This window comes from Halarchaeum grantii, from assembly GCF_014647455.2.
GTDB lineage: Archaea > Halobacteriota > Halobacteria > Halobacteriales > Halobacteriaceae > Halarchaeum > Halarchaeum grantii.
Map to the genome: position 1 here is coordinate 1 of NZ_BMPF01000003.1, position 55,313 is coordinate 55,313.

At 60.0% G+C, this 55,313-nt stretch carries 59 protein-coding genes and 7 pseudogenes (1 of these 66 running past the window's edge); 42 read left to right on the forward strand and 24 right to left on the reverse strand.

Features of this window, described 5'->3' with window-relative positions:
* Positions 1-416 precede the first annotated feature (416 nt).
* The 12 genes from IEY12_RS09910 (at position 417) to IEY12_RS09965 (ending at position 8,889) form a co-directional block, all read left to right on the forward strand.
* Positions 417-1,634, forward strand: coding sequence for a phage NrS-1 polymerase family protein (locus IEY12_RS09910; protein WP_188883525.1), 1,218 nt, complete (start codon positions 417-419; stop codon positions 1,632-1,634).
* A complete protein-coding gene (locus IEY12_RS09915; RefSeq protein ID WP_229871120.1) occupies positions 1,621-2,355 on the forward strand; it encodes a hypothetical protein in 735 nt (244 codons plus the stop codon). The genes IEY12_RS09910 and IEY12_RS09915 overlap by 14 nt, the downstream gene beginning before the upstream one ends.
* Positions 2,356-2,763: 408 nt before the next feature.
* On the forward strand, positions 2,764-3,186 hold the full coding sequence (locus IEY12_RS09920; RefSeq protein ID WP_188883527.1) for a DUF8030 family protein: 423 nt from the start codon (positions 2,764-2,766) through the stop codon (positions 3,184-3,186).
* A 138-nt stretch (positions 3,187-3,324) separates the two neighbouring features.
* A complete protein-coding gene (locus tag IEY12_RS09925; protein WP_188883529.1) occupies positions 3,325-3,585 on the forward strand; it encodes a hypothetical protein in 261 nt (86 codons plus the stop codon).
* A 76-nt stretch (positions 3,586-3,661) separates the two neighbouring features.
* A complete protein-coding gene (locus IEY12_RS09930) occupies positions 3,662-4,207 on the forward strand; it encodes a hypothetical protein (RefSeq protein ID WP_188883531.1) in 546 nt (181 codons plus the stop codon).
* 129 nt (positions 4,208-4,336) lie between these two features.
* Positions 4,337-4,627 carry a DUF8069 family protein gene (locus IEY12_RS09935; protein WP_188883533.1) on the forward strand — a complete coding sequence of 97 codons (291 nt, stop codon included), beginning with the start codon at positions 4,337-4,339 and terminating at the stop codon, positions 4,625-4,627.
* Entirely contained in the window at positions 4,627-4,962 is a 336-nt protein-coding gene (locus tag IEY12_RS09940; protein WP_188884006.1) for a DUF7558 family protein, read from the forward strand. Before IEY12_RS09935 ends, IEY12_RS09940 begins: the two co-directional genes overlap by 1 nt.
* Before the next feature lie 50 nt (positions 4,963-5,012).
* Complete coding sequence (locus IEY12_RS09945; protein ID WP_188883537.1) at positions 5,013-5,615, forward strand: DUF7437 domain-containing protein; 603 nt, start codon at positions 5,013-5,015, stop codon at positions 5,613-5,615.
* Positions 5,612-6,121: a PIN domain-containing protein gene (locus IEY12_RS09950; protein WP_188883552.1), complete on the forward strand. Its 510-nt coding sequence runs from the start codon at positions 5,612-5,614 to the stop codon at positions 6,119-6,121. Before IEY12_RS09945 ends, IEY12_RS09950 begins: the two co-directional genes overlap by 4 nt.
* Positions 6,122-6,804: 683 nt before the next feature.
* Positions 6,805-7,698 (forward strand): DNA-binding protein, encoded by an 894-nt coding sequence (locus tag IEY12_RS09955; protein WP_188883558.1) that lies wholly within the window; start codon positions 6,805-6,807, stop codon positions 7,696-7,698.
* A 172-nt stretch (positions 7,699-7,870) separates the two neighbouring features.
* Entirely contained in the window at positions 7,871-8,446 is a 576-nt protein-coding gene (locus IEY12_RS09960; RefSeq protein ID WP_188883560.1) for a DUF7342 family protein, read from the forward strand.
* Complete coding sequence (locus IEY12_RS09965; RefSeq protein WP_188883562.1) at positions 8,443-8,889, forward strand: toxin-antitoxin system TumE family protein; 447 nt, start codon at positions 8,443-8,445, stop codon at positions 8,887-8,889. Before IEY12_RS09960 ends, IEY12_RS09965 begins: the two co-directional genes overlap by 4 nt.
* A 19-nt stretch (positions 8,890-8,908) precedes the next feature.
* Here IEY12_RS09965 and IEY12_RS09970 read toward each other — a convergent pair whose 3' ends face one another.
* Entirely contained in the window at positions 8,909-9,280 is a 372-nt protein-coding gene (locus IEY12_RS09970) for a Rossmann-fold NAD(P)-binding domain-containing protein (RefSeq protein WP_188883564.1), read from the reverse strand.
* 735 nt (positions 9,281-10,015) lie between these two features.
* Here IEY12_RS09970 and IEY12_RS09975 point away from each other — a divergent pair.
* Positions 10,016-11,200 (forward strand): orc1/cdc6 family replication initiation protein, encoded by a 1,185-nt coding sequence (locus IEY12_RS09975; protein ID WP_188884007.1) that lies wholly within the window; start codon positions 10,016-10,018, stop codon positions 11,198-11,200.
* Positions 11,201-11,392: 192 nt separating this feature from the next.
* Here IEY12_RS09975 and IEY12_RS09980 read toward each other — a convergent pair.
* From IEY12_RS09980 to IEY12_RS15990, 4 genes and pseudogenes are all read right to left on the reverse strand, one after another.
* Positions 11,393-12,154 (reverse strand): annotated as a pseudogene (locus IEY12_RS09980) (glycosyltransferase); the annotation flags it as partial.
* A gap of 48 nt (positions 12,155-12,202) precedes the next feature.
* On the reverse strand, positions 12,203-13,090 hold the full coding sequence (locus tag IEY12_RS09985; RefSeq protein WP_188884008.1) for a hypothetical protein: 888 nt from the start codon (positions 13,088-13,090) through the stop codon (positions 12,203-12,205).
* Positions 13,087-13,809 carry a DUF8168 family protein gene (locus IEY12_RS09990; RefSeq protein WP_188883566.1) on the reverse strand — a complete coding sequence of 241 codons (723 nt, stop codon included), beginning with the start codon at positions 13,807-13,809 and terminating at the stop codon, positions 13,087-13,089. Before IEY12_RS09990 ends, IEY12_RS09985 begins: the two co-directional genes overlap by 4 nt.
* Positions 13,806-14,653 (reverse strand): annotated as a pseudogene (locus tag IEY12_RS15990) (RAMP superfamily CRISPR-associated protein). The gene IEY12_RS09990 and the pseudogene IEY12_RS15990 overlap by 4 nt, the downstream one beginning before the upstream one ends.
* A gap of 331 nt (positions 14,654-14,984) precedes the next feature.
* On the opposite strand from IEY12_RS15990, the gene IEY12_RS10000 reads away from it, so the two are divergent.
* Positions 14,985-15,221 carry a helix-turn-helix domain-containing protein gene (locus tag IEY12_RS10000; RefSeq protein ID WP_188883568.1) on the forward strand — a complete coding sequence of 79 codons (237 nt, stop codon included), beginning with the start codon at positions 14,985-14,987 and terminating at the stop codon, positions 15,219-15,221.
* A gap of 21 nt (positions 15,222-15,242) precedes the next feature.
* Here the strand turns inward: IEY12_RS10000 and IEY12_RS10005 are convergent, their stop codons facing one another.
* Positions 15,243-16,175 (reverse strand): NAD-dependent epimerase/dehydratase family protein, encoded by a 933-nt coding sequence (locus IEY12_RS10005; protein WP_188883570.1) that lies wholly within the window; start codon positions 16,173-16,175, stop codon positions 15,243-15,245.
* Positions 16,176-16,188: 13 nt separating this feature from the next.
* Positions 16,189-17,352 carry a glycosyltransferase family 4 protein gene (locus IEY12_RS10010; protein ID WP_188883572.1) on the reverse strand — a complete coding sequence of 388 codons (1,164 nt, stop codon included), beginning with the start codon at positions 17,350-17,352 and terminating at the stop codon, positions 16,189-16,191.
* A 178-nt stretch (positions 17,353-17,530) separates the two neighbouring features.
* On the opposite strand from IEY12_RS10010, the gene IEY12_RS10015 reads away from it, so the two are divergent.
* The gene (locus IEY12_RS10015; protein ID WP_188883574.1) at positions 17,531-18,676 is read left to right on the forward strand and encodes a glycosyltransferase family 4 protein; all 1,146 of its coding nucleotides are present in this window, start codon (positions 17,531-17,533) and stop codon (positions 18,674-18,676) included.
* A 50-nt stretch (positions 18,677-18,726) separates the two neighbouring features.
* Here IEY12_RS10015 and IEY12_RS10020 read toward each other — a convergent pair whose 3' ends face one another.
* Both IEY12_RS10020 and IEY12_RS10025 read right to left on the reverse strand, forming a co-directional pair.
* Positions 18,727-19,797, reverse strand: coding sequence for a glycosyltransferase family 4 protein (locus IEY12_RS10020; RefSeq protein ID WP_188883576.1), 1,071 nt, complete (start codon positions 19,795-19,797; stop codon positions 18,727-18,729).
* 133 nt (positions 19,798-19,930) lie between these two features.
* Positions 19,931-20,311: pseudogene (locus tag IEY12_RS10025) on the reverse strand (integrase core domain-containing protein); the annotation flags it as partial.
* A 54-nt stretch (positions 20,312-20,365) separates the two neighbouring features.
* Between IEY12_RS10025 and IEY12_RS10030 the strand changes: the two are divergent.
* Positions 20,366-21,001, forward strand: a pseudogene (locus IEY12_RS10030) (IS6 family transposase).
* 183 nt (positions 21,002-21,184) lie between these two features.
* Positions 21,185-22,852 (forward strand): hypothetical protein, encoded by a 1,668-nt coding sequence (locus IEY12_RS10035; RefSeq protein ID WP_188883585.1) that lies wholly within the window; start codon positions 21,185-21,187, stop codon positions 22,850-22,852.
* A gap of 163 nt (positions 22,853-23,015) precedes the next feature.
* Here IEY12_RS10035 and IEY12_RS10040 read toward each other — a convergent pair.
* Positions 23,016-23,589 (reverse strand): annotated as a pseudogene (locus IEY12_RS10040) (transposase domain-containing protein).
* Between the two features lie 233 nt (positions 23,590-23,822).
* On the opposite strand from IEY12_RS10040, the gene IEY12_RS10045 reads away from it, so the two are divergent.
* A complete protein-coding gene (locus tag IEY12_RS10045; protein WP_188883586.1) occupies positions 23,823-25,280 on the forward strand; it encodes an oligosaccharide flippase family protein in 1,458 nt (485 codons plus the stop codon).
* A gap of 169 nt (positions 25,281-25,449) precedes the next feature.
* Here IEY12_RS10045 and IEY12_RS10050 read toward each other — a convergent pair whose 3' ends face one another.
* The 4 genes from IEY12_RS10050 to IEY12_RS10065 form a co-directional block, all read right to left on the reverse strand.
* Positions 25,450-26,367 (reverse strand): NAD-dependent epimerase/dehydratase family protein, encoded by a 918-nt coding sequence (locus IEY12_RS10050; protein ID WP_188883587.1) that lies wholly within the window; start codon positions 26,365-26,367, stop codon positions 25,450-25,452.
* Positions 26,368-26,403: 36 nt separating this feature from the next.
* Complete coding sequence (locus IEY12_RS10055; RefSeq protein WP_188883588.1) at positions 26,404-26,586, reverse strand: hypothetical protein; 183 nt, start codon at positions 26,584-26,586, stop codon at positions 26,404-26,406.
* Between the two features lie 57 nt (positions 26,587-26,643).
* A complete protein-coding gene (locus IEY12_RS10060; protein WP_188883589.1) occupies positions 26,644-27,738 on the reverse strand; it encodes a metallophosphoesterase family protein in 1,095 nt (364 codons plus the stop codon).
* A gap of 792 nt (positions 27,739-28,530) precedes the next feature.
* Positions 28,531-28,698 (reverse strand): hypothetical protein, encoded by a 168-nt coding sequence (locus IEY12_RS10065; protein WP_229871163.1) that lies wholly within the window; start codon positions 28,696-28,698, stop codon positions 28,531-28,533.
* Positions 28,699-28,827: 129 nt separating this feature from the next.
* On the opposite strand from IEY12_RS10065, the gene IEY12_RS10070 reads away from it, so the two are divergent.
* Complete coding sequence (locus IEY12_RS10070; RefSeq protein ID WP_268246003.1) at positions 28,828-30,147, forward strand: DUF4365 domain-containing protein; 1,320 nt, start codon at positions 28,828-28,830, stop codon at positions 30,145-30,147.
* A gap of 17 nt (positions 30,148-30,164) precedes the next feature.
* Here the strand turns inward: IEY12_RS10070 and IEY12_RS10075 are convergent, their stop codons facing one another.
* Positions 30,165-30,623 carry a DUF7718 family protein gene (locus IEY12_RS10075; protein WP_188883591.1) on the reverse strand — a complete coding sequence of 153 codons (459 nt, stop codon included), beginning with the start codon at positions 30,621-30,623 and terminating at the stop codon, positions 30,165-30,167.
* Positions 30,624-30,756: 133 nt separating this feature from the next.
* Between IEY12_RS10075 and IEY12_RS10080 the strand changes: the two genes are divergently transcribed.
* The 3 genes from IEY12_RS10080 to IEY12_RS10090 all read left to right on the forward strand — a co-directional run bounded on the left by IEY12_RS10080 (position 30,757) and on the right by IEY12_RS10090 (position 32,159).
* Positions 30,757-31,122, forward strand: a complete 366-nt coding sequence (locus tag IEY12_RS10080) for an HVO_A0114 family putative DNA-binding protein (protein ID WP_229871165.1) — start codon at positions 30,757-30,759, stop codon at positions 31,120-31,122.
* Positions 31,123-31,347: 225 nt separating this feature from the next.
* Complete coding sequence (locus IEY12_RS10085) at positions 31,348-31,686, forward strand: toxin-antitoxin system TumE family protein (RefSeq protein WP_188883593.1); 339 nt, start codon at positions 31,348-31,350, stop codon at positions 31,684-31,686.
* A gap of 23 nt (positions 31,687-31,709) precedes the next feature.
* Entirely contained in the window at positions 31,710-32,159 is a 450-nt protein-coding gene (locus IEY12_RS10090) for an HVO_A0114 family putative DNA-binding protein (protein ID WP_188883594.1), read from the forward strand.
* A gap of 59 nt (positions 32,160-32,218) precedes the next feature.
* On the opposite strand, the gene IEY12_RS10095 is transcribed toward IEY12_RS10090, so the two are convergent.
* Entirely contained in the window at positions 32,219-32,494 is a 276-nt protein-coding gene (locus IEY12_RS10095) for a helix-turn-helix domain-containing protein (protein ID WP_229871167.1), read from the reverse strand.
* A 257-nt stretch (positions 32,495-32,751) separates the two neighbouring features.
* Between IEY12_RS10095 and IEY12_RS10100 the strand changes: the two genes are divergently transcribed.
* The 3 genes from IEY12_RS10100 to IEY12_RS10110 all read left to right on the forward strand — a co-directional run bounded on the left by IEY12_RS10100 (position 32,752) and on the right by IEY12_RS10110 (position 35,389).
* Positions 32,752-33,480, forward strand: a complete 729-nt coding sequence (locus IEY12_RS10100; RefSeq protein ID WP_188883595.1) for a hypothetical protein — start codon at positions 32,752-32,754, stop codon at positions 33,478-33,480.
* Positions 33,481-34,208: 728 nt separating this feature from the next.
* Positions 34,209-34,895 (forward strand): nucleotidyltransferase domain-containing protein, encoded by a 687-nt coding sequence (locus IEY12_RS10105; RefSeq protein ID WP_188883596.1) that lies wholly within the window; start codon positions 34,209-34,211, stop codon positions 34,893-34,895.
* The gene (locus tag IEY12_RS10110) at positions 34,895-35,389 is read left to right on the forward strand and encodes a DUF8154 family protein (protein ID WP_188883597.1); all 495 of its coding nucleotides are present in this window, start codon (positions 34,895-34,897) and stop codon (positions 35,387-35,389) included. The genes IEY12_RS10105 and IEY12_RS10110 overlap by 1 nt, the downstream gene beginning before the upstream one ends.
* Before the next feature lie 730 nt (positions 35,390-36,119).
* Here the strand turns inward: IEY12_RS10110 and IEY12_RS10115 are convergent.
* Positions 36,120-36,464: a hypothetical protein gene (locus tag IEY12_RS10115; protein WP_188883598.1), complete on the reverse strand. Its 345-nt coding sequence runs from the start codon at positions 36,462-36,464 to the stop codon at positions 36,120-36,122.
* Positions 36,465-36,688: 224 nt separating this feature from the next.
* On the opposite strand from IEY12_RS10115, the gene IEY12_RS10120 reads away from it, so the two are divergent.
* Together IEY12_RS10120 and IEY12_RS16080 are read left to right on the forward strand one after the other, a co-directional pair.
* Positions 36,689-37,243, forward strand: coding sequence for a DUF7342 family protein (locus IEY12_RS10120; RefSeq protein WP_188883599.1), 555 nt, complete (start codon positions 36,689-36,691; stop codon positions 37,241-37,243).
* A 12-nt stretch (positions 37,244-37,255) separates the two neighbouring features.
* Complete coding sequence (locus IEY12_RS16080; RefSeq protein WP_188883600.1) at positions 37,256-37,696, forward strand: toxin-antitoxin system TumE family protein; 441 nt, start codon at positions 37,256-37,258, stop codon at positions 37,694-37,696.
* A 79-nt stretch (positions 37,697-37,775) separates the two neighbouring features.
* On the opposite strand, the pseudogene IEY12_RS10130 reads toward IEY12_RS16080, so the two are convergent.
* Positions 37,776-38,057, reverse strand: a pseudogene (locus IEY12_RS10130) (phage NrS-1 polymerase family protein); the annotation flags it as partial.
* A 100-nt stretch (positions 38,058-38,157) separates the two neighbouring features.
* Between IEY12_RS10130 and IEY12_RS10135 the strand changes: the two are divergent.
* The 7 genes and pseudogenes from IEY12_RS10135 (at position 38,158) to IEY12_RS10165 (ending at position 42,984) form a co-directional block, all read left to right on the forward strand.
* Positions 38,158-38,356: pseudogene (locus IEY12_RS10135) on the forward strand (DUF7557 family protein).
* Positions 38,353-38,751: a PIN domain-containing protein gene (locus tag IEY12_RS10140; RefSeq protein WP_188883603.1), complete on the forward strand. Its 399-nt coding sequence runs from the start codon at positions 38,353-38,355 to the stop codon at positions 38,749-38,751. The pseudogene IEY12_RS10135 and the gene IEY12_RS10140 overlap by 4 nt, the downstream one beginning before the upstream one ends.
* Positions 38,752-39,664: 913 nt before the next feature.
* Positions 39,665-40,018, forward strand: coding sequence for an antitoxin VapB family protein (locus IEY12_RS10145; RefSeq protein ID WP_188883604.1), 354 nt, complete (start codon positions 39,665-39,667; stop codon positions 40,016-40,018).
* 79 nt (positions 40,019-40,097) lie between these two features.
* Positions 40,098-41,276, forward strand: a complete 1,179-nt coding sequence (locus IEY12_RS10150) for a Fic family protein (protein ID WP_188883605.1) — start codon at positions 40,098-40,100, stop codon at positions 41,274-41,276.
* A 150-nt stretch (positions 41,277-41,426) separates the two neighbouring features.
* Positions 41,427-41,951, forward strand: a complete 525-nt coding sequence (locus tag IEY12_RS10155) for a DUF7342 family protein (protein ID WP_188883606.1) — start codon at positions 41,427-41,429, stop codon at positions 41,949-41,951.
* Positions 41,951-42,376, forward strand: coding sequence for a toxin-antitoxin system TumE family protein (locus IEY12_RS10160; protein ID WP_188883607.1), 426 nt, complete (start codon positions 41,951-41,953; stop codon positions 42,374-42,376). Before IEY12_RS10155 ends, IEY12_RS10160 begins: the two co-directional genes overlap by 1 nt.
* Complete coding sequence (locus IEY12_RS10165; RefSeq protein ID WP_188883608.1) at positions 42,361-42,984, forward strand: DUF5615 family PIN-like protein; 624 nt, start codon at positions 42,361-42,363, stop codon at positions 42,982-42,984. Before IEY12_RS10160 ends, IEY12_RS10165 begins: the two co-directional genes overlap by 16 nt.
* A 509-nt stretch (positions 42,985-43,493) precedes the next feature.
* Here the strand turns inward: IEY12_RS10165 and IEY12_RS10170 are convergent.
* Complete coding sequence (locus tag IEY12_RS10170) at positions 43,494-43,640, reverse strand: hypothetical protein (protein ID WP_188883609.1); 147 nt, start codon at positions 43,638-43,640, stop codon at positions 43,494-43,496.
* A gap of 221 nt (positions 43,641-43,861) precedes the next feature.
* Here IEY12_RS10170 and IEY12_RS10175 point away from each other — a divergent pair, with 221 nt between their 5' ends.
* Positions 43,862-45,247 carry an ATP-binding protein gene (locus IEY12_RS10175; protein ID WP_188883610.1) on the forward strand — a complete coding sequence of 462 codons (1,386 nt, stop codon included), beginning with the start codon at positions 43,862-43,864 and terminating at the stop codon, positions 45,245-45,247.
* A gap of 63 nt (positions 45,248-45,310) precedes the next feature.
* Here IEY12_RS10175 and IEY12_RS10180 read toward each other — a convergent pair whose 3' ends face one another.
* Positions 45,311-45,664 (reverse strand): DUF8105 family protein, encoded by a 354-nt coding sequence (locus IEY12_RS10180; protein WP_188883611.1) that lies wholly within the window; start codon positions 45,662-45,664, stop codon positions 45,311-45,313.
* A gap of 220 nt (positions 45,665-45,884) precedes the next feature.
* Here IEY12_RS10180 and IEY12_RS10185 point away from each other — a divergent pair, with 220 nt between their 5' ends.
* Genes IEY12_RS10185 through IEY12_RS15730 form a run of 4 tightly spaced genes read left to right on the forward strand, consistent with a single transcriptional unit; the run spans position 45,885 to position 49,027 of the window.
* Positions 45,885-46,124 (forward strand): hypothetical protein, encoded by a 240-nt coding sequence (locus tag IEY12_RS10185; RefSeq protein ID WP_188883612.1) that lies wholly within the window; start codon positions 45,885-45,887, stop codon positions 46,122-46,124.
* Between the two features lie 12 nt (positions 46,125-46,136).
* The gene (locus tag IEY12_RS10190) at positions 46,137-46,985 is read left to right on the forward strand and encodes an RNA ligase family protein (RefSeq protein WP_188883613.1); all 849 of its coding nucleotides are present in this window, start codon (positions 46,137-46,139) and stop codon (positions 46,983-46,985) included.
* Between the two features lie 18 nt (positions 46,986-47,003).
* The gene (locus tag IEY12_RS10195; protein WP_188883614.1) at positions 47,004-48,083 is read left to right on the forward strand and encodes an RNA ligase family protein; all 1,080 of its coding nucleotides are present in this window, start codon (positions 47,004-47,006) and stop codon (positions 48,081-48,083) included.
* Positions 48,080-49,027 carry a hypothetical protein gene (locus IEY12_RS15730; RefSeq protein WP_229871173.1) on the forward strand — a complete coding sequence of 316 codons (948 nt, stop codon included), beginning with the start codon at positions 48,080-48,082 and terminating at the stop codon, positions 49,025-49,027. The genes IEY12_RS10195 and IEY12_RS15730 overlap by 4 nt, the downstream gene beginning before the upstream one ends.
* Positions 49,028-49,662: 635 nt before the next feature.
* Here the strand turns inward: IEY12_RS15730 and IEY12_RS10210 are convergent.
* The 3 genes from IEY12_RS10210 to IEY12_RS10220 all read right to left on the reverse strand — a co-directional run bounded on the left by IEY12_RS10210 (position 49,663) and on the right by IEY12_RS10220 (position 52,021).
* Positions 49,663-50,718, reverse strand: a complete 1,056-nt coding sequence (locus IEY12_RS10210) for a hypothetical protein (RefSeq protein ID WP_188883615.1) — start codon at positions 50,716-50,718, stop codon at positions 49,663-49,665.
* 198 nt (positions 50,719-50,916) lie between these two features.
* Positions 50,917-51,309 (reverse strand): putative zinc-binding protein, encoded by a 393-nt coding sequence (locus tag IEY12_RS10215; RefSeq protein WP_188883616.1) that lies wholly within the window; start codon positions 51,307-51,309, stop codon positions 50,917-50,919.
* Positions 51,310-51,760: 451 nt separating this feature from the next.
* Positions 51,761-52,021 (reverse strand): hypothetical protein, encoded by a 261-nt coding sequence (locus tag IEY12_RS10220; RefSeq protein WP_188883617.1) that lies wholly within the window; start codon positions 52,019-52,021, stop codon positions 51,761-51,763.
* Positions 52,022-52,176: 155 nt separating this feature from the next.
* Between IEY12_RS10220 and IEY12_RS10225 the strand changes: the two genes are divergently transcribed.
* The 3 genes from IEY12_RS10225 to IEY12_RS10235 are packed head-to-tail and all read left to right on the forward strand — an operon-like array spanning position 52,177 to position 54,671.
* The gene (locus IEY12_RS10225; protein ID WP_188883618.1) at positions 52,177-53,754 is read left to right on the forward strand and encodes a TrkH family potassium uptake protein; all 1,578 of its coding nucleotides are present in this window, start codon (positions 52,177-52,179) and stop codon (positions 53,752-53,754) included.
* Positions 53,751-53,972 (forward strand): hypothetical protein, encoded by a 222-nt coding sequence (locus IEY12_RS10230; protein ID WP_188883619.1) that lies wholly within the window; start codon positions 53,751-53,753, stop codon positions 53,970-53,972. The genes IEY12_RS10225 and IEY12_RS10230 overlap by 4 nt, the downstream gene beginning before the upstream one ends.
* 21 nt (positions 53,973-53,993) lie before the next feature.
* Positions 53,994-54,671: a potassium channel family protein gene (locus IEY12_RS10235; protein ID WP_188883620.1), complete on the forward strand. Its 678-nt coding sequence runs from the start codon at positions 53,994-53,996 to the stop codon at positions 54,669-54,671.
* Positions 54,672-54,941: 270 nt separating this feature from the next.
* Here IEY12_RS10235 and IEY12_RS10240 read toward each other — a convergent pair whose 3' ends face one another.
* Positions 54,942-55,313 carry the end of an Lrp/AsnC family transcriptional regulator gene (locus tag IEY12_RS10240; protein ID WP_188883621.1) on the reverse strand. Its footprint extends 372 nt past the window's final position, so 372 of the gene's 744 nt are visible here — the last part of the coding sequence; the start codon falls outside the window, past its right edge; its stop codon occupies positions 54,942-54,944.

The following is a 55,313-nucleotide window of genomic DNA, read 5'->3' on the forward strand; positions in this document are numbered from 1 at the left end:
CCGATACTACGAGGGTATCGAGCTCACCGAGGGAGGTGTCGCAGACCGATGATCGAGTTAGCGAGTCCGCGAATATATCAGCACGATAGATTGAAAGCAGCACAGTCAACGGCTCCTCTCCCGGTCGAGCTAAACTGGGGTGTGAGGCCATGTAAACCGGAGAGATCGAGTATTTGAGGGTCCGTTACAGCAAATCCGAGAAATGGCGTAACACGACAGTGTCGCTCGCAGAATGCTGTACGGCATTTTCACGCCCATAGAGTCGAACGATCCGGAGGTAGAGGAACGATGTTACGGCAAAAGCCAACTAGAATAGGATGGAGGGTACCCGTTGGGAATGGATGGAGGAGCACGAAACCGCTGGGGTGGAGTTGTTCGAACTCTGAGAGTGGTGTGAGTGTGGGAGATGGTCGGCGATGAGTGACGAGTTCGGGATCGATCTGGACGACCTGCCGGCGGAGCTCTGTGAGCGCGAGCAGTGGGTGGGGTGGTGGGTGGAGGAGCGTGGTGGGAAAGAAACGAAGGTACCGGTGAATGCGGAGACGGGTGGGTTCGGGTCGGCGACGGATGCGGTCACGTGGACCGACGCGACGACCGCGGTCGACGCGGTCGAATCGGGCGAAGCGGATGGGGTCGGGTTCGTCTTCACGGATGACGATCCGCTTGTCGGCGTCGACCTAGACGACTGTCGTGACCCGGAGACGGGCGCGGTTGAGGAGGACGCTCGGGATATCGTTGAGCGGCTGGACTCGTACACGGAGGTGTCGCCGTCGGGAACCGGCTTCCACGTCCTCGTGGAGGGCGAACTACCGGAGGGGCGGAATCGGCGTGGGAGCGTGGAGTGCTACGAGACGGCGCGCTTCTTCACGGTGACCGGCGACCACGTCGACGCGACGCCGACGCGGATCGCGCGCCGACAGGATGCCCTGCGTGGGATTCATCGCGAGTACGTCCAGCCGGGCGACGAAGACGGGGCGACGGACGACGTCGCGGCGGCGCCCGTGGAGTCTTCGGGGGACGCGACGCCGATGAGTGACGTCGACCTCGAGGACGAGGAGTTGCTGGAGAAGGCGATGGCGGCGTCGAACGGCGGGAAGTTCAAGCGGCTGTGGAACGGCCGCTTTGGGGGGTACGATAGCCAGTCGGAGGCGGATATGGCGTTCTGCTGTCTGCTCGCGTTCTGGACGGGGGGCGACCAGGCGCAGATGGATCGGCTCTTCCGCGAGTCGGGGTTGCTGCGTGAGAAGTGGGACGAAGTCCACTATGCGGACGGCTCGGCGTATGGGGAGAAGACGATCGAGCGTGCTGTCCAACAGACGTCCGAGTTCTACGACCCCGGGACGTCGCAGACTGCGGACGACGTGGAAGCGGACGGGCAGGGCGCGGCGTCACGTGCTGATCGTGGGGAGGCGTATCTCAGAGAGAAGAATCGCGTGTTGGCAGATCGTGTCGAGACGCTCGAAGCGACACTCGAGGAGAAAAACGACCGGATTGAGGAGTTGGAGGCAACGGTTGAACGCCTCAAGAGCGAACTTGATGCGGTAGAGCCGGAGACAGATACAGGGACCGAGCGCGGTGACGAGTCGGAGTCGTCCGTGTGGGGTCGAACAAAGGGCTGGTTTGAGTCGGATTGACGACGGTCTACTCGGAGTCCTTATTGAGGGCTGCCTCGGTGCTACTCTGACCCCGGTTCCACCAGTACGCCTCGGCATCGTAGTCCTCGGAGTCACCGTCGATGTCGGCCGCGGGATCCCGGCAGATCTTTGCGCGCTGTTTCTGGATCTCCTCGTGGACCGCCTCAAGTTCGTCGCCAACCGTGGGTGCTCAAGAGGGCGGGGGGAGAACTGCCACGTGATGGGGTTTGCCGACCCGGCATCGCAACCACGGATCACCGATCTTTCGGGCATCGACCCGATCGACTTCAAAATTCAGAATACACAATTCCTTCAGAGCGATGCGGAGTACGAACAGACCGGTGCAGAACAGTTCGATGTGCTCAGGCATCGGATCTGGGTGACGCGAAATGGGGATGTTCAACGCGTACTCGACGAGTTCCCACGAGACGCACCGTTGTACGAGCAGTGCGCTGGCTGGATACATGCAATCGCTGGAAAGCACTTCTTTCCAGACGCGAACCATCGGACAGCACTCGTCTTGCTCCGTGAGCTTCTGCGTCAGAACGATTTCTCGCCGGGACGGTGGCCAGCGTCCGTCTCCCGAGAGACCGTCCTGCGCTCCCATCGAGTACGTCGACAGCTCCCCCCGGTCCGGCTAGATACGCTCTATCGGCATGATCGTCTCTTCCTCGTCTGGCTCCTCTACTTCAGAATCGTCCTGCGAAACCCAGCTCGATGATGTGGTATCCGTCAGATGGAGTTACTCCTCATCATCCTCGGGTGTCGCTGCAAACGCCTCGTATAGGTCTTCATTTTCCGCCACATCACGATTCATGCGGCGTTGGGCGTCTTCGTGCATCGTATAGTTCCCTACTCCGTTCGTGAATTTAGTCTTTCGGGGATCAATGGTACGCGTGCACTTGTGGTCAGTCAGTCACTTCGACGGCTACGATGACGACGAGGAGGGAAGGGGCACGGCTGAGCACGGCGTGTCGCCGCGACAGCGCCTACGACGCTGCACTACCAATCCGTTAGGGAGTTGCTGCCGGCGATTCGGATCAGATATTCACGGTGGGTTGTCTCCGCTGGTCGTGTTTGTCGCCCCCATGAGGGGTAGAGGGGCCGAGGCGTGGTCCCTCGAGCAACCATGCACGAACACGACGAGCGACGCGATCGGCAGCGTCTCGAAGCGGAACTGGAGACTGAGCAGCGCCCGCGAGCACCACTACAACTCCGCGTGCCGAACGATGTCGGGGAGTTCGCAATTCGGCGGTTCGTCGAAGGCGTCATTTCGACGCTGAAACGCTCGCCAGTCGGCGTCGAGTACACGTCGACGACGCTTCTTGGCGTGAAGCGTACGCAGTACAGTGCGCACGGAGATGGGACGATGTTCCAGAAGCGGATGCACGACCCACGACTCGGGTGGCGGGAGACGTCCGTCCGCCAGATCCCCGTCCAAGACGACCTCGTTGAACGACTCACGCTCGATCGGCCTATCGAGGACGGCCAGTGGGCGCGACGGCGTGACCACTGTCAGGTTCGCCCTGTCGATGTCCTCCGGAATCGCTAGACGGATTTTTTAACCAACAAGCTACGGACTATCGCCGAAGTGTTGGTTAAAGGCGAAAGCTGCGCGGAAGATGTCGTCGTTGGTGGGAAGGTTCACAAGCGATACAGTCATACACTTGTTTACGACCTTCAAGACCCAATGACGCGATTCTCTGATCCATCCGACCCACGACCACCATTCCCGGAGTGGGTGCAGGAGGCCTACCAGATTCTCCGCGACGCTGCCGATGGCGCACAGAGCGACTTCACCTACGAGGAGGCTTACGCGCTCCTCGATGAGGCCGACACGTTCTCAGCCGAACACAGCGATAGTGAGTACGCCGTCGAGCGCCTGCTGAATCGTGGCGATCTCTACGAAGCCAACGGTACGCTCCGCGTCACCGAAACCACACTCGAGTGAGTGAAGCCTGGCGGCCGGTCGACTCAAATGGCCGTCGCGACGGGTTTTATCGGGCCGCTGTTCATTGATTGCGAGTATGGTCGTCGTCGAAGAGGTCACCAAACTGAGCGAGCGCCGTACTCAAACCTCGTCCGAGGCGTTTCCGGATGAGTCGCTGGCGTCGATTCAGGCGGCCGTCGAAGCCGTCCCGATTAGCGTCTTCGACGGCTCGACGAAGCACACGGAGGTCGGCAGGTTCGATGCTGTAATCGCTGACGCGCTCTCGCAGTACGAGTACGAAGGGGACGCCGCCGGCGGCTACAACCCGAACTGTAAGCTCTGGTCGCATCAGGGGTTTAACTACAGCGTGGACCTCTACGACGCCAACGCTCGCATCGCCATCGAGGTTGAGAAGAGCGAGCGAAAGAACGTCAGCGACGACCTCCTCAAGTTCCAGAAGGGGTACCGCACCCAGAAGGACGGCCGGCCGAAGATCGAGTTCGGCTGTCTGGTGGTGCCGGTGAACTACCTTGGCCGGCATAACCTCTACCGGCACAGCCTGACCAAACTCGACTTCATGAAGGGCGTCCTGTTCATCGACGACGTCGCCGTCATCGGCTATCGCGACCCCCGACCGGACTGACGCTGTTCCTCCTGACTGTTTGTCGGCGTCCCCAGAACGCTCCGCGTTCTGGTGTGCGCACGAGAACGCTGTTTCTCGTGCACGCCGGGAGGCGTGCAGCGCGCGACAGCGTGCGCGGCGTGACTCACTATGCCTGGTCCCGATCCTCACGACGACACGAGTAGCGACCACGAACAGTTCGAGAAGGAACAGCTCGCACAGGACCGCGACGCCGCCAGCGTCGACACGGCGGACGTCGACGACGCGACGGCCCAACGTCTGGTTAATGACCTCGCCGACGCGGACGTCGTCACTCCGGTTTCCGAGGACCACGTTCTGGTTCACGAGCCGAGCGGTGCCGCATTCGACTCTTCGACGCAGCTGGCCGTCTTCCACAGTGGTTGGGCGGCCGGCCGCGACGCCGAGGTGGAGGGCGAATGATGCAGCAAACGCTCGTCGGCTGTGCGTTCTGCGACGCCCCGCCCGGCACCGAGACTGGTGAGGCCCACACCTGGGGACAGGACGAGCGGGTCACCCACCCGATCTGTGTCGACTGTGCGATTCAGACGGAGCCGGATCCCGACGAGCACGATCACGTCGCCTGTGACGGCTGTGGGCTGGTGGTCGACACGCTCGCTGCCCTCACGCGGTTCCGGGTGGAACTCGGGCATCTGGAAGGCCCGTTGCAGTTGTGCGCCCGCTGTAGTCCGGGCGGGCTCGCGACGTACTGGACGCGTGACCTCAAGGAGCACCTCGTCGCGAGGCCGGCGGAGTGACCCAAACACTCTTTACTGTTTTCGCTGTAATCTGTAATCAAGAACGAACCATGTCACGCACTTCAAACCGGGCCGACGGCGACATTGTTCGCGACTTCCTCTCGGTCGCGGCCCTCCTCGAGGAGCCACAACTGGCTCAGCTGTACGCGTACCTCGCTCGGGAGAGCGAGGCGACGGTCCAGGACGCGATGGACGACCTCGAACTTGCCCAGGGGACCGCCTACAGCTACGTCAACCGGCTCGTCGACGCCGGTGTCGTCGACGTCACCGACGACGGGCAGCCCCGTCGGTACGCCGCCCGCCCGATCGACCTGACCGTGACGACGGCTGCTGGTGACCGCGAGTACACGATCACGCCGGCGCTCATCGACGCCGTCGGCCGTCGCGAGACGAATGCGGACATCGATACCTACATCGACCGCCACGGCGTCGCCGGGCTCGCAACGGCGCTCACCTACGCCGTCGCTCGGGAGCGCGGCGAAGTGACCCACCGGCTGATGGCCGAGGACCTGGACATCTCGCCGCTGGCCGCGGAGATGATTCTGCAGGCGCTCCACCCCGTCGTCCACGAGCACTACGACATCGAGGAGGGAGGGGCATCTCTAGATGAGGTGAACGTCGGCGACGGCGACGACGACACTAGCGACGCGTGAGCCGGCTCCACATCGCCGACACCGGCCTGTTCGTCGCGATGGGACAGCCGTCGAACAGTCGGTACCAGGCCGTTCGGCGGTTCGCCCGCCGGAACGGCATCACCTTCGTCCTCCCTGAACGAGTGTACGAGGAGCTGACCGTCGACAATCCGGACGTCGAGGACGTGCCAGTTGACACCGCGATCGACGAGGGCTGGGCGACGGTTGCGGCGCCGCTCGAGTTCTCCGAGCCTATCGTCTCTCGGGTGATGGACGGGCTCCAGCGGTACATCGCGAACGCCGACGACCGGCCCGCCGACGAAGTAGAGCGTGCCGACGCCGCCCTCGCTGCGCTGGCTGCCCAGCATCTCAGTGCGGGGACCGCGACCGAGGTCTACATCTACACGACGGATATCGCGGCCGGCGAGGGGGCCGAGACCGTGCTCGCGAGCGAGGGCTATGGGGATTCAGTGACATTCGTCAACGGCTTCCGGGTCATCGAGGACCTGGTCGCCGGCGACAGCTGACTGATTGCTAGTCTGATTCGGTGGGAGAGGACATTTGAAAGCCCTCGGCCGCTCGACGTCCCGCGACCGCCGCTGCGCGCCTCGTGCCTGCGGTGCTTGCGGGGTCGGGGGACGACCGAGCCGCCCTCGCCCTTTCTGAGTCCGCCAACTGTTGATTGCCCATCGAGCGACGTGACCGGCTGGACAGGTGTGTCCGTGACGGCCCGCCCCGCTCGCCGCTGCCGCCCTCCGCGTCGCTCGCGACCGACCATTCCGGGCGTGCGGGCGCTCTCCGCACCGCCTGCGCCCGTTCCGGGCTAAAGTGGATGTGCCCTCGGCGCCAGCGCTTCTCCCGTTCGGGTCCTGCGGACCTCGGCTTCGCCGACCGCGACGGACGTGGTTGCGTCGCGGCGAACGGGGAATGCGCTGGGCGCTCGCTCCGGGCGGGTCGGCGCGCGGTGCTGGATGAGTACTCCGTCGAGGGCGCGCTCTCGCTCGCGCCCCAAGGGGCGCTCGCTCCGGGCGGGTCGGCGCGCGGTGCTGGATGAGTACTCCGTCGAGGGCGCGCTCTCGCTCGCGCCCCAAGGGGCGCTCGCGAAGGCGCGAGCGAGAGCGCGCAGAGTCCTGTCGGTCGTCGGTAGTGAGGAAACCGCGATGTAGGAGCATCGCGGCGTCGGCGCGTGAGCGCCTTCAGGAAAACGACAATGCCCAGTAATAGTTCGAGTCAGAAGATCGTTCCGGTGGATGCACAGGCATTCGAAGATGGCGAGCGTGAGACGGTCGACGACGACGGCTTCACGGTCGTGGCGGAGACGCCGACGTTCCAGGCCACGGTCAAAGAGGAGACGCAGGCGAAGGTGGATGCGAACCACCCGGAGGGAATCGCGGACGCGAATCAAGAGCGGATTCCCGGTGTGACGCTCGCGCAGGAGGAACGCATCAAGGCGCGTGAAGCGGAGTTGGGGCGGATCAGCGCACAGGCGGAACTCGGCGAGCAGGAGGGCCGTGCCAGGCGGACGCGCGACATCGCAGCGGCGCGGAGCGCCGAGTGGAGCAGGGAGTTCGAGCGGCGGGCGGCGAGCGTGGATCGGGCGTTGAGTCCCGACCACGACCCACGCGAGATGCTCTCGCAGGACGAACTCGGGATGGTGAACGAGCAGGCGGCCAGAGTGGCGGGCGACCTCGATGGCTGGTCGCGGGCGGCGATCAGTCGGCGAATCGCGCAGGCGGTGCTCGACGGCGCGGACGTCCCCACGGCCGTCCTCGACGTGAAACAGGCGCTTGACGCCGCGCCTGGACAGGTCATTCCCATCAGTCGGGTCGAAGACGTCGACCGTGGCGAGGTGAGCATCGACGGTTCGGTCACCCAGCTGTGGGAGCCGAGTTCCGCAAAGATCGCTCAAGTCGGGTTGCTCGAGGACGAGACGGGACGGATCAAGTTCACCAGTTGGGAGAAGAGCGGGATGCGCGAGGTTGCTGAAGGCGAGCGCGTGCGTGTTCGAGGTGCCTCGAAGAACTGGTACCAAGGCCGGGTGTCCATCGCGTTCACCGGCTGGACCCACCTCCACTTCCCTGAGCGCGGGCGCTACTGGGAGTAGGACGACCATCGCAGGCTCTTTTCTTTTTGTTTGCCGGACCAGACCCAGGCCCCACCGCCCCACCCTCCGCTCCGTGCTCGCTCCCACAGGTCGCTGCGCGCGCAGCCACAACCTTGACGGGTTTATTCCGTCTGTAAGAAGGTTTATTCCGTCTGGGTGCGTGAGATCGTGTATGAAAGAGCCGCGCGACGAGTTGAAAGCCGACTCGGTGGAGCGACAGGACGCTCCTGATTTCGACGCGCTCACCCCGCCCGAAGACGTGGTCCGCGGCGGACGAACGCGAGACGACTTCTTCGACGCGATCCTGACGCTCGGGAGTCCGACGTCCGTCGAGGGGGTTGCGGAGCGCGCCGGGCATGGCGTGGATGCCGCGCGTGAATACTTAGAGTGGTTCGAGCGAATGGGTGTCGTCACGCGGGTGACGGAGTCGCCGGCGACGTACGAGCGCAACGAGGCGTATCTCCAGTGGCGGCGCGTGCAGCGCCTCCAAACGGAGTACTCGCAGGACGAACTGCTCGAATTCCTCCAGGCTGCGACGGAGCGTGACGAGGCATACGCAAGCGAGTTCGACGTCGACGCACCCGAGGACGTCTCGATCGCGGCGTACGCACGCGAGCACGACGAACCCGTGGAAGACGTCTGGGAGGATGTCTCACGCTGGATGACGACGCGACGACGGATCACGCTCCTCGAACGAGCGCTCACCGGCGCGGACGACGGTCTCGCTGGCCAGCAGTCCCCGGCATGAGCAGCGGTGACGAGACGCCCGACCTCGACATGAGTGATGGCGCGCCAGTCGATTTCGAACGGCTCTCGCTCATCGCTACGCGTCTCGGCAACGATGCCCGCTTCGTTCGGATCGACGAGTCGCCGCCGACTGCACCAGACCGACTCGTCTGTGTGTTCGACCCTGCGCTCTATCCGGTGAGTGTCGAGGAAGCACGCCTCGACATCGCCTGGTTCCAGAACGAGACGTTCTCTATTCACTACCACGAGAGCCATGCCGAGAGCGAGTTCGACCATCGCTGGGATCGGCATCCCTCGACACACAACGTGCTCGATCACATTCATCCAGGACCGGACGCGCCGACGCCGGGAGAGGATGCTCACCATCCCGATGACTGGCGGGATGTGCTCACAACCGTGCTGAACGAAATCGAGGACCGCCAGCGCGGCTTCTGGACCGACTAGCCACCGTCGCACTCTCAGTTCACAGCGTCCACCATCGGGCCGTCTTCCTCACCCATTTGGTGAATCGCCTCGAGGTGACCAGTCGCGGCCGTTCGCTGGGGAGTACGACATCGCACTCCTCTCCGGTGGCACGGACACGGGGCAGGAGCGAGTGGCCGTCGTCGAGCGCCACCTGTGGTTCGAAGCCGAGTTGCTCCCGCGCCTTCGAGATGTCCGCGATGCTCTCCTCGATGTCGCCGTCGCGGGCGTCCGTGTGGACGATCTCTGACTCGGTGTCTGCGGCGTCGCGCATCGTCTCCGCGAGCGCGCGAATGCTCACCGAGCTCCCCGTCCCGGTATTGAACGCCTCGCCCGTGTAGTCGGTCGTCGCCGCGCGGAGGGTCGCCTGCACGACGTTGTCGTCGATCGACAGTGCTGGATGGGGCCCGGTGTCGCCAGTATTCCTCTGTCGACGACTCCGCGTAGTCGGTGCCGACCACGACATAGCCCGCTGTCGCCTTCCCCCGAGAGATGCCGTGGCGACACCGCGTTTCATCTATCTAGTGAGGATTGAGCGAGGATCGAACTGGAGGGACACACACCGCGTTTCATCTGCCCTCATGCCGGTCGTGAGCCGCCCGTTCGAGATGGCTACGGTTTCCGCCTCTAGAGCCATCCGGTGTCGCTAGTACGGACCTGAAGTATCAAGCAGTTACGCCATCCAATTCGAACGCTGTCGCCGTCGACGGGTCGCCGTCGACGGGTCGACTTCGAAGACTCGGCGCCGCGCCGGTTCGAGGTCAGTGTAAATGGGTTATCTCACTCGTACGTTTGAAGCCCCTGAGGACCACACCCACCCCACTGCTTCCGCTGTTAACATACAAGAAGAGAGAGGCAGGTCGCAGACTGGGCATATCATGGAGGCTGTGTACAGCGGAAGCAGTGGGGGGATCCACCCCAATTTATTTAATTTGACACTCTCGACACCCCCACCCTATTGATTCCGCTGTTCGTATTGAGGTGCGCTGTATCAGTATTCCCTCCCGATAACAGCGGAACTGATGGGGTAAGGAATATATAAATAAAAACGATCAGAAGAAACACCGGAACTAATGGTTTTATATACCACCGACTTGGTGGTTGTGTTCTGAGCGATTTCTCGTTTACCCCAAACAACTCTATCTTCAAGAATCGGGAGGCACTGCTTGAAGAGTGGACACCAGACAATCTCGTCGGGCGTGACGAAGAGCTCAGCCGATATCACGCAGCTCTCCAGCCGGTCATCAACAACGAGACTCCCTCGAACATCTTCCTCTACGGGAAGAGCGGAGTGGGAAAGACAGCGGCCACACGCTACCTTCTCCACACGCTCGAAGGAGACGCGACCAACGTGGAAGGACTTGAGCTCACGACGATCGAGGTCAACTGTGATGGGCTGAACACGTCCTATCAGGTAGGGGTGAAACTGGTCAACGAACTCCGGGAGCCGGGACGCCAAATCTCGAACACGGGGTATCCACAGGCGAGTGTCTATGAGTTCCTCTTCGACGAACTCGACGCTTGCGGGGGAACAGTACTTATCGTCCTCGACGAAGTCGATCACATCGACGACGACTCACTGCTTTACAAATTGTCGCGTGCTCGCTCGAACGGCGATATTCGTGATGCGAAACTGGGTGTCATCGGGATCTCGAACGATTTGGACTTCCGGAATCAACTCTCCTCGAAGGTCCGATCATCGCTCTGTGAAAAGGAGGTCTCCTTCAGTGCGTACGATGCCGATGAACTCCGGCTCGTGCTCGAACAACGCGAACGGGTCGCCTTTCACGACGGTGTTCTCGAGGACGGCGTTGTCGCGATGTGTGCGGCCTACGGTGCAAAGGACTCTGGTGACGCACGAAAGGCACTGGATCTCCTTCTAGAAGCTGGTGACGTCGCTCGCGAGAGTGGATCGGCCGTCGTGACCGAAGCACACGTGCAGAAGGCTCGTGAACGCGTTCAGACGAACCAGGTTGTTGAGGGCATCCAAAACTACTCCCAACACGGAAAGCTCGTTCTGTACGCACTGACGGTGCTCCACGAGCGCGGTGAGACACCGGTACGAACACGGGAAGTCGTCGACATGTATCGGGAGGTCGCTCACTCTGAGGGCATAAGCCCAGTCTCGGAGCGCTCAGTACGTGACTATCTCGAGGAGTTGGCGCAGTTGGGAATCGCGAGCTCAGTAGAGTACAATCAGGGGAAAAGCGGTGGAAAGTACAAGGAACATCGGTTGGAGCAGTCCGTTTCCGCCGTCCGGACCGGCCTGTCGACGTTGTTAGAATCCGCTTGAACCGAGGCTCGGTCGTTCTGGTGGTATCCGCTCCGTACTAACAGCGGAAGCGGTGGGGTGGGTGTGTCGCGTTTCTCGACGACAGTCTCGCACCGGGGCCTTCTCCCCCTGACGATTCGCCCTTCGCGACGGCGCGAACGATGCCCGTCGGTGTCACCCGAACACCACCCACCCACCCAGCAGTGCGGCCACCTACCACTCGCCATCGACGGCCGCCCGATACGCGTCCAGTGCATCCGTGGCAATCCGGTCCCAATAAACATCCCCGCGCGCATCACCGGGTCGCTCGGTGGCCGCTCACCAGCCAGCGCCCGCTCCAGGACGCCCGCCACACCGTCGACCGTCGGCGTCGCGAGGAACCCACCCTCCCCGATCACTTCATCCGCCGCCGACTCCGGATGCTCGGCGCCGATCACCGTACACCCCGCCGCCATCGCCTCCGCATACGTCAACCCGAACCCCTCTCTCGTGGATGGCGACGCGAACACCTCGGCCGCACGCATCTGCGCCACGACGTCCGCGTACTCCTCGAGGAACCCCGTGAACGTGATTCGGCCCGCGCTATCGAGCCCTCGCGCATGCGCTTCGAGCGCCTCGCGCATCGGCCCATCCCCGACGATACCGAGCGTTTCGTCCGTCGACGCCCGGTCGAAGGCATCGAGGAGGACGTCCACGCGCTTGTCCTCGATCAACCGCCCTGCAAAGAGCACGTCGAAGCCGTCGCTCGCGGGCGTCGTCTCCCGGATCTGCTCGTAGTCGATGCCGTTCGGCACGACGCGAATCCGGTCCCGATCGGGCCCGATTTCTGCGAGCCGCCCCGCCGTCAGCTCCGACACCGCAATCGGATGCTGGGGCACGCGCCGTCGCGTGCTCCACCACCTTTCCGAACGGCGCCAGATACCCCAGATAGTCCTCCCAGTAGTCCCGCCACACCTCGTGCCAAGTCGTGACCAGCTTTCTTGTGATAGTTCGATCGTCTTTATTTGAACTCTGTCTCTCTGTTCACTCGCTCTCGATCGGGCACACCCGGATCTCACCGAACCCATACTTCGAATGCGCGCCGACACGTCTGATCGCGTTCTTCGCTGTCACGACCGGCCGGTCACCCCCATACCGGACGACTTGTCCATGGTCAACTGTCCCGCAGTGATACGTCTCCGGGCCTTCGACTATCTCCTCCTCACGCTGTCGAAGGTGAGTCGTCTCAACCGTCCACCACCACGGAATGTCGACATCGTTCGTGCCCGGGTAGTCCGAACGCAGGACGAACGGCGTCACGAGCTCCAGCCGGTATGCGTCCGCACCGCGAAGCCGACCATAGCCGAGGGCATCGAGGTCAACCATCTGTGTCGCTTTCAGTCGCGTCGTTCCATACCCGTAGTTTCGCTGCCCACCGAACTGCAATCCATCGAGTGCCTCCTCTTCGATCGGCAGGACGTCCGGGTCGTCCGCGTGGAGGTACGCGTGAACGAACCACGACGTCGTCCACGTCGTTTTTCTGGATTCTGCCGATCGGCCGAAGACCATCTCGTGCGCGAACGCTGGCTGTCCCGACTGCGTTCGAATATCGTGCGTGTTCACCGCATCCCGCGGCCGGGAATCGAGCACCCACGGTTGCTCCGGATGACGATGCAACCAGAGATCGTCGTACGTGGTCACTTCCGGAAGCGTTGCGCCGAGAGCGGGCCGCGACCCGCTTAGTGAATGCCACTCGGGGAAGGCGCCGAACTGCCCGGGCGCAAACATCCCGTGGCTCGCGTGGATCCGAGTGCGTTGGTCGGCAGGGAGTACTTGCTTGAGCGCGTGATAGATCGCGTTCCCCGAGACGTAGTACGGGTGCCCGAGATAGTCCATCTCCAGACGCCAACACACCTGCTGAATCCACGTCACGCCGACCACCTCTCGAAGTCCTCGACGTACTGGAGCGCCGTCGACCAGCTCTGGATCCGTCTGAGGTTCGCGTCGAGCACCATCGCCCACGCGTCGTCGTCCGTACCGAGTGGGTGCTCGGGCAGTCGACTCCACGCCCCCGCCCACGACCGAGACGGAGTGTCACCGAGGCGAATGCGTGGCCGCTTAGGCGACTCGGGTGTGATCCGGAGCGCGAACTCGTCGCCCGCGAACACTGTCCGATGGGGGACCACACTCTCCGGTGGATCGACGACGAGCCGGAGGTCTGCGAACGTCGAGCCCTCCTCATAGGCCCTCACCAGCGCTGCGACGAGCAGGGTGTGATACTTCAGACTCGTGTATGGGTAGTACACCGACTCGTTGAACCATCCCGCGACGTCGCTCGCGAGCCACTGCTCGTGCGCGCGCTCGGCGTCGCGCTCCGTTACGAGACCGTGCATGGCGTCGTCAACGTTGACCCCGTCGAGGTTCTGGGTTGTACCAGTACAGAGCGAGAGTCGTCGGTGGTTCGTGTGCGTCTCGACCGTGGTGTCCGGTTCGCCCACGGGTCGACTGAGCGCCGCCGCGTCGCCGTCCGCGCCAAAGGGAACGCGTTCGTTCACCCGGACACCCGCATACGTCTCAGAAGCCTGTGCGTGGCTCTGCCTGACGAACTTGTGGGCGTCATGGCGATACACCGCGAGCATGTCGCCGCTCATACCGCCTCCACGCGCTCGTTCAGGACGGCCTCGAACTCCGGGCAGTACTCGGACGCCCACTCCTCGTCCTTCTCCGCCATCGCCTTCGTGGGCTTCTTTCCTCTATCGAAGACGCGTCGCAGTTCGCACTCATCGTAGAGCGGATTCACGAGCTCACAGTCGACGATCCCGCCGCCGAAGTTCCGGGAGCCACCAAGTTGGTGCATGAAGTCCGTCTGGTGGTCGTTGAGGAACTCGATGGCCTCTGTGAGGAGCGCGAGGAACTCGGGCTTCGACTCGCGAAACGTGAGCTGCCACGACCCGTCCAGATTCGCGATCGCGTCTACCTCCACGTTCCGCAACGGATCGCGGTGGCTCTCGCGAGCGCGCGAGACGACGTTCCGATTCACTCGCCGATAGTGGCCCTCGGCTTGTCCGCGTGTATAGTCGACGCTCGACCGGACAGGCGAGAACGTGATCGGACGTCGCATTACTTTGCCCGGCCGATTCCCGAACCCACCGAAGAGCTCAAACACCACACAGCCGTCGTCGTGGTCGTCGAGACAACTCCCCTTCTCGTGATAGCCCGCATCGAGGTCGGTCTCGTAGACGTCCTTCTTCCGGAACCCTGCGTTCGCCTCCCCGGATGGCAGGCAGTACCGCCGCGCTCCTGAACAACGCGCTCCATCCCGTGGCGAAGCCACCCAGAGAGTGAGAACGCGGGGATGATCCCGCCGATCTGGTTCTGTGGGTCCTCCGGCTCGTAGTTGCCGCTCGAGGCGTGATGTCGATCCGTCACGACCGAGTCCCCGATCACGAGGAGGTCCGCGCGAAGTCGCACGTACACGTCGCGGAACTCGGTCATCGCCGCCTCCGCTTGAGGAACGTGCGGCAGTCGTGGTCCGCGATCCGCTCCGGGAGGCCGACCGCCCCACAGACGGGGCACTCCTCGAGTTGTGGGCCTAACTGGTCGTCGCGCTGTTCGACAGACTCATGCCGCTCTCTGTCTGAATGGTTCATGCTTCGTCCTCTGGCGAAGCCCGGGGATTCGGTGTACCAGCACCGGCCCCACTTCTGAGGCGACCCGTGCTTCTCACTCTCCAGTTCGTCGAGGGTTGGCTTAGGTGTTACGATGTAACTTCTAATGAAACTAGACGGTTCCGAACCGGTAAGTGACCGATCGGAGTAATGGGAGCATGGTCAACGAGGAGTTCCGGCCCAACGAACGCCAAGAGGCGATCCTACGCGTCCTCAAAGAAGGACGCGACGAAGGACGACCGTGGGGCTACGGGAACCCAAAGAGATTCGAAGAAGAATTGGGGATTCGACGGCAGTACGTGAACCGGGCGCTACGTGGGCTCGTCGACGCCGGGTGGGTTGAGAAAGCGAATCGTGGACTGTATCGGTTCGTCGTTGACCCGCGAGAAGAATGACGGCAATCGTTGGCGTCCCGATTAGATATCTTCCTCAGCCAGGACCTTCGCGAGTCCTTCCCGAAGCTCGTACGTCGGCTCCCAGTCAAATTCGCCCGTCAAGCGCGTGATGTCCGCCTTGAGATGGGGGCGATCACTTTCACGAACACGTTCTTCGTCTTGCTCGATGGTGATTTCCTCGCCTAACGCGTCTCTGACGGCCTCAACAACTTCACGAACAGAGTGCTCCGTTCCGGTGCCAACGTTATATGCACGGTATTCTCCATTGAACTCACTGGCGAGCGTGATGAGCGCACTCGCGATATCGCTCGCATAGATGAAGTCACGGGCAGGAGACAGATTCCCGAGATCAACGCTTCGAGAACCACCTTCGAGCTGTTCCAGAATTGCCGGAATGAGGTGACTGTTCGTCTCGCGCGTTCCGTAGACGTTGAAGAGCCGCGCGGACGCCGTGGGAACACCTGTATCGGCGTTGAATAATCGTGCTTCGTCTTCCGCAACGAGTTTCGTCCGGCCGTAGATATCCATTGGCCCGATCCCTTCCGTCTCGACGTGTGGACCAGGATCCGGAGCGTAGACTGCGGCTGAGGACGTGTTAACAACCCTCTTCAGGCCGTCAAGACCACGCGCTGCCTCTAAGACATTTCGAGTCCCCATTACGTTCACGTCGAACGCATCTTCGGGGTTCTCGTTGCAGTACGGAATGAAGTGGATCGCCGCGAGGTGAATTAGGACATCTGGCGAGACCTCTTCGACGACATCCACTACTTCATCTAACTCTCGGATATCCGCTTGATGAACCGTAACATCATCGGGGACGAGGCTCTCGTCGCCAGTAAACCCATTGTCGAGTGCATGAACGATAGATCCCTCATTGAGCAGCTGACGCGTTACGTACGACCCGATGAATCCAGTTCCCCCCGTGACGAGGACTCGTTCTTCTTCAAGCGACATTCGATTACCTCTCTTAATTCAACGTATTTAGATATACTTCTTCAAGCTCAGTTACGATATTGCTCCAGTCATGTGCCTGTCCGTACTCCCGGGCCCCATCTGACAATTGCTCCTGAAGATTGGGGTCTGCCAGTATCTCTTCCACTCGATCGGCGATTGCTTCGGGAGTTGGGTCTACTACGAATCCAGTCACGCCATCGTCGACGACAGCGGTCGATCCGTTCTCCGGGTGGTCTACGACGATGCTCGGAACGCCGCATGCGTTCGACTCCAAGATCGTATTGGGGAATCCCTCACGGATCGACGGAAGGACGAACATCTTCGCGGCCTTGATATTCGCGATCACGTCCTCATCGGCCTCGACGAATCCGAGGAACTCGACTTGATCGTCAACACCGTAATCACGGGCTTGCCGTTCCAGGTCGTCACGCTCTGGTCCATCCCCAACTATACAAACGTTTAGATCGGACCCGCGTCGAGAAGAGATGATATCGACAGCCTGCAAAAGGTGCTCAACGCGCTTGTGTTCCGAGAGTCGCCCGACATACACGATATCCCAGTCCGCGTCTGCGGCTGGAATCTCTTGAAGTGCATCGTAGTCGACACCGTTCTCGACGACGTGGACGTTCTCTGTTTTTCCGAGTTTGGCTAAGTCGTCTGCGATGTAGTCTGAGATTGGAATCACCGTATTCCCGAGCTTTAGTGTTGCGCGCTCGACGGCTTTCCCTCCCAGTCCTACTGGTCCGAGGTAGTCGTACCAGTAGTCATCCCACACCTCATACCACGTCACGACGAGTTCCGACTGCCGAACTAATTCATGTGCCTTCGACGTGAACACGGGGAAGTACGGGAATTGCTGGCAGTCGACGACATCGAGGTTCTCACGAAGCAGTGGCTTCGTCAATGCGGCTGCAAACTTAATTGCTTGCGCTATTGATCGCCGACCGTCTGTATAGAGTTCGTAGGGCTCGCAAACCCCGTGATAGACTATCCCATCCTTCTTCATCCGATCAGGTCCTTCCCAATACTTCATCCCAAACAGGTGGACCTCGTGGTCTTCTGCTAGCCGTGTCGCGAGCTCACGAATTCGTTTCTGGGCACCTCCTTTCTCCCACGGATAGACTGCATCGTATACGAAACCGATACGGAGTGAGCTAACCGAGTACTTCGAGCACATTTATGGCAATTCTCAATTAAATACTCAAATAGCCATCTATTTTAAACTATGGCATCCCACTTTCGTGATATTCTGATGAAGTATATCTGATCTATCGTCCTTAATGATTCAACTATATAACAATGGGTTTACAATCTTGTCTATGTTCTTAGAAAGTACCACGAACTCGATTGAGACTATGAAAATCATCCAGACACCAGCACGTTTTCCACCATCAGTTGGTGGCGTCGAACAGTATACCTATATCCTCTCGAAAAAGCTTGTCGAGCGTGGACACGAGGTCACCGTCGTCTGTGCCAAAGAACCAGAAGACGCCCTTTCACGGGAAATCTACGAGGGTATCGACGTCGTTCGACTTGACTACACGGGGAAGATTGCCCAAACGAACCTCACTCAGCGACTTCCCGTCGAACTGTATCGCGAGATTCGCGACGCCGATATCGTACACACACACCTTCCGACACCGTGGACTGCCGACGTGAGTGTTGCCATCGCGAAGATCTGTGGGACTCCCTCCGTTATAACGTACCACAACGACATTCGAGGCGACGGAATCGCGTCACACGTCGCCAACATCTACAACAAGACTGTCATGCAGGCGACGCTCGCGTGGACTGACCGGATCATCACAACCCAGGAGTCGTACTTCGAGAACTCCAACATCCCCGAGCGGCTTGAGGACAAGACTGTGACGATACGGAACGGGGTCGACGTTGAGCGGTTCCAGCCGCAGGACGTTGACGACGACACTGCGAGAGAACTTGGATTCGACACGGAGAAGACGAACCTGTTCTTCCTCAGCGTCCTTGACGAATATCACGACTACAAAGGGCTAGAGAATCTTCTTGAAGCGATGCAGCACCTTCCCGACAAGTACCACCTCGTAGTCGGTGGTGATGGATCCAAACGTGGCTACTACGAACAAAAAGTAACTGATCTTGGAGTTGGTGGTCAGGTTACGTTTGCGGGGTACATTCCTGATGAGACGCTTCCCCGGTATTATAACGTGGCGGATATGTTCGTTCTCCCGTCTACATCTAGTGAGCAGGAAGGGTTTGGCTTGGTTGCACTGGAAGCGCTTTCATGTGGGACACCAGTAATTACGACTGATATTGTCGGGGTTTCATCGGAGATCAAAACTCAGGACGTCGGGAAAATCATTCCACCAGACGACGTTTCTTCGCTCACTAGTGCGATCACAGCCGTTTCAATGAGCCCTAAAGGCTCTATAGAAAAACGTGGGAGACACATCTGTGTCTCGTCATACTCTTGGCAAACTATTGCTGACGATTTACTAGACCTATTTAATGAGGTCCGCAGCTAATCTCAACGGTTGAATCTCGGTCAGGGCTAGCTTAACTAGATAGTGCCGATCTACGACGTGGTATTGTTGAGAATGTCTTCGTAGATAGCAACTGTCTTTTGGGCACAATCTTCCCAATTGAATTGGTTAAGACGATTGTAGCCTTTCTTTATCATCATTTCTCTCTGATTGTCCTCTTCTAACAGCGTTAATACTGCATCACTCCACTCAGTTGGTTGGTCAGGTGAACAGAGCATCGCAGCATCACCAACGATCTCAGGTACCGCAGTTGCGGATGTTGCGATTACTGGTGTTCCATTAGCCATAGCCTCTAAGGGGGGACGACCGAACCCCTCGTAATTCGATGGAAAAACAAAGGCTAAAGCAGATTCATACAGCCTAGAAAGTAAATTGACATCAACGAAACCCGTCTGTATAACGCGACCTCTGACACCATGTTTTCTGGCGCTGTACTTAGTCAAATACCCGGGTATTAGACCCGGACTACCGACAACAACAAGCGTGATATCCTCTGGGAGGTCCTTCAACGCCTCAATAACAGTGCTCACATTCTTTTTTGATGTTTGGCTACCTACATACAATAAATATGGCTTTGATATCCCCATCTCTGCTAACCTGCTTTCCGAGGCACTCTCCTGATAATTCTCAACAGTAATTGAGGGGTAAACAACGTACGAATTACCGTCTGTAATTCTAATTCTGTCCACCAGGTCTTCATGAGTATGTTCTGAGATGGAAATGTATCCATCAGCATTCTGTAGGCCGCGTTCATATACTTGTGCAAATGTACGAAGAAGAATATTGTCATAGTTTGAAACAAGCGGGATGATGTCATGAACAGTGACTACGACCGGGATTGACGTTTCAAACCGAATAAGCCCCGCAGCCTGAGTTTGAGAGGGTAAGTGGAACAAGTCAACTTGATTCTCATACTGTTTCAATCGTTGTTGAACACCATACGAGGCTGAAATATAGGAGCCGAAGACTGGAACCTCATATGCTGGGATTTGAATCTTTTTTACCTCTATACTATCAATGTTTTCTAGCTGGCTCACTAGCTCTTTTGTGTAGTTACCGATCCCACTCCCGGCTGAATCGTTTATGCAAATCCCAACTCTCATTTTGTCACCAACACAACTACGGCGGATAATGATATCGTTGATGGATCTGGTCTCGTGGATATCTCTTTACAAGGGTTGCTATCTGAATCGTAGTACCTCTATTACCAAGCAAAGCACCCATACAGGGAACTGTCTAGTTTAGCGCCTCCTCAACCGGCGTGTTTCCGTCGAGGGATTGATGTGGTCTTGGTGGTTGTAGTAATGTACGAACTGTTCAACTGTTCAAGCCATTCGCGTGCGCTCGACTGACTGCCCACCCACGAGTTATGGGAAACGGTCGATACGCATTTTGAGCGTGCGGAACCACTTTTCGATGAGGTTCCGGTCAGTATAGTCCACTCGCCGTTCAATCCTAATCGATCGAGGCGGTCCGATAGCCGAACTGATCGACGAGAAACACCGCGTCGGAGGGATCGTGTTTCTCACGGAGACCGTGCAGAAACGCAGCCACCGGATCGGTGCCATGCCGTCCAAACAATGTGACGTCGAGAATCAACTTCGTGTCGAGGTCAATTGGCGGTGCTTAGTTAAGGCTGAAAAGTGAGGGGGTGCGAGTTTCTGCTGGTTGATGGCTGAAATCGCCCGCCTCAGCGGTCATAGCGATTGGATTGACTTGGCTTTTGTGGAGCGAGAGTGGACACCGAGCGAGCTGATGGAGCTTGGTATTCGACTCTATCTGTCTGGACTCTCGCTTTCGAATACCATTTCTATAATTTAGAATTTCGGTGTCGAACGTTCGCGGAAGGCTGTTCACGATTGGGTGCAGAAAGCCCACCTACAGCCTGCCAACGACGCAAGTCCGGATCACATTGCGCTTGACGAGACGGTAATCCGAATCAATGGTCCGCAATTCTGGCTGTACGCTGCTGTCGATCCCGAAACAAACAGATTCCTGCACTTGTGGCTGTTTACGACGACTACGACGGCATTGACGCAGCAGTTTCTGCGGGAGCTTCGTGGGAAATACGACGTCCCCGACGCCGTGTTTCTCGTCGATCATGTCCAGCATCCAGCGGCTACTCTGCATCAAGCAGGACTCCGATTTCAGACTGTGCATCATGGAAATCGCAACGCTGTCGAACGTGTATTCAGAGAAATAAAACGATGTACTTCCTTGTTTAGAAATAGTTTCAGCCACGCTGATCCGGAGACCACCGAAACGTGGTTGCAAGCCTTCGCCGTCTGGTGGAATTCGCGTAACTAAACACGAAAACATCCATTGAGGGGGCGTTTTTCGGCATAGAGCACTGAAAGACCGCTCCGCCTCATCCTTCAACCTTATCTGAACACCGCCACTTACGATAATTTCTACCCCTCTAATTTTGGCGGTTGGCTCGCGTTTACCGTAAGTTATACAACATAAGCATATCTAGAGGAGACAACTCGTATGGACAAAAGACAATCCCTCATTTCTGCAACACTCTTGTTCACTACGATCACACTTGGTGTCTGGGGGGTACGTCTACAGTCTCCATTGCTTTTAGCAATCTGCTTAGTGTGTGCCTCTCTTGCTGTTCTCAAATTCAACTCGTTATTATCTGCCGTCAGTTTGGCAGTGATCGGTGCGCTTATTCAGACTGGAGCGCAATTTACGCGCCTTTTTGGGACAGATGTTCATTCTGCGGCCGTGATAGCTGCTACTATTAGCAGGTCTGGCTGGCCAGCTACTAATGTTGAGATTGCGTGGGGGTTCTCAGGCACGCCACTGCTCCATATATTGGCGGTTCTGACCTCTCGGATTACGGGCACTCAGATTATACCATCAGATGGGTCTGGTATCTTAGCTACTGTTCTCCTTCCTATTGTCTTTGTCCTCACAGTAGCAATTATTGGGGGTGTAATGACGTCTCGGATAAACGCCGATGTATCTTCTGCTCATGTTGTTTTATTGATTGCGATGTGGTTGCCGTTCCTATCGTGGACAGGTACCTTCCGACGACAATCTGTCGGTTATGTCCTATTTGCACTTGTCACATTCCTAATTGCGATTCATAAAGAAAAGGCCAGCAAAAGAGTTGGCTTACTGTTATTTATCGCGTTCGTCTCAATAGCTGTCGCACACCACCTCACATTTGTCATATTAGGGATGTTTCTTCTCTGTATTGTGTTAGCCAACCGTGTAGAGAAGTTACCTTTTGCGTTGCAATCAATGCCGGATCAGTCTCGTCTATTAATCATATTCTCAACAGTTGGTGTATTGTGGTTTCTTTTCTCGACAGGGGGATCTACAGATATTGTCTTGTTGGTTTATGGGCTATTCTCATTACTTGCAGAAACAACTACGGCGGCGAGTGCTTCAGGGCTTGGACACGGGATATACATCACTTTCCGGGATTTTCTATCTAGATGGATCTTTCAAGGTCTTCTTTCAACAGGAATCATTGCCGCTGTTGTTGTTGAAGCAAGACGCTCTAAATTGACTGGTGATCAGGTAGCGATAGCGTTTTTCGGAGTGATTATCGCAGCTCTATCTACTACTGGGATTTTTTTCGGCGGACTTGACCCAGATCGTCTTATGACCTATCTTTTACTGAGCGGTTCGGCTATCCTTGCGATCCAGGGATGGAGTTCGGTTGAGTCGCAACATTCAATACCAGCACCCAAAATCGCAATCGTGACTTTGGTGGTTTTAGGGGTACTAATGATCCCGCCTTTCTTAGTATCTAGTCAGCCACCAGCGCTTGAGCAAGGGGTCGGGAGCCACCAAGCAAGCCCAGAGCTGTACCAAACTGCATACTGGATTAATAGCTATTCGAATGAACCATTGGTTCGCGGAGACATTATGATTAAGGAAGTGATCACTCCTGTTGGAGGGGTGCAAATTAAATCTGGGGTTTTAGAGGTTAAAGATGGGAAAATACCAAGGGGGATGTTCGTGTATCGGTCTGAAAACCGGGTGCAATATTCTGGTTGGGTTTATGGGGATTCTACCCGTGTCCTCACAGTTGACTCATCGGAATTGAGTCCAGATTTGTCTCGTAGCAAAGTATATACCACTGGCGAGACAAAAATATACTCTGGAAATTCCACACCATCACTGAAAGCTAGCAACTGAAAACGCTAGCAGCGGTCAGGCAGTATAATGCAAGTCCAATATTAGCAGGGAAACAAGAATATAGTCGGGGAGATTAACTTTGTATGAACCCGGCGTTGTTTGTATAAACAAGATACCAGAAGCAGTGCAGTAAATATGAGACTGATATCTAATCCGTCGGAACTTAAGCATGATTCCACCAGACGGCGTGGGCTTGGAGCCATGTTTCTGCGGTCGGTGGATCGACGTGGCTGAAAAAAGTTTGAAAACGAAGAGGTTCCCTGTTCTACTTCTCTAAAGACACGTTCGACAGAATTTCTGAAGCCGTGTGTTGTTCGACGCGGTAGTGTAATTTTCTCGGCGGAGTCCACCGATCAGATCGCCGGCGTCATCGACGAGAGACAAAGCGTCTTCGACATCGTTCGTGAATGCAGAATTCTGTTTGTTGCTGGATCGACGGCAGCGTACAGCCAGTATTGCTCATCGTTGATCCGGATCACTTTCTGATTGACCGCAATGCGATTCGGGCTTTCATCGTCAGCTGGCTGTAGATCCGCTTTCTGTACCCAATTATGAATAGCAACACGACTCCGATCGACACTCGAATCATCAAGAAGAATAACTGTATTTGAAAGTGCAAATATCTCAAGGTGGTGGCGAATACCCTCTTTCAATAATCTCGCGGGTGTCCGCTCTCGTTCCACAAACGACAAGTCGATCCACTCGGTAGACCCTCTGAGGCGGTCGGTTTCTGGCATAGGAACTAGAAATGCTGACCGCCTCACCCTTATCTTAACACCGCCGGTAATGAGTGACCTCACAGCCCACCTACAATCCTACTATCGAGCAGCCAATCAAAGCCACCATTGATATAACTGCGATGTTTATATATCCGGTGTAAATACTGGTTGGAAAAACTATAACTGAGTGTATTGGATGATTTCAGTACCCTTTTGCCAGTCTAACACCAGTTGCTAGATGAATGTGAATTATGAGTGAGGATTCAAACCAAAATATATTAAGCGATTTCTTAAGAGATTTCGGTATCTATTCAGTCAGTCGTTTTGCACCTACCTTCCTAGGGTTTATTGCACTAATCGCGTTCACTCATTTTTTCGATACTGGGTCATATGGTAGATATGCACTCACCACCGTATTTATCACCGTCTTCGCAACCGGACTCTTTGACTGGTTGAAGCAGGCAGTGCTACGGTTCGATTCTGGACCGGACAATATAATTCCAACAACCCTCGCTATCTTGTTAGTACTCCTTGCAACATCGATTATCCTCGGAATTGGTGGCTATATTATATTCAGATCTAGGCTCGGTGCTTATCGCCCCTTCTATATTGCTGGAATTGCAGCGCTCACAACTCTTGGTACATTTGAAGTATGTCGATCAATTTTCCAAGCCAGACTCCAGTCAAAGGAGGTAATGAAGTATCAAACACTAAAAGCGATTATTCGACACGGACTTGGGCTTGGCATATCATTACTTATTTTCAATAGTATTGTGGGCTGGGTCTGGGCAATGGCAATTGGATGTGGGCTGGCGGTTGTTTTGATGATATCTCAGTTTGATATTCAGAAAATAGGATTCAACAAGACAATCGCAAAACGTCTTACAGGTTATGGATTTCCAATGTTGGGCTGGCTTTTCGGTTTAACACTGCTGACTTTTATTGATCGAGTTCTCTTAGAATATTTTTCAACAGCCTCTGCTGTCGGTATCTATAGCGCAAACTATACCCTAATTCAAACAGGGCTTCCGCTAGTACTGGCCCCAGTTATTGAGGCATCTCATCCTGTGATAATGCAAGAATGGAACGGTGAGAACCACGAGAAAATCGCCGATCTAATTGCCAGATACAGTCGCTATTTCTTGATCCTTGGCATCCCCGCGACCATCTTTGCGGCGGTAATTAGCCGTCCACTTAGTATTCTCGCTCTTGGAACTGACTTCAGAGCTGGTTACGTTATAATCCCAATAATTGCAGTATCTCTATTCATTTGGAACTTTGCCATGATTGGCCACAAAGGGTTGGAAGTACAGGATGAGACCGGTTTAATGAGCTTTGGAATTGGTTTGGCAGTTTTGGCGAATATTGTATTGAACTACATAGCAATTCCACTATATGGGTTCCTTGGAGCGGCAGTGGCGACGCTTATTAGCACCGGTATATATACAATATACGCGTACCTAATGTCTATACGGACAGTCCAGTGGGAGATTCCCAAGTCCACTGTGTTCCGAGTAGGACTTAGCGGCCTGTTAATGAGCCTGATTAGTGGATCTGGATATCTATTTCCGGATTGGTCAGTCGCAGGACCGGTCATTAGTGGCCTTAGTGGAGGGATCGGATATCTCGCTCTTTTGATTCTACTTGGTGAATTTGATGAGAAAGAAATAGGTAAAATATCATACATTATTGACTATGTTCGACTCTGATTAATATAGACGGCATGAGGAAAGAATTTAGGTTCAACACGCTCCCCCTGTTGAATCTTTGATGCAGTAGAACAGCGTGTTGTCGTAGATGTGACTGTTGAACCTCATGTGGCATCACCTACGAGAGCGTTAGTGGGTAGCGATAGGTGAATTAGTGCTTTGTGCTACCCTACTGATACTGCGCACACACTTCCTCGATGCCCTCCTCAAACGAGATCTGGGGCTCCCAGCCGGTTGCGTCGCGCATCTTCGTGTTATCCGCCATGGTGTCGTGGACGTACACGTCTTCGGGAATCGGGTTCTCGACGTATTCGGGCTCGATGTCGGTTCCTAACTCCGTATTCAGCATGTCTACGAGTGCGTTGAAGGTGTAGCTCTCGCCGGTACCGAGGTTGTAGATGCCGTCCAATTGCTCGTCGGCGGCGAGTTCGAGGCCGCGAACGATGTCGTCGACGTGCGTGAAGTCGCGGGTCTGCGTGCCGTCGCCGTAGAGGACGGGCGCCTCGCCGTCGGCCATGTCGTCGGCGAACTGGGCGATGACGTTGGCGTACTCGCCCTTGTGTTCTTCGCTGCCCCCATAGCCCTGGTAAACGGAGAAGAAGCGCATTCCGGCACAGGTGATGTCGTGGAAGTTCGAGTAGTATTCGGCGTATTTCTCACGCGCTAATTTCGAGGCTTCGTAGCCCGTATTGACGTGGACGGGCATGTCTTCGGGGCTGGGTTCGGTGCGGTTGCCATAGATGGAGGACGTCGAGGCATACACGACGGTTTCGCAGCCGTCTTGGACGGCTTGCTCGACGACGTTGACGAACCCCTCGACGTTGACGCGGGCGCCCTGCTGGGGGTTCTCCTCGTGCATCGCGTACGACGACAATGCGGCGAGGTGGAAGACGACATCGACGTCCGTCGGCAGCTCCTCGCCGAGGACGCTCGCTTCGACGTACTCAACGGCGTCATCGAGGTTCGCTTCGGTGCCGAGGTAGCCGTCGTCGAGCGCGACGACGTCGTTGTCCGTGGCGAGGTGGTTCGCGAGGTTCGAGCCGATGAAGCCGGCACCCCCTGTGACGAGGATACGCTGATTTCGCATACGGTAGTCTGGTCAATCCGGGTATATGTATCTGCCTCACTTGATGCCCGTCTTCGGGTTCAAACCCGGCACCGAGACGTCCACAACGAGCGCGCCATCGACGCCATCGCCGGCCGTCGAAAACGTGGCGCGCTCGTCGTCACCGACTGAGACGAACTCCCTCGACGACGAACTCGACACAATGGAGCAATCGGTCGTCGTCGACGACCGTCGCGTCATTACACGGCGTGACAGCAGTATCTACGAAGGGCTGCCCTGGTGAGTCGAGAGGGCTGGCTATTCGTTGAGCGGGTACCGTGTGATGTCGATTCCGTCGTCGGTGACGGTGACGAGCCACGCGCAGGGAGTCGTATTCCGATCAAGTGTGCTGATCGGGATGGTCGGGCCGGTGATGAGTGCGGGAACGTCGGTGCCTCGAACCATACCTTGGGCGGGAACGTGGAGATGGCCGGTGACGACGAGGTTGATGGAGGCACCGTCGATGTCGAGGAGGGGTCGGACGTCGACGCCGTCCGAGTAGAGCAGGTCTCCGTCGTCGTCGACGATGGGAGAGGGTGTTTGGTGGAGGACGAGGACGTTCGTGCCGAAGTAACTCGAGACGGTGGCCTCGAGGTCGACGTCGTCGAGACGACCGTTGGTGTGGTCGATGCCGTAGAGCGCGACGTCGAGGTCATCACTGCTGAGCGGTACGGGAGCGCGATGCAGGTGGTGATCGACGTCCGTCTTGGTGGTGAACGCGTCGAGTTCGGCGAGGCCCGTCTTCGTGTCGTGGTTGCCGACGACGTAGTGGAAGGGAATGCCGTCAGCGTGGAGGTCCGCGAGCGCCTGCGTCGCCTCGAGCGCGTCGGCCTGGGTGACGCCGTGGTCGAAGATGTCGCCTGCGTGGACGACGGCGTCGACGTCGAGATTCCGGGCGAGCGAGAGCGCGTTCGTGAATCCAGCGCGACCGTCGCTATCGTGTGCCCACGCGGGTTTTGCCTCCCGGTGTCGATAGCCGATATGCGTGTCGCCGATGACGAGGAGGTGGACGGCCGAGTCCGTGGTGGCGCCGAGATCGGTGGCGGTGAGATTGCGCGTACTACTCAGCAGAGAGTGGGTCTCTCCATTACTCGTCCACTGCTTCGCGCGGACGTTTTTGAGTCGATAGCGGTGGCCGACGCGCCAGTCGACGTCGACCTCGTGCGTCGTCCAGATCGAGAGGGTGAGTGTGTTCCCATCGGTATCGGCGACCGTGAGCTCGGCGTCGCGACGGCCATCGTCAGGATGGTCGAGTGCGACGACGCGGAGCGTGAGCGGTGTCTCGAAGCGGTCGTTCTCCGGGATGGCGTCGGGGTCGAGCGCGCCCATCTGCCACTCGGTATACTGCGCCACTACGTGTCCGTTCCGATAGCGCGACCGTGGTGCGTCGCGCACGGAGTCTGCACGTGGCGAGCATTCGGCAGCGCTCGCCAGCGTGATCCCGTATTCCGACGTGCGGGACTCACCGACGGTGCAGATGTCCTCGAGAATCGCGTCGATGACCGGCCCGACGCACGCGGTGGCGAGTCGGCAACGACCCTGCGATATTCATACTCGGCCTGAATCCCCGCAAGGACGCCGCTGTGACCCGTGGATGCGTGATTCTGAACCGGCGCATCTGTTCTTCGCCGTCATTCGTGAGGCGCTCTCGACGCCGCGAACGGCGCTGCCAGGCGATATGGGCGCGACGTCGCGACGCCACGCTCTTCGCTTGAGGAGAAAACCGATAGACGGAAGCCGATTATGACGGATCCCTCTCGAGGATCGCCCCGATCACGACGCCGTCGCGACCGCCCCGATTGTCGACGATGCTTCCCGAACCGGGCGTATTCGCGCGATTCGGTGGGGGACCCACTATCTGCATCGAGCGTCATACTCGACCCACGGGAGGCCACCAGACAGGGTCTTGCGGGGAATACAGCCGATTATGCAGATCGAAGAACTGTGACTCGGTCGAACGCAAGGCGACGTACCGGGTCCCCATCGATACACGACTGCGGTCGTAGCCTCCCTCTTTGGCGCTGTCGTGTGTTGTCCAGTTCGAGAGGGCGAGCGCGTTCTCCTCGGTATCGACGATCGTGAGCGCGGCGTCGCGACGGCCCCCCTCCGACACGTCGTGTTGCCCCTGGATCGACGAACGGCACTCTATTCGGTGAGATCTGTGGCGTCCAGTTCTTCGTTGAGGTAGGCTTCGCCCTGCTCGCTGAGCGAGTAGTAGCCGTCGTCGTGCTGAGCCAACAGTCCGTATGTCGCGAGCATTCGGTAGCGCTCACTGGCGTCGTTGCGCTGGGTGTCGATATTGTGGCCGATCACTGTGGGGGACCCTCGTCGGCGTCGTAGGCGTACTTGAGGATCGCGTCGTCGATAGGATATGGCCGTCGCGGTCGAATGGGACTTTGAGGCACCGAAGCACCGAGGGTCGTCGAGTGTGTTCGTAGCGGTATGGCGAAACGGAAGGACAGCAATCACGAGTTGGAGCGGTATTCGCGAGGCCGGGTGCGGATGGCGCTCGCGGAGTGGGTCGTGAATTCGCTGGACGAGGATTACGCGTTCGATTTCGAGGTTCGCCCCACGGAGGGGTTTGGTGAGGGCGACCGTGATGCGCACGGTGACGCGGTTCTTCCGTCTCCGTTCTACATCCAACTGAAGGCCTCCGAGGGCTTCGCCAATCGCGAGTCGGTCTATCACTCGTTCGACGTCCCGTATCTGGTCGAGGATTGCCTACGGGCATCGATCCCGGTCGTGCTCGTGATCTGTGATCGGGAGTACGAGGAACTCTACTGGTGTGTCCTCCAGACGTATTGTTGGGACGTACTCGACGAGGAGAACGAGGGGTGGCGTGAGCAGGAGTCGGTTCGGGTTCGAATCGACCGCGAACCGCTCGCGGATTCTCTCCAGTTGTCACGGCTTCGCGGTGTACTTCGGGAGGCCGAGCATCGAATCGCGACACGGCAGCGTGTGGCGGCATCACGACGGGGGACGCTTCACCATCCGTCTCGCATGCATGTCGCGTCGACGTCCCAGGTGCGAGACTACAAACGCGAGATGGTTGCGGATGCGGTCGAGTTAGCGAACGCGAGTCAGTACGACCGCGCTCGCCAGACACTGCTCGAGGTTCGGCAGATGGCTGAGGTAGACGAGCCGACGCTCGAGGCGCTTCACCGCCTCCTGCAACTCAGTGAGATCGAGAACTCGACGCTCGCGTTTGCGAAGATCAGATTCGCGCGCGAAGCGGGAGCGTTAGCACAACGGTATGATCGCGAGGAAGGGGTCCTCGAGGAACTCCGAGAGCACTACGACGAGGCGTGGGCGTACCTCGATGAGCACTTCGTGGGCGCGCCGTATCTCGACCAGTCGGGACTACCGGTTCGGATTCTCGAAGTTGAGCGGCTGAATCTCCTCTCGGGTGATGGCGCGGAGATGTCGGCGGTCGTTCAGCATGGCGGAGATCACATCAGACTGCAAGCACCGGCGATCGCGGGCGGTGAAGAGTTCGAACGCGTCCATTCCGGTGAGGGTCGCGATCCTCGTGTGGAAGCGTGCGAGAATCGGCAGCACGAGTTCGACGCGGAGTCGCTTCGACGTTCACCGATTGCGACGCGATGCCTCAACTGTGAACTCTCCGGTGAAACGATCAAGCAGTGGCTCTCCCACGACGTTCCGAGAGTCTGCGATAGCTGTGGTGACGTCGTCTACGAAAACCCACTCGATATGGAATCCGTCGAACGACGGAGTATGCTCTTCTGTGAGGCGTGTCGGTGAGACTGGTGTTGTCTGGTCTATCGGTCGGGCGTTTCTGTCGTCTCGACGTCGTCGGGGTGGTTCTCCAAGAAGAGGGCTGCGTATCGGGTAGCGTTCTCCCGGAGATACTCCTCGGCCTCGTAGTAGGTCGAAATATCGATGTCGAAGTCCTTCTGTTCCGCACTGTCTTCCCGATAGTAGCGGTCTACGTGGATGTCACCGGCTTCGTGGGGACTGTTGTCTACCTTCGCTATCTCGGTGAGCGTTCCGTCGGCCTGTCCGAAGCCGAGGACGACCGCCCACGATTGGGGATCGTTCGCGCTGGGGTCGAGGCGGACGCCGAGGAAGAGCGGGTCGGGGAACGTCGTGTCGATCTGGTAGTCGTAGTAGAAGTCGCTCTGGGTCATTCTGGTCCTGTGAGGCCGCGTCGTTTCCTCAGATTCTCGGGCGACCAGAGTTAAGCCCTGCGCTCCATACGTGCCTGGAAGGCCACTCATTCCCCTAGAGAGACCTTAATACGTATGTCCTTTCGGCTTCACCAACGGTATAGTCACTTTGTGAACCGTTGTTTTTACATACAACCCATGCCTTTCTAGAGCTAGCTGGCCCGGCCTGCCAGTCCACCCTACCATGAGTGATGCAACCAGCCGGTCTCAACGCGACGAGAGTACCGACACCACGAGAGGCCGATCTGAACTCCGGGCTCGCATGGCCCGCGCCCTCGCTGAGGGCGGCTTCAGCGGCGTTCACGTCCTCAGCATCGACAGCGCCGAGACGGTACTCACCGACCCCCGGATGAGCCTCATCGACTATCTGCGAGCGCACGACGTCGAGTCCATCCGGGAGCTCGCCCGTGAACTCGACCGCGATAAGGGGAACGTGAGCCGGGACCTCAAACTCCTAGCGAAGTACGGAATCGTCGGTTTCGACACGAGTGGTCGCGCGAAAAGGCCCTTTCTCAAAGTCGAACACCTCGTCGTCGAGCCGGTCTTCTAACCCACTGGCCCTTCTTCAGTGGTTGGCTAGCGATTCGATCAGTCCCAGTCCGATCTCACACAATCGAAGCGCGGAAGCCCACGACTTCAGTCGTGGGTCACTGACGACTAGAAAGAACGGCGAGAGTTCCGCGGGTCAGGTGACCTGTCGTCTACATTAACCGCATATTCGTTGGTAAATAGACCAATAGACTTAACGAATTGGCCTGCGAACCAATAGGTGAGGATGGCTTCACTGACCGGCGATAACCTCGACGGGGTACGCAGGGTGGAGAAGTACCCCGACGGGACCGTCGTCCGCGTGTTCTGCATGCGGACGGACCGTGACGCGTACCCATCTGGATGGGCCTACAAGCTCCACTACGGCGCGACGGAGCCAGACCCACCCCGAACGCTCGACGATGGGACGATTCGCCGGTACGACAACTCGCACGAGGACACCAAAGGGCACGAACTGCACGTCGCACCGGACCCCAACCCAGACATCATCACGTTCCCGGGGATGGTCGAACTCTGGGAACGGTTCTGGAGCGAGATCCCGAAATCCGAGTTCGAGGTCAAGTGAGGCCATCACACACGGTGATATACATGAACGATACTACGGCGCCGCTGCACCCGATGGAGCGCGAACAGCTCCAGAGTGAATCGACTCTCGTCGTGACCGTGCGGTCGTCCGGTGAGTTCCACGACGACGTCACTGCCGAGATCAAGGCGCACGAACGGGGCGACGCGGTGGATTCCACACCGACGCTCTCGTTCACCAGCTACGACGACCTCATGGGGACGCTGACGCCGCGCGTCCTCGATCTCATTGAGGCGATCGGCCGGGAAGAACCATCCAGCATCAACGAGACCGCACGAGTCGTCGGCCGAGACGTGAAGAACGTCCACGAGGAACTCAGTCGTCTCGCCCAGCTGGGGATCATCTTCTTCGAGGAAGACGGCCAGCGGAAGCGCCCGGTCGTCTGGTTCGACGAACTCGTGATCGAACTGCCGTTCGAGTCAGAGTCGAGCGACACAGCAACCGCGACACCCTAGGTCTGGTCTCACGGAGAGCATACGAAATGTACTCTCAGTGGGAGAGACGGTCGCCCGGATCAGCCCTCGATCTCGTCGGCCGGCACGTCTCCGCGGAGCCACTTTCGCCCAAGGTCTGAGAGCTGGTAGATGCCGCCTTCTTCGTCGTAGTACTCGACGAGGCCGTGTTCGCGGAGCCTGATGAGGTGTTCGCGAACGCTTCCCCGCTTCCAGTCGGTGTTGTCGGCGATGACTCGCGGGGAGAGAACGAGTTCGTCGTTGCCCGGGTTAAGCAATCGCTCGAGGATGTCCCGATCCATCGGCGTCATCCAGGAGGCAAGTTCCGGGCGAGGCATGGCCTATCCGTGTGCATCCCGGCGTTTCACTATTTCTATCGTCCGAATCCACTTGCAATACACCAACCTTCGCAGACAGTACTGTCAGTAAGTATTATGTGCTGGCTACTCGTGCTACCCCCTACGGGAGCTATCTCCACGAAGAATGCGGGCCTCGCTGTTCCAGCAGCAGGCCCGCGCGGGCTCCCGTGCTACGCCACGGTAGCCATGTCCAACGAACACTTGCGACGTCTTGAACGTCCCGCACGGGTGGTACAGTGAGCAGTCCGTCGACGTCGAGCGACGTCCACGAGGAGAACGCGGACCTTCGCCGAGTGAACGCCGAACTGCGTGAGCGGCTTCGCGCCGTCGAGGAAACACTGGAGAAGCGCGCGTCGGTCCACTGGAGCGACGCCGAGGGCGACCCCTCGGAACTCCGCATCGAGGCCCCGGAGTCTCGCTTGGAGGGCCAGCAAGCTGTCTACCCCTACCGGATGCTGAAGAGCATCCGCGACGACGTGGACGAGCTCTTCGAGCGCGTCGCGGCGCTCGAACGACGCGAAGTCGACCCCACGGACTTACTCGCGGGCACCGAAGCCGACCAACTCCCGATCGAGCGCGTCGTCGCGGCAGTCCGGAACGGTCTTGAGGACTATTCGGCGAACGAGCGCCGCGCCGCGGTCGTCTTCGAGGCGTTCGGGGGTCGCGCGCGTCCGGTCACGAAGCAGCTCGTCCTCGACAGTCACGACGTCCGGACCATCCTCGAGGAAAACGCGGATCTCGAGGACGTGAACGCGAATACGGTGCGGCGCGTGATGACGCACGCCGCCAAACTGACGAGTCGCGTTCCGCGCGAGGAGCGCGTCGCCCGCGCCGAGAACGGTGCGGATGAACGGAACCTCCTGTGGCTGGAGACGCGTCACGACCGCCTGCAACTCCGTGCGGACAAGGAGGGGTGGGCGGCGTACCTCGACGGCGTCACCGAACGCGCCGTTACGGAGTCGTAAGGCGCCAACGAGAGAGTCCGTAACCACAGGACTCGACGGCGCTCATCGCCGTCAACGAATCGCGGTGTCTGCCCGGGTCGGCTACTGGTGGGTGTGTTCGTCCGCGGCGGTCGTCGCAGCGGTCTGTGCCGGATTCTCGTTCTTGTGCTGGTTACGCTGTGGCGTCGTGGGGTGTTACGACAGTGTAAGCGGGATAGCGGTAGCCCGTCGTGTGGCTGTGGCTGCCGCGTAGAGCGTTTCCTGTCGTGCAGCGGGCGAACGGTCGCTCAAGTGATGTACGGGTGGTCGTCGTGGTCTGCGAGGAGATCTGGGCCGTTCACACGAGTAGCGGCATGGAAGCTCACGACTTCACTCGTCGGCCACTGACGGTGACTCGCTCTCGCCCGGCGTCCACGTCACTGGGGTGGAGTGCGCCTCAGCGAACGGGTGCGGCATGGACGACGCAGCGTCTCCCCCATCGGATCGATGGCGACGACGATGCGTGGTTCTCGCTGGCGAGCTCGGAGCACGCCGCGGCGACACTGTCGAGATACCGCGTTCGTCACGCCTGTTCCGTGACGTCACGTGTGAGACAGTCGGTGTCCAGGCTTGTCTTCGTGTCCGTCGTCTCCTTCGGCGGGAGCGTTTCACTCACGTCGCCTTGGGCGGGTGTGTAGACGTCGATGACTTGGTACTATCGAGCATCCCAGGAGGAACACTTTTGCATAGATCGGGACTATTTGCACATCATGCAAGAGCAGGCGGGTGTGAGACTCAACTTTCCGTTTCCGGAAGAGCGAGTGTTCCGCTACCAAGCGATGCAGGACATTCTCCATCATCTGGTAAACAACCCATTCGAGCAGTTCACACAGCGCGAGTTGGCGACGATCACGGGCGCGGACGTCTCGACCGTCTCTCGGTCGCTCGACCTCCTCGAACAACTCGGCGTACTGGTCGTTGAAGAGGGGAAACCAAGTCACATCAGTATGAAACAGGATCACCTCCAACGATCGGATCCTCTCTTCACCGTCCCACAAACGGAGTTCCGCGAACCGATTCAGGCCTTCCTCGACGAGTTACATACGCGAGTCGGGACCGGAGATCACGTAACCGAAATCGTGGGGGTTGTACTCTTTGGCAGCGTCGCACGCGGCACTGCGGATCGAAGCAGCGACATCGACCTCCTCGTCATCATCGACGGGGATGGGACATACGCTCGGCGAGTGGGCTCAAAGACCGCTCGGGCGATAGAGGGCCGCTCGTTCGAGGGAGATCGATACGAATTCGAGGTTCTCATTGAGACACCTGACTCGGCCACGTCTCACGGCCACGACCTCGGAGAGATCTTCGACGAAGGGATCATCCTCGAACGGTCTGATGCGCTCGCTGATATTGAACGGGCCGTGTATGCGGACGGACAAGAGGATGATTCCTGATGCCGATCACGTTCGACGACGTCGAGCCAGAACTCTCCGATGCGGAAGACGCCTTCCGATATGGATCACAAGATGCCGAAGCTGGACTTGACGTCTCCGATGCAAGCTTTGTCCAACTCCGGAAGGCATGCAGGTCTTTGTCCGGTGCCGACGTTCTCCTTGAAGATGGTTACTACACGCTGACGATCGAGGCAGCGTTCACGTCTATCGAGAAGAGTCTGCTCTTCTGGCTGATCGACGAGAGCCACCAAGATCCGGCGAACCCACCGCAATCACATACGACGGCGATTAATCGTAGTGCGGATGTCGGATTGATCAGCGAAGAGGTCGCAGAGCGACTGGACGACCTCTGGAAGGAAAATCGCGCTCAAACGTACTACCAAGATGGAATCGCGACACGTGAACGAGCAAGAGCGATGCTCGCGCTCGCAGATCGGGTCCACTCGCACGTTGTCAATCTAGCCGGAATCCGCCACGAGTGCATCTGCGATTGATAGCGCCTTCCGACTGGACTATTTAATCAACAGCCGAACTACCTGTTCTGCATTTGTTGGTTAAGAACCCCCCTGCTCGATGCTCTAGCGCAGTCAGAACCCGCTCTTGGGGCTGCATGCTCGGCGTCCTCACTCGTCGCGAGGAGAACGACGGAATCAACTGGAACACTACGAGCACGCACTCGACGGCGATGTGGACTCGTTCTGGAAACCCGTCAGACGATTGAGGGAGCCACACCCCTGTCTCGGCGAAAGCGTACGAAACGTACTGTCCATCTGCTGTATCCGTAGGGAGCATGCGAAACCTCCTGTCCGCATCTCAAGTGTTGGTCGGTCCCCTCACCGAGCCGTCTTGGACGGCGACTCGCTCCTGCCCCACGTCCGCGCCACCGTCGAGGAGTGCAATGTTGTGCTCCTTGGCGAACGAGTGAGGCTGGTCACTGACGGCGCGGCGCCTCCCCAAACGCGTCGTCGTCGCGGCCGGTCTGGAGGTACTCGATGACGCCCGTCGTCGACTCGTCCATCGCGTCCCAGTCGGCATCGCGAGGTTGGGATACTCGTATGGCCCGTGAGACCGGTGAGAGTACGCCGCCGACGTCGCCCCGTGGGCGCGTCGTGCTCGCGCGTCCCGGTTGGAGGGCCGCGTAGTCCGAACTCGTCTTGTTTGATCTGGTGCTCGGCGTGGGCGTCGCGTATCGACGGCTAGCTTCCTGCCCGGTCTGGACTGTGGCTACGTGGCGCGTGCGTCTCTGACGGCTTCTTCGAGCGCGGCGCCGACCTCGCGGGTTTCCACGGGGACGACGAGAATGACGGGTTCGTGGAAGTCCGCGAACGAAATCTCGTCGAGGGGGCGCACGTGCGTGTAGTCGTGCTGGAGCGTTCCATCGACCCCGATATCGATCGCGAGGCAGGTCGCGCGGCCGGTGTCGGCCTCCCCGCGCCGTCGAGCGGCACGTACGGAACTGATGATGTCGTTTCGGACGTGCGAGGTGCCGCTGGCGAGCGTCTGCTGCAGCGCACGGAGCACCCGCGTCGCGGTTTCGTCATCGTCGTGAAGGATGGAGACGCCAGCCATACGGAACGATTCGTCCGCGATCAGTGAAAAACGCTCGGCGGTCGCGACTGTCGTCCGTTGAGTACTGCGCCACTCCATAACACACCGCCTGGGAGCTCGCCGTTCGCCACACCGAGCGCACGACGGATCTGCGGCCCCACTCAATCAGCAATCCGAACACCCTCGCCTTAGATATATCTCGTCTATACACAAGATATATCGTCTAGTAGCGACGATAGCTGTATATGAGCGAGGAGTCCCCGGGGGCCGCTCCGTCGTCCGGAGTTGATGGTGAGGCACGGAGTCGCTGGACCGACGAGCGGACCACCTTCCAACGTGTCTACGATATCGTCACGACACTCTCTACCTACGAGACCGTGAGCGAGATTGCGGAGCAGGCGTCGTGTTCGACGGACGGTGCCCGTGATGCACTCTCGCAGCTCGACGAGATGGGGATCGTCGAGACACGCGGGAGCCGCCCTGTCGAGTATCGCCGCAACGAGGCGTACTTTCGCTGGAAGCGTATCGAGGATCTCGCTCGAGACTACACCCCGAGCGAACTCCGCGCCCAAATCGACGACCTCATCCAGGAAGACGACACGCTCCAAGAGCGGTTCGACGCGCCGAGTCCTGACGCCGTCTCTCCCCACGAGTTCGAGGACGTCGACCACGAGACGATCCACGACCGCTGGGACGCGCTGAGTCGGTGGCGGAGTATCCGCCACGACATCGAGGTCCTCCAGCAGGCCGCCCACCGCGCTGAACAACGCCGAGACACCAGCGACACCGCCTCTCCCTGACCCCCGATCTCGATGCCGCCAACGCCAGACGGGGATGATCAGACTCCGCAGGGCCGTCTCGACGCGACGACGCTTCGAACACTCGGTCGCCGCGCAGTGACACATCCTCTCGTTGCGGCGTGGTCCTTCGAACCGACCGCCATCTCACCTCGATTTCTCGAGATTGAACTCGACGCCGACGCCTACCCTGTGGACGTCGACGCTGTCCGGCTCGAACTCCATTGGTTTACGACTGACGACTACTACGTCCACTACATCGAGACGCGCGATACCGAGTACTACCAGTGTCGGTGGGACCGCCATCCGAAGACGGACGCGCCCCGAAGCCATTTCCACCTGCCGCCGAACGCTGGGACCGCTATCGAATCTCCACTCGGGACACACGCACTCGAGGTTCTCTTCACGATCCTCGATTGGGTGAGCGAGCGTGTCTCCGAACTCCACGAGAGCTGAAGCGTGTTCCAAAGGCTCGATACCCTGGGCCTGCAGAGGACCGTTCGCCGTCGTAGACGAGCGTCGAGATCGAGAAGGACTACTGCTGGTTGAGAAGTACTTCGGATACGGCAATCCCGTCTCGATCGCTGGTCGTGGTCTCGATGGCGTGTTCGAGGCGCGCGACGTCGCGTGCGAGACGCTCAATGTCTGTCTCGTCGCGCGTCTCACTCGCGTCGCCTCCGGTGGGCGTGTAGACGTCGGTGGTGATGCGGCAGGCGCGTTCGATGGTCGCGTCGCCGTAGGCTCTTCCGTCGGAGTAGTGTGGGTCGTCCCATTTCGCGCGGTAGAGCTCGGAGTCGCGGAAGAGGCGGTCCATCGTGGTGCTGGGCCGAGTACATGGGCGATCCGGACTGGTTCTCGGACTCCGTCTGAGGGGGTCCGTCGAAAGCTAGTTGTCGCTGTATGCAGTCCGTATACATATGAGCACGTCCATCCGGGTGTCGGACGACACGAAACGGAAGCTGGAGAGCCTGAAGCGGGACGATGAGACGTTTGACGAACTTCTCGAACGCCTCGTGGAGAGCGAGAAGCCCCATCGACATTGGGGCGTGGAGCGAGGAGAAGGCTGACCGCGCGCGGGCGTCGGTGAAGCGCTCTCGGGAGAGCTTCGAGCGGTGACGTTCCTCGATTCCTCGGTCATCATCGACATGCTCGAGGGCGTGCCCGATGTCGTTGAGTACGTCGAGAGCCGGGGGCAGCCCTACCTCACATCCGCCATCTGCGTCTTCGAGGTTGTGAACGGAGAGGTCGGCGCCGGAACCACCGACGTTGTCGCGGTCCGGCAGGACTTCGGTGGCGTTCGCTCCCTCGACCTCACCGAACAAATCGCCTTGGAGGCGGGGCGGATGCAAGACCAGCTGATGGACAACGGCGAACGGGTGGCCGCGCGCGATCTCCTCATCGCGGCCACCGCGCGGTCTACCGGTGACGAACTCATCGTCTCGGATGGCGATTTCGAGACGCAGCTTCTCACGGACCTGCTGGACGTCACAAACCTCCGTGAGGACGACTGACGTCCGACCTCGCTTCGTCAGCGGAGGGGGTTCCCTTGTTCGACTCTGCGCTCTCTGTGTACCGGTCGACCGCACCGGGAGCCACCTGAAGTGCCGCTGAGAGGCTCCGCACGGCGACGAGATCCGTGTCGTCGCGGTGCCGATGCATGGCGAAATCCCGACCGGGACGTTCTACTCGAGTGTGGACCAGTGCGGTGCGGAGGACTTTCACGCGTGGTGCGCGTGGATCGACGAATACTGCTGAATACGGCACTCCGAGACATCGTCGAGTACCTCAGTGGGATCGCCGGACGCGATGTCGATCTTCCACGTGTGGGGGACGATTTAACCAACAGCCGGACTAGCTGGCCCGTGTTTGTTGGTTAAGACTACTTCCGATCGATGCTCTAGCGCATTCAGGACCATTCCTCAGACCTGCTCGGATTTCCCACTCGCCACGACGAGAACGAGGGGCTGAGTGGTGGGCAACAGTAGAGTACGCACTCGACGGCGATGTGGACCTCGTTCTGGAGACGCGTCGAGCGATCGAGGGCGCGGACGCCCGCTAACCATTACAGGAAAAGCATACGAAACGTACTGTCCGTCCCTCGCGTACTGGTCGTGTTCTCCGTCGAGTCGTCGCGGACGGCGACTCGCCCCTGCCCGGCGTCCGCGTCACCGCACGGGAGTGCGATGTGGTGCTCCCCGGCGAACGGGTGCGGCTGGTCACTGACGGCACGGCGTCTCCCCGGGCTGATCGACGGCGACGACGATGCGTCGTTCCCGCTGGCGAGCTCGGAGCACGCGGCGGCGCCGCTATCGAGATATCGTGTTCGCCACGGCCGCCTGCTCTGCGACGTCGAGCACGAGGCGTTCGGTGTTCGGGGTCGTGTCGTCGCTCGTCGCCCCCACATCCGGAACGGGCGACTCGTGAGTGCGGCTGAACAAGGTTCACATTGCTTGCGTACCCATACACAAACACAAGACTCTGCCGTCGAAGAATATCGGCCTCCGCGAGGACGTCTACGACCGCCTCAAGGCGCACAAGCGCGGCGACGAGAGTTTCAGCGAGACGCTGGAGCGCCTCCTCGATGACGTCGACGGCGATTGGCGAACCCATATTGGCTTCCTCAGTGGGGCGGACGCCGAGGAACTCGAAGCCGAGGTCGAACGTGGCCTCGATGAACTCGACGACTCGATGGCTGGTCTTGGCGACCGAATCGACACCGCCTTCGCCGACGGCGAGGAGGACACGTCACTGACCCACATAGATACTCCATATGCATAATACTCCGATCTACTGCCGACTTCTATGTGTTTGTAGTCCGTAGATTCATAATTCCTCGGTGCGTCCTTTCGATACGTGCATGCAGGAAACCGAACTGGAAGACTCAGCTCCGGGCACACTCGTCTCCTACGGGAGGCAGTCCTACTACAAGCCCGACCCACTTCCTCCGTCTCGATCACTCGACCTCGACGCATCCTTCTACGAGACGCTCGCTGACGCGACGTTCTGGTTGGGGCAGCTGAGTGGCATCAGTCGCGAACTCGACTTCCCACCGGTGCTCTATACGTCACTCTTGCGCAAGGAAGCGATGGAGTCCGCGGAGATCGAGGGCGCAGACGTCGACTATAACGCACTGTACGGTCTCGAAACGCGAACACTCGACGACGCGACCGGTGAATCCACAGCGGACGAGCGGGCACTTGCGGACACGAAGGATACCCAAGAAGTGTTGAACTACGAAGCAGCGATACTCGACGGGATCGACGCCCTCGACGACGACGCCGAGATTACCGTTGAATTGCTCCATCAACTCCACGAGACTCTCTTGACGGGCGTCCCCGACGCTCGCGTCGACACCGACACCATCGGTGCATACAAGACGATTCCGAATCATCTGGGTGACTTCCTCCCACCGGTACCGGGTGCTGTTGGTGGATTGATGGACGCGCTCATCACCTACTACCGGACGGGCGGTCGCTACCACCCGCTCGTGGATATCGGGCTCTTTCACTATCAGTTCGAGACGATCCATCCCTATGGCGATGGGAACGGTCGCCTCGGTCGCCTCCTCATCACGCTCCAACTCTACGATCACGGGTATCTAGAGCGCCCGAATCTCTACCTGAGTGAGTACTTCAATCGGAATAAGGCGATGTACGTCGATCGGATGAATGCCGTTCGGACGCGTGGGGACTGGGAGGCATGGCTCTCCTTCTTCGTGCGTGGCATCGCCCGACAAGCACACGAATCGGTCAAGCGAACACTCGCTCTCGACGACCTCCGCCGAACATACGAGGAAGAGTATGGGGGTGTCGCATACACGAAGCACCGACTCGCCTGCACACTCTTCGAGCAGCCGTACCTCACGACGAAGACCGTCATGCAACGCTTCGACGTCGAGCAATCCACCGCCTATCGGGCGATCACCGCGCTCGAAGATGCCGGCGTCCTCGAGGAAGTTCCCGGGGGCGGCCGCCGACAGGAGTATCGCGCTCGCGAGATCTTCGACATCCTCGAACAACCACCGCAAACGTACTAGGCAAGTCGCTCGCGACGCCAGTGCGGTCAACACCCGCGAATACGTCCGATCGCCGGCTACCTGCTAATCGGATGGTACGTTGACGCCAGCAATTCACTCAGATATTTGCTGGAGAGAACCTATATCTGTGTGCAGTTCGTAGCGTCGCGTATGAGCGAGTTCGATCCGGCACCGGACACCGCGAGTACTGAGACGTCGTGGCCGGAGGGGATGGATACGTTCGACCGCGTGTACGACGTCGTCCTCGGACTCTCGGAGTTGACGGACTATCACGCGATCGCGGACACCGCGTCGTGTTCGGTGAACGCGGCGAAGAAGCACCTCGACCGGCTCGCCGAGATGGGGGTCGCTCGCGCGGATACGGAGGCTCGGCCGGCGCGCTACGCGCGCGACGAGGGCTATCTCGAGTTTCGGGAGGCGAGTCGGATCGCCGCTGACCTCTCGGTCGAGGAGATCGTCGAACGCGTTGAGCGTCTGGAGGCCGAGCGTAACTCGTACGAGGACCGATTCGGGACGACGGACCCATCGAGTGTCGACGTCTTCGCGGGCGACCACGAGACGGCCCACAAACGGATGACCGCGGTGAGCGACTGGCGGGCGACGATCCGCGATATCCGCCTCCACGAGCTCGCGCGACAGCTTGCCCAACACGGCGGCCACCTCGTCCACGCCTAATGGGCGATCGCGAGTCGACGGGGCCACCCGACCGACAGACACTCCGCCTCCTCGAACGCCACCTCTCGAGAGATGCCCGCATCGAGACGACGAGGTTCGACCCGGACACGTACGAACCCCGCCTCCTGCGCGCGCACTTCGATGCTGCACGGTGGCCGACAGGTGTCGAGGTCGTTCGACTTGACGTTCGGTGGTTCGAGACGCGGGATTTCTCGTTCCACTACCTCGAATCGGGCGCGAACGAGTGGGAGTGTCGCTGGGATCGCCATCCGAACGACCACAATACGCGTGTCCATTTTCACCCGCCACCCGGTGTCGGGGATGCTGTCGACCTCGCGCTGTCGTCCCTGCATCCGCTCGACGTGCTCTCGACCGTCCGCACCGCAATCACGCAACGCCTCGACGACCATTGGACGACCGACTGAGGGCCAACCCCGTCTCCTGTGACGAGCGTGTCTGGACTCCCGTCGCCGACGGCTTCCGTCGACGCGGTTGGACGGTTCGAACAGCACGCGACGAAGGCACACTCGGTGACCCGGACTGCGAGTACCTCTACTACGCGACCGAGAACGAATGGGTTCTCGCCACCTTCGACGACGACTTCTTCTCACTCGTCAAAGGGCGGAGAACTCCCGCATTCGGGCCTGATCTACGCTTTTGGGCAGTGAGGGAACAACACTCCAAGCGGGTGACCAGCGGGGACCGATGGCGACGACTAGGGTCACCGATGCCCGACGATATCTGCAGGCGTGACCAGCGAGAGGTCGTCGCGCTCGTCAGGAGTCTGGCGCAGGCTCTCGGAGAACCCCCGACGACAGAAACAGCAGTAGTGGTTGTTGCCCTCCCTACCTTCGGGGACGTCCAGTCGACCTCCACTGCGCTTGACGTCGGCGAGGTTCCCTTCGTGCATCTCGCGGGTCGTCTACGCACCTCCCCCGGCGACGAGCCACTCGGTCGTGATGTACGTTCTCAGGCGGACACTTGCTTCAAGATCTGCGGGGTGACGAGCAAGTCCAGGACCGCGATGGCGTAGGCGATGAGCTGCGTTGTGCCGTCGAGAAAGCTATACGCGACGAACGCTATCACGAGTGCGCCACTCAGACCGATCGCGTACCTGATTGCGGGGTTCGTGAATGGGTTCTGTTGGGCCACAAATACCGCTCTGGCTTGGGGGATTGTCAATCCTGAGCTTGTGTGGGCTGGAGGTGGTGTCGGTCTTCCCGACTGGAGTGACGGCGATTTCGCTGACGAGCGCAGTAGCGAATCTCTCTTCGCGTTCGACAGCGATTTCGGGATACTCGTTTTGGCGGATATTGACACGGTCGGCTTGTAGATGAACGCGGTGTTCGAGTCCGTCGAACTGTTTGGCGGCACGAGGGATGGACATCGCCATACCGAGATTTATGACGTCCTCGAAGACGAGTGATGTCGCGTAGGTAGTCGTGATACCTCTTCCCGGCGAACGGGGGTCGGCTGGTTCCTGACGGCGCGGCGTCTCTCCGAACGGGTCGGCGGCGACACCGATGTCCCCACGGGCGTGCACTAGTCGCGTTCCGAGTTATCGTCGTGGTCGGGAAGTTCGGCGCTCCACTCGCGATGCCGGTCGTCGTAATCCTCCTCGGACTGTTCGGCGACGGGGTCGAGGCCGGTCGCACTCGCGATGGGGGCAATCCTGAGTGCCCGATTCACGTGGACAGCGAGTGCCGTGCGATGTCGATAGTGTCCGTAGTGCTAGTGACGAGCCACGGTCGGAGTGATCGAGTGGGCTGAAGAGGGCCTGACCTGCGTCATATTTCGGACTGATCTGTCTGTTGCGGTGTTCGGTCGTGAATGGTCTCCAGCCTGTCGTCCTCTCTGAGGAGTTGCGCCGCAACGCATAAGCCATTATCTCGATAATGATTACTTGGATAATGACCTTCTATAATCGTGGCGCGGAACTCGAGGAACTCCGCACGGCACACGAGTCTCCGGACCACGAGTTTTACGTCGTGTATGGCCGCCGCCGCGTCGGCAAGACGGAGTTGCTCAAGGAGTTCTGCCGTGAGCGGCCACACCTCTATTTTCTTGCCGCCCAGGAAGCCGAAGACCGACAGCGTGAGAAGTTCGTCGAGCAGGTCGCGGCTCACTTCGACGACCGCGTGCCACGCATCGAGGGATGGGATGAGGCGTTCGACTATCTCGCAGATCAGCTCGCTACCGAGCAAACGATCGTCGTCATCGACGAGTTCCCGTATCTCGTCGACGAGAACGACTCGCTCCCCTCGTACATCCAGTCGTTCGTCGACGAACATCTTCGGGATACCGATTCGATGCTCGTTCTCTGTGGATCCAGTATCAGTACGATGGAGCCCGAGGTCTTAGGTCACGAGAGTCCACTCTATGGGCGGCGCACCGGCCAACTCGACGTGCAGCCGTTCTCGTTCCGGAACGCCCGCGACGTCATCGCGTACGACCTAGCGGACGCGATTCGCTCGTACGCCGTGACCGGTGGGACGCCGATGTACCTCACGCTGTTCGACTACGCGGACTCACTCCCGGAGAACATTCGCGACCACATCCTGTCGCCAGCGGCGATCCTCTACAACGAACCGGAGTTCCTGTTACGCACCGAACTCCGCAATCCGGCCCGATACATGAGTATCCTGGAGGCCGTCGCGACGGGCCACACGACACCGAACGAGATTTCCGGCGCGACGGGAATCGATTCCGGCCCACTGTCGAAGTACTTGCAGACACTCCGGCGACTCCGGCTCCTCGATCGAACGGTTCCAGTCACCGCGTCGCCGAAGCAGTCGAAACGCTCCCGGTATCTCGTCGCCGATGAGTTCCTCCGTTTCTGGTTCCGATTCGTCGAACCGAATCGCTCCAGTATCGAGGAAGCCCCCCAGATCGTCTTGGACGGAACGATCGAACCCGGACTCCCCGATCACGTCGCGACGACGTTCGAGGATGTGTGTGTAGAGGCAACGTGGGAAGCGATTCGGCAAGACGAACTCGGCCCGTACGCGGATGTTGGGCGCTGGTGGTACGGTGAAGACGAAATCGATATCGTCGGCCTCGACCCGAACGACGATCGGATCCTGTTCGCTGAATGCAAGTGGACGAGTGAGCCTGTCGGGTATGGGTTAGTGGAGTCCCTTCGAGCGAAAGCCGATCGAGTGCGCTGGGGATCGGACACTCGGGATGAGGAGTTCGTGCTCTTCTCGAAGAGCGGGTTCGTCGACGGCCTCACCGAGGATCTCGATGACTCGTGGTCGCTGTTCAGCCTCGAGGAGTTAGACGACCTCCTCGTGTAGCGACTTCCGTGTCGTCGAGGAGACAGGACACGAGTCGTGACCGATGGGTCGAATCAGTATTGGTCATTCCCCGTCTCCTGACTCTGTCTCCTTGACGTCCGTCGACCGTCGCTGATCGCGGATGTCCTGAAGGATCGCCTCGAGCGTCTCGGTGTCGTCGATCTGTTCGAGTTCGTCGACGAGTTCGGTGAGTCGTTGCTGGTGGGCGACGGTTTCGGAGTCGCCGTGCTCGGTCTCGATCTCCGTCAGGGTGATGTGCCGGGCTTCACTCCATCCGCACGTCCAACATTGCCGGTGCAGAACCGCGCGTTCGCCGTCCTCGAGATCGACGATCGCGTCGCCGAGCTGTGTCGACGGTGGCCACCGTGGGCCGACCTCTCGGGAGACGTACGACCCGCTGCAGTCCGGACACTCCATACACCACACTCGCGCGGCGTACGCCTAAGTGTGACTGGATCGACCACACCGGACGCGTCCAGTCAGAGGCGACAGAAAGCACTTATACTGTCCTACGGTAGCGAACGAGCATGCGTTCGTACTCGGTGGTCGGAAAGCCACGGATTCGGTGACGCGGTCCGCACGACCACGCCCCCACAGGGCTCGTAGCGGGCTGTACCATCGGATCTGTGCTCCACACATGGATGACGCTGACCTCCTTCGACGCGAACTGCGTGCCGCACGTGAGGAACTCGTCCGCAAACGCGCTGACGCGGACGACCACGTCGCGACCACGAGCCAACTGCCGCTCATGCCCGAGCGTGACGACGAGTTCCTCCGACTCGCGCTCATGAGCATTGACAACCTCGAAACGCATATCGACCGCCTCGAACGCGACCTCGCAGACCTCGAAAACGGCATCGACCACCCCGACGACTAACCCCCATTCCCGATGAAGAGCTACCCCTCGATTCCGCGTGTCGCGACCGCCCCGGACGGCCTCCTCGAGGACGGCCACCTCTGGCTCGTCGAGAAGGTCGACGGCGCGAACTTCCGCTTTCAACTCCGGTCGTCGGGCGCGCTCCGCTTCGGCGATCGGAGCCACGTCTACGACGACGCGGACGCGATGCCGACGGCGTACGCACACGCCGTTCGACACGTTCGCGAGCACCTCGACCGCGATGCGCTCCGCCGAGCGGTCGCCGACGTCGAAGACGTCGTCTTCTTCGGCGAGGCGATGCATCACCACACGATCGACTACGACTGGGACCGAACGCCCTCCTTCCTCGGGTTCGACGTGTGGTCCGAAGCGGACGACGCGTTCCGGCCGCCAGACGCCGCCGAGCAGATCTACGAGCGACTCGGCCTCCAGCCCGTGAACGTCTTCGAACGCGAAGTGAACACCCGCGACTTCGACCCAGACGACTACGCCATCCCCACGTCGAAGTACCGCGATGGGCCCGCCGAGGGCGTCATCATCCGGGATAAGCAGGGCCGGCGGGCGAAACTCCTCCATCCCGACTATCGCGAGGTCGACGACACCGTCCCCGTCGACGCGTCCGCCGAAGAACTCGCGACGCGGTACGCGACCCGACGACGCTTCGAGAAACTCCACGCGAAACTCGACGACCACGACCAACCCGCCACCGTCGACACCCTCTACCAGCGGATGCTGGAGGACATCCTCCGTGAGGAACACAAACAACTCCGGCACGGCAGCGAGCCCGTCGACATGCAGGCGTTCCGCTCCACGATCGCCGCCCGCACCCGCGCCTACCTCGATCCCGACCAAACCCTCTGACCACCACCCACCACACCGATGAAGGTCTATCCGAAAATCCCGCGCTACGACCATCCCGTCGTCCCAGATGACTTCTTCGACGCGGACGACCTCGTCGTCGTCGAGAAGTTCGACGGAAGCGCCTTCCGCTTCACGCTCTACGACGAACGCTACGCCGACAGCTATCCGAATCCCGTCGTCGAGGCCGCGGACGGCGACGGGAGTCTCGTTTTCGGGACGCGCCGCTCGATCATGGGCTGTCACCGCGACCCGCTCACGGAGATCGACGGTGCGCTCCACCGTGCAGTCCGCTGTCTCCGCGACGGCGTCGATACGGACGCACTTCGAGAGCTGCACGACGAGTACGGGAGCCCGGTCGTCGTTTACGCGGAGAACCTCGTCTACTCGACGCTCGACTACGGCTACACCGACCGTGAGCTCCCGGCGCTCGTGGGCTTCGACGTCCTCCCGTTTGATCGGATCGAGACGTACACACCACCGGGAAGCCCGTACGCGGAGACCTTCGCGGGCTTCCTCGATACGCCGACGACGTGGCGAATCCTCGACCGGATCCGTCGTGAGGACATCCCCACCGAACACGCGCTCGTCCCGGCGACCATCCTCGACGACCACGCCACGATCGACCCAGACACGTACGACGTGCCACAGTCGTCTCTCAGCAACGGCGTCCACGCGGAAGGCGTCGTCGTGCGCAGCGACACCCAAGAGCGACGCGTCAAGATCGTCCGTGAGGCGTTCCACGAGCTGAACCGCGAACAGTTCGGCCAGAACCCCAGCGAGGCTGAGACGGGCGCCGAATACCTCGTCGCGACCTACTGCACGCCCGCGCGGATCCGCAAAGAGGTGCGAACGATGGTCGTCGAGGACGGCCGCGAGTTCGGCCTCGACCTCGTCGACGACCTCTACCCGCGCGTCGTCGAGGACATCTGGGCCGAGAACTATCCCGAAATCATGCGCCTCGACAGAGCGATCGTTCCCGGCGAGGTGTATCCGCTCGCCGCGAAGCGCTGTGCCGCCGAACTCCGGAAGATGCAGACGAACGCCGAACTGAATGACACCGACCCGACGACGATCTGGCAGCACCTCACTGACAGATGACCGAGTATCCACGTGACGAGATCAGCGGACGCGGTGGTGACCCCGAGGCGATCAGCGACCGCTATCGCGAGCAGCAACCCGAGTCGATCTCCGTCTCGTGGCCGGACTTCGTCGAGACCGTCCGCAACGAGGACGACACGATCGAGTACATCGCCGCGATCCAGGACGCCCTCACCAGACTCGAGCGGCGCAAGCGCGAACGGGACACCACTATGCCCGTCTCGGCACGCTGGGAGACGGACGTCCAACAGCGCCTGATCGCGGCGTACGCGTTCGCGATTCCGACACGCGAGGCACTCGAGTATCTTCACGATCAGGGCCCACTTGTCGAGCTCGGTGCGTGGAAGGGATACTGGGCGTACGAACTCGATAACCGCGGCGTCGAGATCACCGCCTACGACGCCGATCCCGTCCTCAACCCGTGGTTCCCGGTCGAAACGGGTGATCAGGACGTCCTGCTCCAGTACGGTGAGGCCGAGACGCTCGTGCTCTGCTGGCCGCCGGTCGGTCCGATGGCATACGAGGCGCTCCTCCTCCACGATGGGGACGTCATCTACATCGGTGAACGACCGGGTGACGGGTTCAAGGCGTTCGCTGATATGCGGTTCTTCGACGTCCTCGACGCCCGCTACGAACACAGCACACAGATTGACCTGCCGAGCCATCCAGGTGCAAAGGACGACCTCCGTCGAACGTACGAGGAGGAGTATGGCGGTGTCGCGTACACGAAGCACCGACTCGCCTGCACACTCTTCGAGCAGCCGTACCTCACGACGAAGACCGTCATGCGACGCTTCGATGTCGAGCAATCCACCGCCTATCGGGCGATCACCGCGCTCGAAGACGCCGGCGTCCTTGAGGAGGTTCCCGGAGGCGGCCCCCGACAGGAGTATCGCGCTCGCGAGATCTTCGACATCCTCGAACAACCACCACAGACGTACTAAGTCGCGTCCCGCACTCAGCTCGCCGAGATGGTCGTCGTCTTCACCACACTCACGAGTCTCGGCGAACACGACACACACGTCAATCGCCTCCGACGCGCCCGGCGGGCTCCGCAAGACCCTCCAGAGATGTGGATTCGGGACGGGTGAGTGGGGCTGGTCGGAGTGAGGACTGGGGCGCTGGTGGTGGCGTCGATGGGGGGGTGTCGGGGTGTGAGCGGGATGGTGTGTGGGGACTGTTTCACCCCCGAATCGCGTCCAAAATCGGTCGCAGTCACTCGGCTTTCGACCCGGTGGCGGCCGGGGTCGCGGCGTCGACGTCACCGACTCCCGGCGTCGAGCCGGCCACCGTTGCGCACGTACTGTGGGTGCCCGGGACACCGCGAATCCGGCAGCCGTGGGCGGTGACACGCCACCGACGCCGACTCGGACGCCCACCTCACACGACGCCCGACCCATGCTCGGGCGCCCCCGGCCAGCCTTCACCGTCGCGGTGTCTGCGCTGCGCCGAGGCGATTTCCAACAGCACAGAGGAGACCCACCCGGGGTATTCGGGTCGAAGGCGGAGTAGACGATCCCCATCGTGTATCGCGAAAGGACCGACGTCGGTCCGCCACATCCGGTCGACCGCCCGATGGCTACTTGGTCAGGACGTAGGTGTCGAGAAGAGTGAATGCGATCGGAAGGAGAACGGAGGACGCCAGCCGGATGAGAATGGAGACGGAGAGCGGGTAGAGGCTCACCGACTGGTACTCGTGGAAATCGTCACGGAGCGTCCGGATTTTGAGCTGTGTCTCGAGCTCGGATAGCTCGCCACCCGCAGACTCCACGGCGGACTGGTTTCTGAGTGTCTGGATTTTCTCCCGCTTCTCCTGCAGGATCCGGTCGCGGACCTCCTGCGCCCGCCGGTTCACGTAGAGCGTCGGATAGACGAACGAGAGCACGATCACCCCGATGTAGGCGACGACCGCGACGTAGACGAGCGATTGGTAGCCGCCGCGAGCCGCGAGCGCGAATGCGAACGGCAGTGCGAGCGAGCCGATCGAGACCAGGAGCGTCGCGCGGATGGAGAAGTACCCGATCGTACTCAGCCCGCCGAGGCCGTCGTGATGGAGCGGATCGATCGTCAACTCGAGGGTTCCCACAGCGCGGACACAGAGGATCGTCGTCAGCGCACCGTGGAGGCCGATTCCGGTGATGATCGACCACCACGCCGCGAAAATCAAGTAGACGAGCAACGCCGGGTCCAGAAGCCCGCTCACGCCGATGGACTGGAAGAAGTCGATATTCGCGATCACGACGCTTTCGATGAGGAGCAGCCAGGGGACGATCAGGTACCCGTAGCGGGTCGCGAAGAACCGTTCGTACTCGTTGGTGGTCGTGATGAGCGCGTCGTCGTCCACGACGACGTCTGCGACTTCGGTAATGAACGTCGGAAATATGTGTTCGTCGTAGTGCCAGATGAGAACCGGCCCGATGGCCGCGATCGTCGCGACGAGCGTTTGCATCACGAGTACCTGGAGGCTGTGTGACCCGTCTGCCAAAATGAAGAACAGCGCTGTCAGGAGATAGGGGATGAGGCCGATGGTCAGGAGTGCAGAGAGCGGTGTGCTGAAGGGGAGCCTCGATCCGGTAGCTTCGACGAGGGTTGTCATCCAAATCGAGTGATCAGCGTACTCCTCGTGATCTGTCATGTGTGGCGTGGTTGTATGGTTGAGAGACCCCCGCATAATAGTTTGCAGCCACCGCACGTCGGAGCGGAGCGGCCAGTACTGGCCACGAGACCCCATCGTGTCGAGCTGAGCCACGCGACTTCACTGAACGAGCGGGTGTGCTGAACCGCGTGATCGCTGTCGCGGTTTAACGCCCCTGCTGAGCGTGGGGTGACATGATCAGGTGCTCGTCGTCGCGGTCGCTTCGAGCTCTTCGACTTCGGTTCGGAGGTCCTCGAACAGCTCCTCGGCCTGATCGTCGTCGTAGTCGGTGTGATACTCCTTCGGGACTCCCTGCTTGGCGAGATTGACGTGGCGGTCCGGCGTCACGTCGTGGTTTTCGAGGCTCTTCCGGGCACACTCCAGCGGGCAGCCATCGATGACGAGCATCGGTCGGTCCGACGTGGCCGTGTTGACCAGCGGCCCGACGCCACCGCCGACGCCGGCGATACAGGACATTTCGGCGTGACGCTCCCGGTCGAGTCTGACCGCGAGGTCGTTGGCCATCTGGGCCGCGCTCGAACACCCTGAACAGGAGTAGACCAGCGGCAGGTCGTCGTACTCGTTCGACATCACCTCGGCGTTCCGTGGCAGCCAACGAGAGAGTTGTCCCGAATCCGTTCGCCTCCGACCACACCGCCCTGGTAGGGCGGTTGGGCGGCCGAGGGGCGTCACCCGAGGTAGGTGTCGCGGAGCCACTCGACGGGGTCATGGCGGTGAGGCCGGGGGGTGTCGATGTGGAACGCGATGGGCGTGGTGGCACTCGAGTCGGTCTTCTCGACGCGACCGGCCCCTCCAATGGGTCGTTGAGCGCGGCGGGGACGTCGTGGCCAACGAGGTCGAGGCGGCGGTTCCCGTCGATCCCGTCGTGGGGGACGACCGTGATCACCGATGGCTCGGGGTCGGCGCCGTATTCGTGCTCGGAGTATTGCTGGGTGGCCTCGACGCCGAGAACGATTCCGAGACCGACGGTTCCACTCGCCGCTGCCAGTGTGACGCACCCAGCGGTAGCCCGTGAGAATGCTCACTCACTCTCGCTACGATAGCCGATGAATGTCCAGTGGGCGTGGTAGTCCGTGCCGTCGAGTGCATGAGTGACGTCGAGTTGGTACAGCGCGCGCTTGATCGCGCCCGTCTCGTCTTCCTCGAACAGGATGACTTCCGCTTCGTGGCGAGTGCGTTCGATGATGCGGTATCGCTCGACGGCGTCCCTGTCTGCGATTTCATCGTCGAGGATATCCTCGATCGGGGGGCGAGGGTCCTTCGCTCCGTCATCTGTTCCCATGCCAGATTACATTAGACCGTATGCCCATGATATTTTCCAATACCCAAATTAACGCACCCGAATACTCCTTCTCAAGGAATCGTATTTATACACCTAATTCAGATAGATAACTTGCACCGATAGGTATTTGTTTCGGCTCTTAGTACGAGCGGGGCATGCAGGAGTCCTCTGCGACGATCGGCCGGGATCTCGGCCGAATCTTTCAGGCGTTCTCCGTGATGCCGCTGCTGTCGCTCCCGGTCGCCCTCGTCTGGAACGAGCTCTACGCAGTTCCTGCATTACTGGTGTCGGCGGTCCTCCCGCTCGGGGTCGGAACCGCACTCGCCCGTCGGTTCGCCGGCGCTGCCGAGCCGGGCAAGCTCCACGGGATGATGATCGCGGCGAGCGGGTGGTTCCTCGTCGCCGTCTTCGGCGCACTGCCGTTCCTCCTCGTCGCGTGGACGCAGCGGTTCGCGCTCTTCGGCGCGCCGCTCCTCTCGGAGACGACGGCGGCACACCTCTCCGCGCTGAACGCGGTCTTCGAGAGTCTCAGCGGCTTCACCGGGACGGGACTCACGATGAGCGTGAACGAGTCCGAACTCCCGCACACGCTCCAGTGGTGGCGGTCGTTCATCGAATGGATCGGCGGCGTGGGCGTCATCGTCCTGACGACGGCGATCCTCGCCCGTCCGGGAAGTGGGAGTCTCACCCTCTACGAGAGCGAGGCGCGCTCGGAGAAGATCCACCCGAGCATCGTGTCGACGGTCCGCACCATCTGGTGGATCTTCCTCCTCTTCACCGTCTTCGCCATCCTGGTGTTGTGGCTGGCGGGGATGCCGATGTGGGACGCGGTCAACCACGCGATGACCGGGCTCGCCACCGGCGGGTTCTCCATCACGGACGGCTCGATCGCGACCTACGACAGCCCCCTCATCGACTTCGCACTGCTTCCGATTATGGTGCTCGGGAGCATCGCGTTCCCCGTCCACTATCTTGTCCTCCGTGGTGATCTCTCCCAGCTGTACGAGGACCTCCAGACGCGCTGGGTGTTCGGTTTCTTCGGACTCCTGTCGGCGTTCCTCGTCGCCATCATCTACAGCCAAGGCGTCTATCAGTCGACGGAGACGATCACCTTCCTCGGCACCACGCTCACCGGGAACGCCGCCGCGCTCTTCCAGTCCGTCCGGTACGGCGTCTTCCAGTTCGTCTCGGCGGCGTCCTGTACGGGCTTCCAGACGGCCAACTCGCTCGGAACGGAGTGGTCGATGGCTGCCCAGATGACGGTATCCATCGGGATGGTGGTCGGCGCGGCCGCCGGGTCGACCGTCGGCGGCATCAAACTCGTCCGGTTCGCCACGCTCACGAAGGGGACCGCCTACCGCATCCGGAACGTCTTCCTGCCGCAGTCCGCCGTGACACACTTCGAACTCGGCGGCCGGAAACTCGACGACCAAGAGGCCGCCCGGGAGTTCGAGGAGGCCGCCATCATCACGTTCCTCTGGGTCGTCTTCCTCGCCATCAGTGCGTTCGTCCTCATGCTCACCGTCGACTCGTCGTTCACGCTGCCGAACGTCCTCTTCGAGGTGGCGAGCGCACAGGGGAACGTCGGGCTCTCGGCGGGCATCACCGGGCCGGAGATGCCGACGCCCGCGAAGGTGATCTTCCTGTTCAACATGTGGATCGGGCGCCTCGAGATCATCCCCGTGCTCGTCTTACTCCGTGGGCTCCTCTATCGTGAGGGTGTCTTCCAATGAACCTCAGCAACTGGCCGGTCATCCGGCAGCTCCGCGAGTTCGGCGGTGACGACGCCATCGTGGACGCGCTCATCGTCGTCGGTCTCGCACTCGTCATCGCGGGCGCGCTTGTCGGTCGTCACCCGGCCGTCGTCGGCGCCGCAACGCTCTACGTCGTCGCCGTCGCAGTCTACCCCGTCTATCGAGCGCTGCGACGACGCACGCAGAACCGTCCGTAACCCACTCACCATCACACAACCATGTACGTCATCATCGTCGGCGCGGGCAACATCGGCTCGCAAGTCCTCGAACTGGCCGAACAGACACAGAACGAAGTCGTCGTCATCGAACGCGATCCGGACGTCGCCGACCGCACCGGTCGCAAACACGATTGTCTCGTCATCAACGCGGACGCGACGGAGAAGGAGACGCTCGAAGACGCGGGTGCCGCACGGGCCGACGCCATCATCTGCACGACCGACGAGGACGCCACCAACATCATGTGTCTCCTCCTCGCGAAGGAGTTCGAGATCCCCTCCCTCGTCACCGTCGTCCAGAACCCCGAGCACATGAACGTCTTCCGCCAGATCGGCGCGAACGTCCTCGAGAACCCCCAGCGTCTCATCGCCGAATACCTCTTTCGCGCCGTCCAACGCCCCGCTATCAAGGACTTCATGTCTCTCGCCGGGGGCGCCGAGGTGTTCGAAGTCACGGTCACCGAGACCGCTCCCATCGCCGGGAAGTCCCTCCACGGAGCCGACGAAGCCGACCTCATTCCGGAAGACGTCCTCGTCGTCGCCGTCGAGCGCGGTGAGACCGTCGTCACACCCCGTGGCGGGACCGTCGTCGAGGCCGGCGACCTCCTCACGGTCTTCTCACGGGAGGGCGCGACAGACGACATCCTGCGGGCGTTCGCAGGGACGGATACCGACCAGTGAGACGGGCTCCGACGAGACGATGAGGGCCGAGAGACCGCACGGCGGCCGAGGCCCTCGTCCGGACGCGGGGACGCACACCGACGTCGCCGGACGGTGTGTGTCGTGAGAGCCCTCGTGCGGCTGTGGAAACGGGGCGTCCGACTCGGCGACGACGGGTTCTACGAGTGTCGTCACTGTGGAACCGTCGTCGAGTCCGCGAGCGAGACGTGTCCGGTCTGCTGTTCCGAGGAGATCGCGAGAATCGACCTCCGCTAGGTCGCTACGAGACGCTCAGGCGTCGGCCTCGAACGGCTCGATGGCGACGCCCTCCGTGCTGTAGCGTGAGAAGATGGTGACGAGATCGTCGGCTCGGATCTCGGTGAACCCACGCGGGGTGATGATCTCGTCGTCGCGCTCGATGGCGATGACGAGTAGGTCCTCGTCGAGGAGGCCGGATTCGTTCGCCTCGGAGAGCGTGAGGCCGGCGATCGGTGAGTTCTCGTCGACCGTGAGCTCGATCACCTCGGCCCCTCCGGTGAGGCTGAGGAAGTCCCGCATCGGCGAGTTTCGCGGTCCGTCGCCCGGTCCGAAGTGGTCGAGTGGCACCGTCTCCTCCATGTGGACGATGTGTTCGTCCTCGATGTCGAGCCCGAGGTCGGCGAG

What these genes read in the sequence shown, in the direction of transcription:
- IEY12_RS09955 (WP_188883558.1), top strand. Translation starts at nt 6,805, where the DNA reads ATGCCCAGTAATAGTTCGAGTCAGAAGATCGTTCCGGTGGATGCACAG.
- IEY12_RS09920 (WP_188883527.1), top strand. Translation starts at nt 2,764, where the DNA reads ATGCACGAACACGACGAGCGACGCGATCGGCAGCGTCTCGAAGCGGAA.
- IEY12_RS09965 (WP_188883562.1), top strand. Translation starts at nt 8,443, where the DNA reads ATGAGCAGCGGTGACGAGACGCCCGACCTCGACATGAGTGATGGCGCG.
- IEY12_RS10045 (WP_188883586.1), top strand. Translation starts at nt 23,823, where the DNA reads ATGAGTGAGGATTCAAACCAAAATATATTAAGCGATTTCTTAAGAGAT.
- IEY12_RS10225 (WP_188883618.1), top strand. Translation starts at nt 52,177, where the DNA reads ATGCAGGAGTCCTCTGCGACGATCGGCCGGGATCTCGGCCGAATCTTT.
- IEY12_RS09960 (WP_188883560.1), top strand. Translation starts at nt 7,871, where the DNA reads ATGAAAGAGCCGCGCGACGAGTTGAAAGCCGACTCGGTGGAGCGACAG.
- IEY12_RS10010 (WP_188883572.1), bottom strand. Translation starts at nt 17,352, where the DNA reads ATGTGCTCGAAGTACTCGGTTAGCTCACTCCGTATCGGTTTCGTATAC.
- IEY12_RS10055 (WP_188883588.1), bottom strand. Translation starts at nt 26,586, where the DNA reads ATGACGCGACGGTCGTCGACGACGACCGATTGCTCCATTGTGTCGAGT.
- IEY12_RS10215 (WP_188883616.1), bottom strand. Translation starts at nt 51,309, where the DNA reads ATGTCGAACGAGTACGACGACCTGCCGCTGGTCTACTCCTGTTCAGGG.
- IEY12_RS10230 (WP_188883619.1), top strand. Translation starts at nt 53,751, where the DNA reads ATGAACCTCAGCAACTGGCCGGTCATCCGGCAGCTCCGCGAGTTCGGC.
- IEY12_RS09945 (WP_188883537.1), top strand. Translation starts at nt 5,013, where the DNA reads ATGTCACGCACTTCAAACCGGGCCGACGGCGACATTGTTCGCGACTTC.
- IEY12_RS10115 (WP_188883598.1), bottom strand. Translation starts at nt 36,464, where the DNA reads ATGGCTGGCGTCTCCATCCTTCACGACGATGACGAAACCGCGACGCGG.
- IEY12_RS10005 (WP_188883570.1), bottom strand. Translation starts at nt 16,175, where the DNA reads ATGTCGCTTGAAGAAGAACGAGTCCTCGTCACGGGGGGAACTGGATTC.
- IEY12_RS10150 (WP_188883605.1), top strand. Translation starts at nt 40,098, where the DNA reads ATGCAGGAAACCGAACTGGAAGACTCAGCTCCGGGCACACTCGTCTCC.
- IEY12_RS10185 (WP_188883612.1), top strand. Translation starts at nt 45,885, where the DNA reads ATGGATGACGCTGACCTCCTTCGACGCGAACTGCGTGCCGCACGTGAG.
- IEY12_RS10000 (WP_188883568.1), top strand. Translation starts at nt 14,985, where the DNA reads ATGGTCAACGAGGAGTTCCGGCCCAACGAACGCCAAGAGGCGATCCTA.
- IEY12_RS10175 (WP_188883610.1), top strand. Translation starts at nt 43,862, where the DNA reads ATGACCTTCTATAATCGTGGCGCGGAACTCGAGGAACTCCGCACGGCA.
- IEY12_RS09990 (WP_188883566.1), bottom strand. Translation starts at nt 13,809, where the DNA reads ATGAGCGGCGACATGCTCGCGGTGTATCGCCATGACGCCCACAAGTTC.
- IEY12_RS10050 (WP_188883587.1), bottom strand. Translation starts at nt 26,367, where the DNA reads ATGCGAAATCAGCGTATCCTCGTCACAGGGGGTGCCGGCTTCATCGGC.
- IEY12_RS09940 (WP_188884006.1), top strand. Translation starts at nt 4,627, where the DNA reads ATGCAGCAAACGCTCGTCGGCTGTGCGTTCTGCGACGCCCCGCCCGGC.
- IEY12_RS10095 (WP_229871167.1), bottom strand. Translation starts at nt 32,494, where the DNA reads ATGCCTCGCCCGGAACTTGCCTCCTGGATGACGCCGATGGATCGGGAC.
- IEY12_RS10105 (WP_188883596.1), top strand. Translation starts at nt 34,209, where the DNA reads ATGCAAGAGCAGGCGGGTGTGAGACTCAACTTTCCGTTTCCGGAAGAG.
- IEY12_RS10180 (WP_188883611.1), bottom strand. Translation starts at nt 45,664, where the DNA reads ATGGAGTGTCCGGACTGCAGCGGGTCGTACGTCTCCCGAGAGGTCGGC.
- IEY12_RS10160 (WP_188883607.1), top strand. Translation starts at nt 41,951, where the DNA reads ATGGGCGATCGCGAGTCGACGGGGCCACCCGACCGACAGACACTCCGC.
- IEY12_RS10190 (WP_188883613.1), top strand. Translation starts at nt 46,137, where the DNA reads ATGAAGAGCTACCCCTCGATTCCGCGTGTCGCGACCGCCCCGGACGGC.
- IEY12_RS10070 (WP_268246003.1), top strand. Translation starts at nt 28,828, where the DNA reads ATGGCGAAACGGAAGGACAGCAATCACGAGTTGGAGCGGTATTCGCGA.
- IEY12_RS10090 (WP_188883594.1), top strand. Translation starts at nt 31,710, where the DNA reads ATGAACGATACTACGGCGCCGCTGCACCCGATGGAGCGCGAACAGCTC.
- IEY12_RS09925 (WP_188883529.1), top strand. Translation starts at nt 3,325, where the DNA reads ATGACGCGATTCTCTGATCCATCCGACCCACGACCACCATTCCCGGAG.
- IEY12_RS10080 (WP_229871165.1), top strand. Translation starts at nt 30,757, where the DNA reads ATGAGTGATGCAACCAGCCGGTCTCAACGCGACGAGAGTACCGACACC.
- IEY12_RS10035 (WP_188883585.1), top strand. Translation starts at nt 21,185, where the DNA reads ATGGACAAAAGACAATCCCTCATTTCTGCAACACTCTTGTTCACTACG.
- IEY12_RS10015 (WP_188883574.1), top strand. Translation starts at nt 17,531, where the DNA reads ATGAAAATCATCCAGACACCAGCACGTTTTCCACCATCAGTTGGTGGC.
- IEY12_RS09930 (WP_188883531.1), top strand. Translation starts at nt 3,662, where the DNA reads ATGGTCGTCGTCGAAGAGGTCACCAAACTGAGCGAGCGCCGTACTCAA.
- IEY12_RS10155 (WP_188883606.1), top strand. Translation starts at nt 41,427, where the DNA reads ATGAGCGAGTTCGATCCGGCACCGGACACCGCGAGTACTGAGACGTCG.
- IEY12_RS10235 (WP_188883620.1), top strand. Translation starts at nt 53,994, where the DNA reads ATGTACGTCATCATCGTCGGCGCGGGCAACATCGGCTCGCAAGTCCTC.
- IEY12_RS10120 (WP_188883599.1), top strand. Translation starts at nt 36,689, where the DNA reads ATGAGCGAGGAGTCCCCGGGGGCCGCTCCGTCGTCCGGAGTTGATGGT.
- IEY12_RS10210 (WP_188883615.1), bottom strand. Translation starts at nt 50,718, where the DNA reads ATGACAGATCACGAGGAGTACGCTGATCACTCGATTTGGATGACAACC.
- IEY12_RS16080 (WP_188883600.1), top strand. Translation starts at nt 37,256, where the DNA reads ATGCCGCCAACGCCAGACGGGGATGATCAGACTCCGCAGGGCCGTCTC.
- IEY12_RS10085 (WP_188883593.1), top strand. Translation starts at nt 31,348, where the DNA reads ATGGCTTCACTGACCGGCGATAACCTCGACGGGGTACGCAGGGTGGAG.
- IEY12_RS10110 (WP_188883597.1), top strand. Translation starts at nt 34,895, where the DNA reads ATGCCGATCACGTTCGACGACGTCGAGCCAGAACTCTCCGATGCGGAA.
- IEY12_RS10020 (WP_188883576.1), bottom strand. Translation starts at nt 19,797, where the DNA reads ATGAGAGTTGGGATTTGCATAAACGATTCAGCCGGGAGTGGGATCGGT.
- IEY12_RS10075 (WP_188883591.1), bottom strand. Translation starts at nt 30,623, where the DNA reads ATGAGTGGCCTTCCAGGCACGTATGGAGCGCAGGGCTTAACTCTGGTC.
- IEY12_RS10220 (WP_188883617.1), bottom strand. Translation starts at nt 52,021, where the DNA reads ATGGGAACAGATGACGGAGCGAAGGACCCTCGCCCCCCGATCGAGGAT.
- IEY12_RS09910 (WP_188883525.1), top strand. Translation starts at nt 417, where the DNA reads ATGAGTGACGAGTTCGGGATCGATCTGGACGACCTGCCGGCGGAGCTC.
- IEY12_RS15730 (WP_229871173.1), top strand. Translation starts at nt 48,080, where the DNA reads ATGACCGAGTATCCACGTGACGAGATCAGCGGACGCGGTGGTGACCCC.
- IEY12_RS10195 (WP_188883614.1), top strand. Translation starts at nt 47,004, where the DNA reads ATGAAGGTCTATCCGAAAATCCCGCGCTACGACCATCCCGTCGTCCCA.
- IEY12_RS09935 (WP_188883533.1), top strand. Translation starts at nt 4,337, where the DNA reads ATGCCTGGTCCCGATCCTCACGACGACACGAGTAGCGACCACGAACAG.